The following is a 57,671-nucleotide window of genomic DNA, read 5'->3' on the forward strand; positions in this document are numbered from 1 at the left end:
CAAAAAAAGCCGAGGTATTTCCCCGGCAATCGCACACTTAAATAAGCGACAAACGAATTGAAAACCGGGTCACATTTTTTAACATATACATTTGCATCATTGATATCATCATTGTTTTCATTTTCGTTTCCTCCTTGCATGTCTGTATTCTACAAGAAGGTTTAGCTATTGTCTAATTGTTAAATTTTTGAAGCAGTAATAAATTTTATTTATTACTAAAATAATCTTTCATTGTTTGAATATACGTATTCCCAATCTCACTTAAAACCGTATATTTTCGAGTGATATATCCTATTTCCATTATGGAATTTGGATTTTCTACATTAGCCTGGTACGGAACAACTACATAGTCATCCCCATTCAAATCTTTACTAATGATCCCAGAACATAAAGTATATCCATTCAGTCCTCTCATTAAATTAAGCATCGTAGCACGATTATTCACTTGAATCTTTCTTGGAAATTCATTTTCAACCAATATCTCCTCTGCCGTATACATCGAAGGATTATCCCCTTGATCAAATGTCATATTGGGATAGGGCAATAATTCTTCATACGTAATTGATTTTTTCTTAGCAAGAGGATGTCCCTTATACAAATACACAAAGGCATCGCAATCGGCTAATTTATGAAATTCTAAATTCCATTCATCAAATTGTTTCATCATAAAATGACGATTGTAGTTCGATAAATATAAGATTCCTATCTCACTTAAAGAATTACCCACATCTTCAATGACATGCATTGTCTTTGTTTCACTGATCGCAAAATCATATTTAGAAGTCCCATATTTCTTTACTGTATCCACAAATGCTTTGGTCGCAAACGAATAGTGTTGACAAGATACGCGAAACTTAATTCTTCTTAAACTTTCATCTTCATATCGATTCTTTAATAACTCATATTGTTGATAAAGCTGTCTTGCGTATGTTAAAAACTCTTGTCCTTGTTGCGTCACAGTGACTCCATGACTTGTACGATTAAAGATTTGAATATTTAGTTCTTTTTCAAGCGATTGAATGGCAGACGTTAAAGTAGGTTGTGAAACAAAAAGCTTTTCAGCCGCCTTATTCATAGTTTTCTCATCGGATACCGTTAATACATAAAGTAATTGTTGAAGCGTCATTTTCAGTCTCCTTTATTTATATTGTTTTAATGAATATTTGTTGATTTTCAAGATTCCAAAATAAAAGAGCTTGACAAGCTCTTTACCTATAAAAGTTAGTTCTCCTTTTGATGTTCAACATGCCAAGCATGATCCTCTTTCACTTTCGCAAGTTCTTCTGGATTTTCAAATAATTCTAGCGCCGTAAAAGCCAATGCTTTTGCCCCTTTGACAATCGCATCCATTGCCTTTTGACTGCATGAAGCATCCACCATATCTTGACTATGTCCTGCAATCTGTACATCTGTAATACTAATGTGTGGTTGAATCGTAGGTACAACCTGACTAATATTACCTACATCACTACTTCCAGGCATGACCACATCTTCTACATGCTTTACAGTATTGCCAAGTTCTGTAATATATTTTTCATAGATCGCATCTAAAGAAGGTGTTAAAACCATATTTTCTACAAGATTTTGATACAACTTCATACTTGAAGTACAACTCGTCTGTAAAGCGGAACCCTTCACAATATTTTCTACTTTTTCGTATAACTCATGTAATGTATCAATATCAGCAGCACGAATATAATATTTAGCCTTTGTGTATTCTGGAATGACATTAGGAGCTGTTCCTCCCTCAACAATCACACCATGAATACGAATACGATCGGTGAGTTGTTGGCGTAAAACACCAATGGCTGCATATGTTAAGATTTGCGCATCCAACGCATTGATTCCATCTTGAGGGCAGCCTGCTGCATGAGCTGGCTTTCCCCAAAATTCGATATCAACAGGTGCACATGCATAATTACGCGTACTTAATCCATCTTCACTACCTGAGCCTGGATGAGTGCATAGGGCAAAATCCACATCGTTTAAGTAGCCCTTCTTCACAAAAGACCCCTTGGCACTTCCATTTTGTCCACCCTCTTCTCCAGGTGTTCCATATACACGTACTTCCCCACCAATTTGATCCACTATACTTTTTAAAGCAGCACCGGCAAGTGCAGAAGTAGCTCCAAATACATTGTGACCACAACCATGGCCTAAACCTGCAAGTGCATCATATTCTGCAAGAAAAACAACCGTAGGACCTGGTTTCTTACTTTTGTAGGTTGCCGCAAAGCCTGTACGATGTCCTGCCGCTGGTAATTCAATCTCAAATCCTTCTTTTTTTAATTGTTCACTCAATGTTTGTGAAGCAAAATATTCAAAATCACTGACTTCCGGCTTGGCATGAATAGCCAAAGAAATATCTTGATATATTTTTGCGTTTGTATCTATAAATTGAGAAATTTGATTCTTTAATTCTGACATAAAATAGTTCCTCCTAAAAGTTGGATCTATTGTACAAAGAACAAGTGTTATATTCAAATTCTATTTATTTATATCTGGTTATAAATTATTTTTATATTTAAGTAAAAAGAAAAACGGCATAGCCGCTTATTCTTTCGTTAGATCCTCACCAAAATACTTGATAGAAATCTTAGATAAAGTTCCATCTTCTTTTAGTTCTTTTAAAGCCTTATTTACAGCTTTCTTTAAAGAGGCATTATCATCCCCTTTTACCATTGGAATCGCATAGGGTGTAGATTCTTTGGATTGATCGACAATTTTAAATGAACTATCCTTTGTCGTTTGAAGATAATCATTAATTGAAGTAGCCGCATTGATTGTCGCATCCACACCACCACTCTTTACAAGATCCATACATTTTGTTAAATCATCAACACCTTTTACGGTTGCCCCATAGTCTTCACCCAATTCCATATAAGTAGATCCAATCGAATTGGCCGTTGTCTTTCCTTTTAAATCACCAAACGAAGTAATTGTCGTATTATCATTACGAACAACTAAGACTGTATGATCATATGCATAAGGTGTAGAAAAATCAAACTTCTTTTCTCTTTCCTTTGTGATATCGACACCATTAATAACTAAATCATACGTACCAGTTGATAATCCAGTTAATAATCCATCCCATTTACCTTCTACAATATTGGCTTTTACACCTAATTTCTTGGCAATATTCTTAGCAACTTCTACATCTACACCCACCAATTTATCATCCTTATCATGATAAGAAAATGGTTGCCAATCGCCTTCTAAACCAATTGTGATTTCACCTTTATCTTGAATTGTAGCTAAATGATCCTTACTAGATCCACATCCTACTAAAGTAAAAACCATAGTTGTACTTAATAAACCTGCTAATAATTTTTTCATCTTACATTTCCTCTTTCCTTAAAAATTCTTTTGTTCGTTCTTGTTTCGGATTTTCAAAGAAATCCTTTGAATTACCTTCTTCAACGATTTTTCCTTCTTCCATCAAAATCACATGACTAGAAACATTTTTCGCAAAAGCCATCTCATGCGTGACCACAACCATAGTCATTCCTTCATTAGCTAATGTTTTCATTACGCTTAATACTTCTTGAATCAATTCTGGATCCAGTGCTGAAGTTGGTTCATCAAAATAAATGATGTCAGGGCTTGTTGCTAATGCTCTTGCGATTGCGACACGCTGTTGTTGTCCACCCGATAATTGTGAAGGATAATGATTGGCACGATCTTGCATTCCTACTTTTTCAAGCATCTGCATACCAATTAAATCCGCATCTTCTTTGGAAACATTTCTAGCTACAGTAAGACCTAATGTTACATTTTGTAGGGCTGTTTTATTCGCAAATAAATTGTAATTTTGAAATACAAATCCCGTATGCTTTCTAAGATCTGCAATTTCCTTCTTTGATGTATTTGATAAATCATAAGATTGATTTTTAAAAGTCATAAATCCTACATCCGCTGTCTCTAAATAATTGATACAGCGTAATAAAGTTGTCTTACCTGATCCCGAAGGGCCTAATATCGCAATGACATCTCCTTTATTGACTGTAAGATCAATACCTTTTAAAACATGTAAATTTCCAAATGATTTATGAATATCTTTAATTTCTAATAAAGCCATTCTCTATCTCCCTGCCTGATAATAATTCAGTTTCTTTTCACCCCAAGCTTGCAGCCAAGTTAAAACTGTACAGAAAATTAAATAGACGAATGCGACTTCTATATATAATTGCATAAACTGATAGGTTCTTCCCGCAATTCTTTCTGTCTGCATAAACATTTCTGTAACAGTAATATTCGCTGCTAAAGAAGTATCTTTTACAAGTGAAATCAAGTTATTAAACAAAGATGGAAAAGCACTTCGAAAAGCTTGTGGTAAAATAATATGCATCATGATCTGCATATAGCTCATTCCTACACAGTATCCGGCTTCCATTTGTCCTTGTGGTACACTTTCAATCGAGCCACGAATCGTTTCAGCACAATAAGCGCCCGTATTTAATGAGAATACGATAATAGCGGCAGTAATAGCCGATATTCTTACGCCAATTGACTGCATACCAAAATACATAATAAACAATTGTACAAGCATAGGCGTTCCTCTAAATATCCATATATAGAATTGAACAATATTCTTTGCGATTGGTACTTTCGCATATTGAATTATGGCACATACAATAGCTATTAGCATTGCGATAATAAATGATACTAGCGCAAGTGGTAATGTTATTACAATTCCCGAAATAAATATTTTTGGGAATGATTCTAAAAACAATTCCATTCTTTCCCTCCTTAAAATCTTTTTATTAGTTTACACCCTAAAGCAAACTTTAGGTCAACTAAATCAATCCAAACGATTTTAATATCGTTAACCAGAATGTAATACTAAAAGCACTAAGCAGTGTTGTTAACATCACAACACTTGATGTTAATACACCTTTATGTCCCATACTTTTAGCCATCACAAAACCAGATACGGTTGTACTTGAACCGCACATAATCAAAATGGCAACTAAAGCTTGATTTCTAAATCCCAATAGAGCAGCAATTGGTAAGAAGATAGCACAAAAACCAATTAACTTCATAAATGTACAGAATAAGGATGGTTTTAATTCCCCTTTTGCCTGATCAAAATCAAAAGTGGCTCCCATCGCCATTAAACCTAGTGGTGTTGCCGTACTTGCGATCATTGAAATCGTTTTATTGATAACTTGAGGCAATTGAAATGGTAATAAACTAACAAGTACACCTACAACAATTCCTAGAATCAGTGGATTCTTTAAAATTCCAACAAACGTCTTCTTATAGTTAACCTTTGATTGTTCAGCCTTAAAGAAAGATAGAATCACAACAGATACTACGTTATACACAAATACAACACTCATCAACATCAATGGGGCAACACCAACGTCTGGATAAATATTCGATGTTAATGCAAGTCCTAATAAGGCAGCACTGCTTCTGTAACAAGCTTGAATAAATTCACCTTGAATCGCTTTATCTTTTAAACGTAATGAAAATAATATAGATAATAATATACTTATTAAAGTAGCTACTACGCAAAATACGACAAACTTTGTATCCCAAAGATCTTTAAAATTAGATTTAGACACATCGACAAACAACAATAGTGGCAACGACACTTTAAAGACAAATGAATTAAGTTTGGATGCCAAGACATCCTCTAAAATATTCATTTTATTTAAAAAATAACCGACAACCATCAATAGAAAGATGGGAATCGTTGCATTTAAGCTAAATAATAAATTTTCCACAAAAATCCCTCCAAAACTAAATTATTGTTATTTTAACACAAATCTTATTCTTATGGATTGAATATACATTTTATTCATTAAATGAATTACAACAATCAAAGAAATGTGACAAAATTAAAAGGATTAACTCCTATAGAATACAGGAATCAATCCTTATGTGCTAATTTAATATCCAAGAAAATGAGGTCACTACATTTTAATTGTTCTTACTTTAATTCATTCGAATGTTTTGCACGCTCTGCATCACGCCAGTTATTCTGATATTTTCCTAGACAGTCTACAAATCGTTTTGTGACATAATGCGGACGAGTAATTGCACTTCCAACAACAACACTATGACATCCAATAAAAATACATTTCATCGCATCTTCTGGTGAATAGATATGTCCTTCCATCATGACACAAGCTTCCTCTTGTAGTTCACGACACATTTCAGCTACCATTCTAAAGTCTGCACCTTCAATATGTGCTGTTTCTTGCGTATATCCATAAAGTGTAGGAGCTACAATTTCCGCTCCATTTGCCGAAGCATGTTTTGCCTCTTCAATATTTGAAACATCCGCAAAAATCAAATGATCAGGATATTTCTTGCGTACTTGAGGAAGTAAATCCCATGCGATAGTTCCCTCATGTGTTTTTTGTGCTGTACAATCGATTGCGATAATATCCGCTCCAGCCGCTACAATTTCATCCACCTCTTTCATTGTAGGGGTAATAAATACATCCGTATCCTCATGCCATACTTTATATAAACCAATGATTGGCAAACCAAGATTGGCTTCTTTTACTTTGCGAATTTGTTCTGGGGAATTTAATCGTAAACCTACAGCACCTCCCCATTTTGCGCATTCTGCCATTTTTACAACCATATCTTCTGTATAAATAGGCTCATCTTTCTGTGTTTGACAAGAAACAATAAGCCCACCTTTTAAACTTTCTAATAATGCTAATTTTTTAGGATCATTTGTCTTCATTTTCATCTTCTCCTTTGCAAACTAAAAAATTATCTGGTATTTCCCTAGCTTCTTCATATGCATCAACATATACGCTATGGAAATCTTTTAAGCTTGCCCAATTGCACATAGCCTTTACACCATATTTAGATGCATCTATCAATAAATCACACTTTTCACTGCATTCCATAATAGCCTTTTTACAGGCTCCAACATTGAAATCAAATACATATACATTTCCATTTTCTAAATCAATGCCATTTGTACTTAAAAAAGCATGATCAAAATGAAACTGTCGAATCATTTCCAATGTCAAAGAACCATAACTCGTATCATATGACTTATTAAATTCTCCTCCCAATAAAAAGATATCTCCCTTAAAACTAGCAGGTAGTTTTCGAATCAAATAAATACTTGGAGTAACCAGTTTAATTCTTTTATCTTGAATATAATCTAAAATATGTGCAGGTGTTGTTCCAGAATCAATATATATGCAATCGCCATCACGAATACTTCGTGCAGCATGTGCGCAAATCAATTTTTTTTCTTCCATGTTCAAATTTTCTTTTGACACAACAGACATCTCATTAAAATTTGTCAAAGTTGTACTCACACTTTTTAAGCTAGCACCGCCACGCTCTCTTTGAATCAAGCCTTGATTTTCTAATTCAATCAAATCACGCATGACACTTGATCTTGAAACATCAAAACTTTCCTGTAATTCTTTAACTGTCACGAATTGTCTTTCTTCTAAAAGCTGTACAATTCGAACCATTCTTTCTTTTGAAAGCATATATTATCCTCCTATTTTTACTTTCACACCCCATTTTTTTCCAATATCCATATAGGGATTCAAAATATCACGATCCATCATAGAATCTTGATCATATTTAAATTTTATTTGCATTTGATTCCATTTATTTTTTCCCATAGTATGAAAGGGTAGAAGGTTAACTTCAGCAAGTTTTAATACAGCACAAAACTTTATAACCTCTTCACAAATATCATCATTGAACCTTGGAATTACCGGCATTCTTACAATCACTTTATTTGGACAATACTTTGCGAGATATCTGAAATTATTTAAAATCAAATCTAAATTCGCACCTGTAACATCTTTTAATTTTTTAGCATCTAAATGCTTTAAGTCCATTAAAAACAAATCTATATACGGCAATGCCTGCTCCAATTTATCTAAACTGTAATTTCCCGTTGTTTCTACTGCAACATGTAATCCATTTTCTTTACATTGTTTAACCAATTCTAAAAAAGCATCAAACTGCATAAAAGGTTCTCCACCACTAATCGTGACGCCACCATTGGATTGATCAAAATAATCTTTATCTTTTAAAACTTCCTTGATTACCTCATCAATTTCTATATCTTTCCCTACAAAAGAAATCGCATCTTGTAAACAAGCATCCTCACACTTTTTACAATATATACATTTATCAATATCCCACTGAAATGGAAATGAAATCGCCTCCTGTGCACACATGTACATACAAGTTTTACATTGAACACACTTTCTTTCATCATGCAGTAAAGTGGGTTCCATCTTCCATGTCTCAGGATTAGCACACCAGGGACAATGTAGTGGACATCCCTTTAAAAACACAGTTGTTCGAATGCCAGGCCCATCATGGGTGGCAAACTTTTCAATATTCGATACTCTAATCATATAAAGTCCTACTTAATAGCTCATCTTGCACATCTTTTGTCAAATTCACAAAGACTGCACTGTACCCTGCTACTCGTACAATTAAATCTGGATATTTTTCTGGATGTTTTTGCGCATCTTCTAATTGACCATGATCAACAACAGTAACCATCAATTGACATCCTCCCTTTTTAAAGTATGTATCAAATAATATTTTTACTTTCTCTTTATCTTCATACATCATACGAGGTGTAAATTTAATGTTTTGTACACTTCCACCATGGTATTTCACATTAAACTTACTTAACGAATTCAATACAGCGGTTGGTCCACTATTTGCAGCATACCCCTGCGGATTATTAGCCGGATTTAAATAGACACCTTTTAAACGTCCATCTAAACTTGCATCCGTTTGATGTCCCCAGTCTGTATTCGTTTGATTGTTTGAAATCACAATCAAGTAGTAATCCATACCGTGTTGAATTCCTCTGTTTCGTATGCCTTTCGCTACATATTCATATAAGTCATTTGCGAATTCATCCACGTTTTCTATATCATTCCCATATTTAGGTAAAGCTAATATTTCTTTACGTAATCGCTCATACCCTTCGTAATTATGTAATGCAGCCACATTCAATTCTTCTAGAGAATATTTCTTTTGGTCATACACCAATGTTTTGATGGCATATAATGCATCACTTGTGTTGATATTTCCATAGGTTTCATTGGTTCCTCCTAAAATTTCAACGCCTCCATCCAATATTGCCTTTTGTCGACCTAAACAATCATCCATTAAGATGGAATTAAACAAGAAACTTACTTCTTGATTCATGACTTCATAAGAGTGCTTTTGACAATATACACTTAAATCAAAATAGTAATCTAACAACACTTTATATTGATCATACAATTCTTCAAATGTTCTAAAGCTGGATAGTGGTAATACTTTTACTGGACCCGCTTTATAAATGTGGTCCATCGGATCATAGCCAGAATTTAATGCCAATTGTAAGATTTTAGTCAAATTTAATAACGTATTGGGTGTGCCTACACTTTTTCCTTGAATCACATATTCTCCGCACCCAAACGGTACATATTGCTCGGCTATTTTACGATCAACACGCATTCCATATTGCACAGCATCCACATTCACATCATCATTGTACAATGTTGGATATGTTGCTCCACTCGCTATACATTCATAGGCCATATCCATGATGTCTTTGGGTGTATTTGAATCAAATCGCAAAGTAAATTGTGGCTCGACATAACGAGTATCCTTACAAACTTTCAAACAAATTCTTGTGAATAAATCACACGCCTCTACATTCTCTCTTCCTTTTCCACCTACAATGATTCTACCATTTACAGTAGTTCTTCTGTTTTCAATCATTTTCCATAATGATTTTAAATAGCGATAAGCTTGATTTTCATCAATTAAACCTGAGTCTATATCATTCTTTAAAAATGGACCTAAAACAATGTCCATACGCCCGTAATTAATACATCCTGCACATAATGCATATAGCCAGAATAATTGAAGTGCTTGATGAAATGTTGCAGGTTTATGTTCTAAAATATACTCTAAATCACTTTTCATTAAATCTAAGTCACAATTACGAGCTTTGTCTTTTGTATAACATTGATCGCCCAATTCAATTTGTCTACGAATAACCGATTTAAATAGATGCATACATTCAAGACTTGCCTGCATAAATTCATTTGTAGGATAACTTTGAATTAAATCAATCAATCCATTAATTCCTAATGTCACTAATTTTTTATAATCTAGCATCATACCAGATAGGCGGGCTGTAGCCATAAATGGATATTTACAATCGATAAAACGACCTGTTGTATCTTCATTTAATACATCCTGGCAATAAATACTTTTTACATCGTGTTCTTGCCAATAGTCATATAAGGCATCCACTCTTGTTCTTTCTTGATCTGTTTTTAGATGTTTTTTAAAAGCGCGTAGTTTATGGAAAACACAATAGTGACCTACACCACCAATACTAGTAACACTTCCAAAGCCAATTGGCAAAAAATCTAAGCGTCCTGCAATCAAATCGTCAGACTCAACGCTTCGAAACAAACGTGGGAATAACACTTTTAAGCACTCCACTTCGCGAATTGCCTTATGTTTTGAACGATTCTCCTTATGCACCTTAGTATAAGCTTCCATAATTTCTAATTGTTCAGAATAACTTTTTTCACATGGGATTTTAATTGAAACTTCTACATTTTGTTCACCATCAATATTAATTCGAGCCATATTTTCACCTCACACTTATGATATATCCATTTTCGTTCATTGTAAATCATTTTTATTCATTTTCGTTCATATGTGACATTATTATCAATTTGTAACTTGTATGTAAGCGCTTGAACTTGTAAAATGAAATTAACAAGTATACAAGGAGGAAATAATACTTATGGCAAATCGTTTTATTTTAAATGAAACAAGTTATCATGGTGCTGGAGCCATCAAAGAAGTGGTTACAGAAATTAAAGCACGTGGATTAAAGAAAGGTTTAGTTGTTACAGATAAAGACTTGATCAAATTTGGTGTAGCTACTAAAGTTACAGACTTATTGGATGAAGCTGGACTTCCTTACGAAATTTATGATGAAGTTAAGGCAAACCCAACTGTTGAACAAGTTAAAAATGGTGTACAAGCAGCTAAAGATGCTGGTGCTGACTATTTAATCGCTATTGGTGGTGGAAGCCCACAAGATACTTGTAAAGGTATTGGAATTATCTTGGCTAACCCTGAATTTGAAGATGTAGTTAGCTTGGAAGGTGTTGCTCCAACTAAAAACAAATCAATTCCAGTTATCGCAATCGCTACTACAGCAGGTACAGCAGCCGAAACTACAATCAACTATGTAATTACAGATACTGAAAAGAAAAGAAAATTCGTTTGTGTAGATGCTCACGATATTCCTGTTGTTGCGATTATCGATCCAGAAATGATGTCAAGTATGCCAAAAGGTTTAACCGCAAGTACGGGTCTTGACGCATTAACTCACGCTATTGAAGGATATACAACTTTAGCTGCTTGGGAACTTGCTGATACATTAAACTTAAAAGCAATCGAAATCATTTCAAGAAGCTTACGTGCAGCATGTGCTAACGATCCAAAAGGACGTGAAGACATGGCTTTAGGACAATATATGACAGGTATGGCATTCTCTAACGTTGGTTTAGGTGTTGACCATGGTATGGCTCACCCATTAAGTGCATTCTATGGAATCCCTCATGGTGTAGCTTGTGCTACATTACTTCCATATGTTATGGAATTCAACAAAGATTATACAGGTGAAAAATTTAGAGAAATCGCTCGTGTAATGGGAGTTGATGGTGTTGATGAAATGTCTCAAGAAGAATATCGTCAAGCAGCTATTGATGCCGTTATTCAATTAAGTAAAGATTGCGGAATTGCTCAAAGCTTAAAAGAAATCGGTGTTAAAGAAGAAGACTTACCTACATTAACAGATTCAGCAATGGCAGACGTTTGTACAGGTGGTAACCCTCGTCCATGTACAAAAGAATTAATCTTTGACTTATATAAATACGCATTTAACGGAAGAGACTAATTCCATATAGGAAGGCAATTAAATTTGCCTTTCTTTTTTTGTGCAAATAAAAAAGATGAGAAACAACAAAACAACGTACAAAACCACTAAATAGTTAGATATCCTTTATTCATCGCATATACAAGGTTTTGTTCATGTTTTTGCCTCTTTTACAAAACCAAACACCAACAATTCAAATTCTTAAGAGTTTCGTCTAAGGTCTTATTGAGTGTTGGCTCACCCCAATTGTCGATTCAAAACACGAACCAAGAAAAAGAGTTTTGTCGATTTAATGAAAAAGCAGGACGAACCTGCTTTGAATGTTTATGGGTTATTGTCTCCCTAAAATCAACAACTTCCATTATGAAGTCTTTTTTTACGTGTATTTTCAGTTTTACAAGAACTTAACCCCCCATAAAAACCCTATCAGTCAGAAATGACTTTTAGCCAAAGTAATAATCACCTAAACAAAGCCAAAACAGTACAAACTTGTCAAAACAGGGAAACTAATAGGAAACTGATAGGAAAGAAGCAAAATAAAAAGAGACCCCAAAAATAGAGTCTCTAATAGCATTACTGTTTTAAAGTTAAATATCCATCTGGACCAGTATGAGCTTTAGTAACGTCGGTTGTATTAAAGTCAAAGTTTGGAAGCTTTTCACAATACTCAAACATATGGCCATCATTGGTCACTTTTTCTGTTGACCATTTAGAATCAACATAAATATTCGCCAAATTTGAACATTCACTAAACATACTATACATATTTGTGACATTTGATGTATCAAAACCACTTAAATCTAAAGATGTTAAATTTGTGCATTTATAAAACATACTACCCATATTAGTGATATTTTTTGTATTGAAGTTTGATAAATCCAATTCTTTTAGATTTTCACAATCTGCAAACATCTCACTCATTTCCGTTACATTTGAAGTATTAAAACCACTTACATCTAAGGATGTCAAATTCGGACACTGTGCGAACATCCAAGTCATATCCGTCACTTTTGAAGTGTCAAAACTGCTTAAATCTAAAGATGTTGATGCTACACCGTTAAACATCCCATTCATACTCGTCACATTTGAAGTATCTATATTATCAAATGAAATTCGAGTTAGCCTTGGATTACAGAACATACCCAAACAGTTTTCATTGAATGTTACCGCTTTGTTAGGGTCCTGCGTACTTACTTTCCATGTGGCTCCATCCAACCACCCAACGACATCTCCATCTTTAGCTACCGTTAAATCGGTTGTAGAAACACCCTTTGGAGCTACTTCATCCGTAAATACAATAGCTGTAGCGGCTTTTGGAATTGTTTCCAAAAATTGAAATGTTGCAGATTCTCCGTCCCCTACAGTTCCAATAATCGTTGAAGATTTTTCCTTTTGAATAGCTCCATCTTTGCCCCCAACTTCCGCATTATAAATTACATGTCCATTATAGTTACCTGCAACCTCAGCAGAACCCTTCTTTGTGTTCAATTTAAAATTCATATTCTGAGTTGCCGTATTGGTACCTGCTGGTACAGATAAGACATTCTCGTTAACACCCACAGCACCGTTATCGTCTGAAACGTCATAGTTCAACACTTCGCTTCCTCCATTATCTACTGTGAATGCATCGTTCGCTCCTGAACCTTTAACTGAAATGTTCAAATACTTTCCTTCAGGAATGACATTCTTTAAAACCTTGACCTGATTACCTGTGCGATCAACGGTTTTGCCTACTCCTGCATCAGCACCAAAGTCGATTGCACTGTGGATAATCCAGTCATATCTTGATGATACTTCATAGTTTAGTGTGGTTGTCTTGCTGTCTGGTTCAGCTGCAAACACCGATGTAATACTAGACATCATCATTAAAGCGGACAGCCCAGCTGCTACAACCTTTTTAGTTTTTGTAAAATTCATATAATATTCTCCTTTTCCTGTTACACTTATACAGTTAACCAAAAAACAAAAGCACTCGAAATCACAACGGTTGCTTGTCTGAACTTATTTGGTTTTGTTTTGTGTTTTTGTGACATTGGTTAGTCATCTCCTTCCCCCCCTACAATAAGCCATAGGAGCTCGCCATAAGACCCCATACTGTCATTCGACATAGGAGAATGCGACAACCATTTCTCTAAAAAGAGCAAAATTATCATCTTGAAATCTATCGACTCCGCTGGTTATTTAATATGAATGAAGGCCCCTTTCAAAGATGACGACGCTACCTCTAAAACCACTTTCCCCCAACAAAAAGCCAAAAAAAACTCATTTCTTTCAACAACCGATCAAAACTCTCTGGATTTTAATCGCGTACAAAACACCCCCGCTATATATATAAGGAAGAAAGCGCGGAGAAATTGAGAGGATTTTCTCGAATGCTGTGAGAACGCTCTCGTATATTATGCAAGTGTATTAGTTTATAACAACTCAAAAAGACACCTAAAACAATTCACTATAACTATAAGGTGTTAAAAAAACAGAACCTTTCACAAGGCTCTGTCGAACATTTATTTTCTTTTTAATCTTCTTCCAAGAATAACTATCATCCCAAAACTACATAACGCAAGAACAATCCAAGTCATTTTTTTCACTTGAACACCTGTATTCGTATCTTCTGGAGGATTCTTCTCACTTGGTTTTTCTGGAACAGATGAAGGCACATTATTTGTAAGCCATGTCACCTTTGGCTCCACCTTTACATCATATACAAGATATCCATCTATGTCGGATGGAATACTTACTAAAAATGGTGCGGATTCAAACGTATCATTTCCATTCTTTACAGAATCAATCTGAAAAACAAGATACATCCCTTCATTTAATCCACTAAACAAAGCATGACCCATACTATCTGTAAGCTGTTGATTTCCAGAAACACCTTTTTTTCTAGCATATTCTAACAACTGTTTAGCCTGTTTATTTCTAGCTTCTGCACTGGTATCATGAAGTGAAACACCACAATCCACAAATGAAGATTGCCATACCCATTTTTCATTCTCTACATATTGAATGGGGATAATCTCAAACTTAGCTCCAGACAAGATAATCTCTTCCTGATTATCTGTTCTTCCTTTATAGTCAATATCAATACTTCCCATTCTACTGTCCGCATGAACTTGAATAAGAGAGACAAACAACAAGCTAATAAGGAGTAGAAAGAGCGAATGTATCTTTAATTGTTTAATCACTTTTTCTTCCTCCTTCTCTTATCATACAAACTATATAGCATGGCTATAACAAGTCCTATAAAAATAATTCCAAGTGTTACAATCAATACCTTTGTAGTAAATGATAGTTCTATACCTGTACTAGTGTTTTTCTCAATCTTTACAGCTTCCTTATACGGAATACGATGACCTCTAACCAAGAGTCTATGCGTATTGATTGCGTATGGAGTACAAGTAACTAATGTCGCATAATCTTGTCCAGGTACGATTGATAAAGCTTCTGTTTCTTCTGGTAATACAGTAAGTATTTGATCCACTTTATATGCCAATGTCTCATCTAAGACTTTGATGTAGAACACATCCCCTTTAACAAGCTTATCCATATTCGTAAATAATGTTTTTGTAGGCAAACCCCTATGACCTGTTAATACCGTATGTGTACTTTTGCCACCAACAGGAAGAGAAGTTCCCCAGAAATGGCCAACACCAGCCTGCAATACAGATTCAGAAGTTCCATGATAAATAGGAATCTCGACTTTGATCTTAGGAATACGAATATAGCCCATCATGCCAGATCCATCTATATTTAATAGGCTTTCATATCGAGCATCCAAACTTTTTTCACCCTGAGAAAAAGGATCAATCAAATCAATATTACTTAACATTTCCTTATTGTATGCACGTGCATCTTCAAGCATCTTTTCTTTTTCTGCATTACTCAAACGAACACTTTCTGCATCATAATTCGATACAACCTTAGAACCATTCTTTTCATTTACATAACTACTGACTGTAGGATATAACAACACGGCGAATGCAACGACAAGCACAAGCAATCGAATTATATCTTTTATAGTCATTTTTCTTTTCTTATCACTCATCATTGCATTCCCCCTATTGTCATATGGGAATTGCGGCTATCAAAAGAGATAACCGCATTCCATTAATTAACAAGCTTTTCTTTTATCACGAATGAAGCTTACAGCAACTCCAAATACTAATAGAATAGCTACACCTGCAAACACGATAACACCTGCTCCACCTGTTGATGGTAGTAGTGATCCTGTACTGTTCTCGATATCGATAATTTTATCTTCTTCATTAGCATTATCCTTAGAGATAGTCCAATTATTTACATCAGCATCTGAGCTCTTAGTGATTTTAATTACGACTGGTGCTGTCAACTTATTGAATCCATCTGGTGCCTTTGTCTCTACTAAATAGTATGTTCCTTCTGCAAGACCATTAACGCGAAGGTTATATCCTTTCCCTGCAATATCATTTACTGATTCAAATTCAGTGACAGAAGAAGTTGAATCTACTACATAGTTTCCTTTGTTTCCTGAAACTGTAATTGCATTTTGACCTTTATCAGCATCATCTTTAGTTTTATAAAGGCTGAATTTTGCACCTGCTAACTTTTCATCAGTTCCAGATTTTTTCTTTAAGATATCTAATGGATAAGTAGGTGTTTTAGCTTCACTAGGTGTAGTTGTTGTTGTTTCACCTGGTTTATTACCATATTCTAATTGAGCCTTATTCTTTTCTGTTACAACGGCACCCTTATTTACTTTTGCGTAATAAGTAACAGTGAATTCTTTTCCTTTGTTGTTTTCTTGGTTAGCTTTTACCCATGTAGATAAGTCTAAACTCATTTTTTTGTTGTTTGTGGAATCAAGAGTAGCTGTTATAGGTGCTATATTAGCATCAGTACCATCAGTAAATGCAACTTTAACATTTACAGCATTTCCTGTAACAGAAGTACCATTTTCATCATTCACAAAATCTAAACCATTTGACAATTCATCGTGAATAACATATTGATATTGATATTGATCATATCCTGTTGTATCTGGAATAGAACCTGTAACTGTATATTTAACTACTTGTCCAATTGACACAGTATCTCTATCAGCAGTTTTAGTGATGCTAGGAGCTTCTGTTTTCAATTCAACTTTACTTGTTGTTGCATCTACTGTAACTAAAGAAGATTGAATTTCTTTTCCACCTGTAACATAAACTAAATAATAACCAGCAGCTAATCCTGTAAATTTATAACTAGTAACATCTCCTAATTTTCCAGAATTTGTTGTTGCAGCTAAACTATTTTGTAAAGCATATGCAGTAAAGTCATTAGCGAATTTTTGTACTTTGGCATTATTGCTTTCACCTAAAGCTGTAACAGCTTGTACAATTTGTTCATTTGTAGAATTTTCAGGAATGCTTAATACTGATGCTAAAGTTGATTTATAACTTTCATTTACTGTATACGCATAGTTTTTTGCTGTTCCTGAAGTTGTTGTACTGTCAGATTCAGTTACATCAAACAATTTATATAGATTAATTGTTTGATCCTTCAAAGTTTGTGTCGGTTCCCCAGACTTTACACTTACTGTAAGTGTACAATTTTGTTCTGCAGCAAATGCTGTAACTGTCATAGTCATCATCATGATGGCTGTCAGCATGGCTGCCGCTAATTTTTTAATTCTTTTCATTTTTTTACTCCTTTTCTTTGAATCGAATTTCTATAGCTTTTCTGCAAGCTGATTTTTCTTGTTTCTTTTTTTACCAGTAACAAGATAAATCGCTAAAAGCAGAAGACCTATCAAATAAATTAAGTATCTTCCATTACCACCTGTATCAGGTAATCCTGGGAAGTGTTTGTTGGTTATTGTTAACGTAAATCCATCTTTCGATGTTTCTGTCGTATAACCCTTTACTTCCGCTTCTGTAACGGAATACTTGTAATAATGTATGGTTTTGCCATCTTCATCTGTCTTGTAAGCTGGTAATCCTTTGATTACTTCCTTCCAAGTCGATTTATTGGCATCACCCTTTATTTCGTAACTCTCATATCCTGGAACGGTTTCAGTTTTATCCTCACCATTTTCTTTCCAAGCACGAGAAATTGTTACCTTAATACTTTTTGGTCTTAACTTGCTAAAATTATTCAAGTCTTTCCAGACCTTATTGATTGTTAATTTTATTTTCTTATCACAAGGATCTTGTGACTCTGAAGGTTCAGGTGTGTCACTTTCTCCTGTGTTTAAATTTGTTTTTGTATCTGACATCAATACAGCTTTCGCATCAGATTCATATGCATTTAAATCTACTTTTTCTGAACCACTCGAATTCGTAATCTGAGCATTTTGTAAAGCATCATACTTATCAACTGGCTTCATATGTCCTAATGTATAGATGTTCCAGCCTGTTGAAGCATCCTTTGAATACTTCATATTTAATATTGTTGTATTCTTTTTAATTTTATCTAATGCCTTATCTAACTTTCTATAGATACGATAGTTATTTTTCTCTCCCTCAACATTTGCCTTTGTATTAAATGCATATACTGAATCGAGTTTACTATTTCCACTGAAAGGTCCAATTAGATTAGAAGTACCGCGAACAACATCACATAAATACATATCATTATTTTGTAGTAAGCCTTCGTTGTTGAATCCGACAAAGCCTCCACTCATACCTTTATTACCAGAACCATCTTTATCATTATCAGCACCGCCGCCAAAGACATCATAGCCAGAACTTATTCCGTAAACTTGACTGCCCGTAATCTTTGTACGATTGGCCTTAATCAAACTTACACTGATATTCGATTTTGCATCGTTGTCATTTAAAAGACCATTTTCATCGCATGGAAGCTTAATCGAAGAATCTCCAATTGTTATGATTGCAAAATCTGTTTGTTGGTCATTATCCTTTGATTTTTTAGATAGTCCAACAGAAATATCCAATCCAAGTAAGTTTACATGAAGTAAATTTCCCTTATATAATGCTTCTACTTTAACGATTCCTAAATTGATTTTCAATAAATCTAAATCTTGAATCTTATCCAAATATAGTGCTTTTACAAGTCGGTTAAGAACTGCAAACAATACATTTACAGGACCAGAATCTAGTTTTGCATCTGCCAAATACGCAAAGCTAGTCTTTCCTACAAATCCACCCGCAATTTCATTGGATGCGACTTGTTTTAAGCCAAGAGAAGAATTACTACTATCTCCAGCTGTACAATTTGACATTCTAGCTAGGTTTGCATAGCCAATAAAGCCTCCGGCAATCGGTTGTTCTCCACCCGTACTTTGAACAGTATAGCCACCATTGATTCCTGTAACTGTAGAATCATCAATGTGAGAGCCGAAGACATCCATGACTCCTAAAGCACCACCTAAAAGCTGGCCAGTATTGTTGCCAAGAACATCAATCTTATCTGCTCCAACAACTCCACTCTTACCAGAATATCCGACAAAGCCACCAACACTATTCAGACCTCGAACATTACTTAAGTTCGTTACTGTACTGTTTTTAACTGATCCATTTAATAGTGAACCACCAAAACCTCCAGCCGTTCCACTATATGTAACCTCATTATTCTGACCATACTTATTAGCAACATTTGCACTAACGCTAAGACCTGCATCTTTACTTCCACTTACATTTCCGTTATATACATAGCTTCTAAATGCATCCAGTACGTCTGCTCGACCTAGTTTTAAAAGTTTATCCAATAAAGACGTTTCACTACCTGCACTGATATTTGCAACACCTGCTACATCTGCAATTCCAAAACATCCACCAGCATATTCACCAGCCACTACAGAACGAATATTTTGGGCAGTAACACCAGCTAAAGCTTCTTCTTTTTTACCAAGTACGGTTCCTTCAAGCATTCCTGCAAATCCACCAACAGCTTTGGCATAAGAAGTGTTTTTGCCTCCACCATCATAAGCTCCATTGACGATAACACCCCAGTCATTCCATGATTCAACATCTGCATAACGGATAGTTGCGACTGTTGCATTTAAGACTTTAATAAGATCTGTAGGTGTATTTAATAAAGTACCTAGTAACTTACTTAACAATCCTTCACCACGAACAGGATCTACTGTAGCCACACTACCAGGTTTTGAACTACCTACAAAGCCTCCAACATAACTTTTACCATCTACTCGTTTAAGCTTTGTGACCTTACAACGCAATGTGTCATCACCCCAGATTTGTCCACCAATCAGTTTTCCAACATAGCCACCCGCATATCCAAGTAATTCCTTATCATTTATTCCATTTGATTGAACCGTTAGACCACTTTGATAGCCTTCGACTGAAGATTGTTGAATTACTGGTACAAATACATTTAATACGTCAAGCATCTGACTCAGCGGTAATTTCAATCCTAAAATGTCTACACCACCAAGATTAGCAGCACCACCATTGATCATTTCTCCGGCAAAACCACCAGCACAACGAATTCCTTTAACTAACTTAGTATCGTGAGCCTGACCATTTGTTATAGTTCCTGTTAACATGGAACCCACATAGCCACCAGCTGCACCACCATTTGAAAGAATCGTTTCATCCTGATAGTTACTTCTTCCAGCTACAACATTGTAGCCATATACATATTGGCCAATGATTTCATTTAATTTTTCTTGGCTCTCTACTTTTCCAATCTGAGCCAAATCACTACCATAGCCACTATACTTACCAACATGTTCAACCCATGAATTCCATGTGTTTAAATCCACTAAAGCAAGAGGTCCATAAACAGCTGTGTTTTCTTCAGTTGGATAAACAACACTTAATGCCCCTAAGATGTTATCAACTTTTACTAAGTCCCATAATAGAGATAAGCTTCCAGCACTTGCCGTATCTGCCGATTCCATTAAACCAGTAAATCCACCCGCAATCTCTTCTCCGTAAACAGATCGAATACGAACAGCCTTACAAGTACTTATTGGTCCAGTGTAATTTTGACCCTTCCATGTCTCTGTATTATTTCCCCAGATATGACCGCCTTCATTATGACCAGCATAACCACCAGCCATACCTCTTTGAGTTGTTGTAGTAGAAATTGCATCTGCACGAACTGCACCACCACAAGGAATACAAGTCGTAGAACTATTTCGAATCGTAGGAACAAAATCCTGCGCTAAAGAAGCAAGTGTTTCTTTAGTCTTAACAAGACCCTCTAAAATAGATGTTTCACCTAATACATTTGCCACACTACCTGGCTGTAAATCTCCAACATAACCACCAGCTGTAATCTGACCAATAATATATGAGAAGTTATAAGAATTTGAATTCTGAATATGACCGCCAGAAATCTTTCCGGCAAATCCACCAGCATCTCCTAATACATCATCTGCAGAAGCATCAGAAGCTGTATTTTCCCATGAAGCTTTAACTGCAAATCCTCCAGGACCTCCAGTAACATCAGAATGTTCTATTGTAGAAACTACAACATTTAATGCATCAAATACATCATTAAGACCAATCGCCGTACCTAAAACACTCAAGCCTTTTCCAACCGAAGCAGCAGAGCCAATATTCATATAACCAATATATCCACCGGCATATCTAGCTCCTGTTACTGCATATGTACTGTTGTTATCAAAATAGGTAGGTGCCTTATCAATCTCTAAATTATCTGGAGCTTTTACTTTTGTATTTTTTAAATTTGTTACATCACAATGACTAACTTGAACTCCACTGCCATAGCCAATAAAGCCACCTGCACTACCAGAATTTGTATCATCTGATTTAATTTTATTAGCCGTAACTGTAAATCCATTATCAGATTTAACTCCTGCATATTCAATAATTGGAACATATGCATTGATCAAGTTAACAAGATCTCCAATATTTATATTTAAACCATTAATATTTCCTAGAACACTAATACCTTTACCAGCATCCGCCAAAGCGCCAGAATAAACATTTCCGCCAAAGCCCCCCGCATAACTTTGACCATTTACAGAATCTAAGTTGTATACTGCATAATAATCATTTTCCCCACGAGCACTATTATCCACTGTTCCACTTTGGAAATCCGCTGCAAAACCACCAGCAACATCCGCGGTAACACTTCCTCCATTCACAAAGGAAACGGTGCAATTTGTATATTTAGGAATCAAATATCCTACAGCACTTACTAATCTATTAGCCTCAATCAATGATTTAATTGAAGTATCATCGGCAACCTCTGCCAGGCCACCTGTTTTTGAAATAGCCACAAATCCAGAAGCATAACCACCATTATCTGCAGCCTGTACAGATTTAAGATTTGACACATGAGAATTTTCTACTTTTGTACTTCCACTTTTTGCGATAAAACCAGAAGCACTATAATCTCGAACCGACTCACCTTCACGAGAACCCTTTGCGTGTACCGTAAATCCATTTGTGACTCCATTCACATTTACATTATTAATCTTAACTTCGATAGCTTGTCCTAAAGAAAGCAAATGATTCAATTTCAATACATGATTCAAACCTAATAGGTTAACAGTTAATCCACCATCTGTTCCAGCCAAATCGCCAGGACCAGAAAGACCAATAAATCCACCAACATAGTTATTACCTTCAACTGAATTAAGATTATCAATCTTTACAGTTTGAATTGAACCACCAAGCGCATCACCAAAACTACCGCCAACACGCTCATTTCCTTCAATTCTTAAATCATTGCCACTTATATAAACATTGTCTACAGTAAACGCAAGATAAGATGCAACGCCAAGCGTAGTATTTAATAATCCAGCAACACTAGCTGTACCCATCGAGCCAGCAATACCGCCAACATAATCATTTCCTGTTATATTTGATAATCCGGTCAAAGATACACCAAGTACGGAAACAGAACCAACATCATAAACATTATTTTTCCAATATGATATTTTCTGTAAATTATCTTTATTAGATTGTGCTATATATGCACCATTACCTCGACCTGTAATACCACCAACATAATCTTTACCACTCACTGTAAGTGAAGCATTCATTGAACATCCTAAGATATGTGATGGATTTACACCAGCTAAAGAAAGTAAGGATGAAGTGGCTCCTGGATTACTACTTATCAGTTGTACAACAAGATCAACTACACCACCAAGCAAGTTATCCTTTGTATCAGCTTTACCTAAGTCAGCTGCCCATCCAAGCGATGCAATACCGGCAAAACCACCAGCATAATTTCCAGAAGCTGTTACAGTGAGTGCATTATCCGATTTAACATTACAATTGACAGTTGATGCATTGGCCAATCCACCGGCAAAACCACCAATATAACTTTCACCAGAAACAGACACAACTGCATTATTTAATGAACAATTTAGAAGTAAACTTTCCGTATTCATCTTAGGAAGTTTTGTCTGTATATCCAATGCCCCTGATAGTGTTCCTTCAATCACATCATCACGAGCTAGACCAACAAAGCCACCTACAAAATTCTTTCCACCAATTGTATTCGTGCCACCTGTTACAGAACAACTCTCTACAATAGCACCCTTTTGCATGCCAATAAATCCACCGGCATATTCTTTATCGGATGCTGTTGAAATCGTTAAACCATTTACATTACAATTCACTATCTTCGGATTGATATATCCTGTTGGAATTAACTTTCCTAAAGGAATTGCGTTCCCTAATAGAATCTTAATTAAATCACCTAAGCCTAAACCTGGGATGACATTTAAAATATTTGTTAATAATTTAACCAAATCCCCTAAAGCATTCGATAATCCATCGTATTGAGTTGAACCAACGGCATATCCAACAAAACCACCTGTATAGCCATTCACATTTTTTACATTTGCATTATTGACTTCAATATTTGAAAATTCAACCTGTCCTTCAACTCGCCCAGCAATTGCTCCAGTTGATAAAGCTGTAGGATCTTTTTTACGTGCATCTAAAACATCACCTAATGTTTTGCCTAAATCAATTTTCACTTGACCAAAAGTTAAAATAAATGTTAACCCACTCAACAATCCACCCAATAACTTTCCTAGAGTATTTGTAAGTGTACTTACTAATGTAGATGGATAATATGTTTCATTGGTTGTTGTATGAACTTTTAGATTATCAAATTGAATATTCGATACTTTAACTAAACCTTTGCTTAGACCGATATCCTTTTCACTTACTTCACTTGAAATTGTGGAAAAGAACCCAACCCCCATTTGTTCACCAACATTAATCTTAGTTGATTGATTTACAGTTACATTTGATAACACTGGTTTATCAGTTGTATTTAAAACACCATCTTTCCAAAGTCCATCTTTTTCTGCAGATTTAGCACCAATCATTGTGCCTTGGAAAGTAAGTGGAGTCCAATCTGAACTACTTAAATCAATATCACGGAATATAATATAATTTCCATTCGGAGAATACGTTAACTGTTTCTTTTCTCCAGAAGCTGCATATTTGATATCTAAGTCTGGATCAATTTTTCCTGTCTCTTGATCAACACCGCACTGACCTCTCATATGAATAGAACTTTCACTACTTATACTTTTATTTGTATCTAAAACAGTTCCAAATATGAAATCTTGTTTTCCGTTCTGTTCCTTCTTCAAGTCGGCATCGCCACCATACAACATGATAGGCTTGCGTTGCGTATCTGTATCAATTTTCCATGTAAGTCCATCTTTATATGCTTGATATACCGCACCATTCACAGGAACATATTTATCATTTTTCTTTACACCTATTGCTCTTAACTGTTCTTCATTACCAATTAAGATATAGGTTTTACCATCTATTTTCTTTGTAATTTGGCCCTTAAAATCACGACCCTCAGTATCTGTTGTTGCAGGATTTATGCTTAACTGATCCGCAATCAATTCAGGTTTGTCTGAACTGAAGTTCTTTGAAAGGACATAATTATGATTTTTACTATAAGTTAAATAATCTTTGTCTTCTCCATTTGGATAGATCATTTGTCCCATACCAAACTGTGGTGCATCATAATCCAATGACATTACAGGCTCTTTATCTGAATCTTCTTGATTCAATACCATTAATTGATACGGATTATAAATATAGATTGTATCTGTTTTCTTATCATATAAAGTAGGAGTTTCATCTTCTTTGATTGCTTCTCCCTCTATCTTTCCTGTAAAGTCATCCTTTACATTCCAAATTGATTTTGTATCCATTTTGATTTCATTCATCAATAGATACTGAGCTTCCTTACCATAAGTAAGCTGAGTTCCTTTATTTACTACAATGTCTCCAGTTCCAATATCCCCATCTTTATCTTTTGTATAGACAAAGGCATCTGAACCTATTTGTTTCAATTGATCATAATTGTAAATAAGAATTTTTCCATCTTTATAATATTCATCCAATTTTTCTGTTGTTTGTGGAACATCCTGCACTTCCTGTACTTCACTTGTTTCTGGAGTTGTTTCTTGTACAACCTCTTCTGTAGGAGTATCCTCTGTTTCTTCAGCACTTACCATATGAATCTGTGTTATAAAGGTAGTCATGCAAAGAATGCATACAAGAAAATTGGATGTTAACTTTCTTATCCTTCTCATACAGCTTCCCTCTCACTTCTTTTTATCCAATTGTTTTGGCTTGAAACCTTTTTAAAACAATGAAGCAGTTCGTCTGAAAACTTGCCACATTCACCATTCAAAATCATTTGCACTGCTTGGTCATGTTCTAGCTTTTTCTTATATGGACGAACACTAAGAAGAGCATCATAGGCATCTACTAAACCTACGACTTGCGCACTCAAAGGGATATCTTCACCCTTTAATCCATCAGGATATCCTGTACCATCATACCTTTCATGATGATGTCTACAGATTTCATAACTATATTGATTCAATTTTTCTGTTGTTAATCCTTTTGGAAATCTCTGCGTCATTTCAGCACCAACCAAAGGATGCTGCTTTACAATATCCATCTCTTCCTTTGTTAGCTTTCCTGGCTTATTCAAGATTTCAATTGGAACACGAACCTTACCAATATCATGAATAGGAGCTAAATGAGTCACGATTTCAATATCTTCGTCTGTAATTCCATATTTTGGATAATCCTTTTGAAGCTGAAGATACATCTGTTGCGTATAAAAACTAATATCATCGTGATATTCTTTATCCACTACATTATTATGATTTAATACCGCTACTAAAAGAGTTACCATGTCCCAATATTGCTTCAACATGACCTTCTCTTTATTTCTTAATTCCTGTTCCATACTTACAATGGTATTTTGGAAAATCTTATTATTATGCAATGTGATTATCGCCTTATGATTGTCAGTATCCACATATTTCTTGGCTTCCATCCAAATATAAGAATCCTTGTTCAATCTACGATATGGAAGATCTTCTTCTATACAAGAATCCACTTTCTTTAGTTCATTCAACAATAAGAAAGATTCAATCTTTTCTTGATCCGATTCAAAGACAAACCGATTGACATAGTTTTTTATAAATTCATCATAACTATCTATAATCTCAGATTGGTCATACACATCCTGATTGTGTGAATATACACACTCATAGCTGTTCTTCTTTAGATTGACTTTTAGTACAACATAGAAACGCCCAAAATATTCATCTTTACCTGGACGAATCAAATCTGATACCTTAATATTTTCTAATTTATTATTATATGTATTTTGTACATCCAATAAGACCTTGTGTACTCTACAATGATTTACGGCATTTCTAGAACAAAAACCATCTCGTTCTAAACAACGGTTGATAGCCATTGTTTCTTCCATACAAGAAATGATTTCCTTTAAAGAAATATCCTCTGCTCTTTTGGCAAGAGTATATCCACCCTTTACACCTTCACAGGCTACTATAATATTGGCGTCTTTTAATTTTTTTGCGATCTTAGGAATATACGTTGTTGCAATGTATAGCTGCTTTGATAACTCAGAAGTAGAAATCATCCCATTATGCGTTGCTAAATAACATACAATTCGTATCGCATAATCAGTCGAACTCTTCAGCTGCATTGCTTTACCTCGCTTTAACTAAACTCTATACAGTCCTAGTTTATATTAAAAAAATTGTGTTTTTATAACTGCATGTTCATTATAGCTTCTATTAAATTTTATTATAATGCACAAAACATGTAAAAATTTTGGCGTTTTAGTGTAAAAAGTGTTCCATTTGTAACAATTTCATTTTATAACCATAAAAAAAGAGAACCATATCCAACGATATGATTCTACATCGCTTCAACCAATCTATAGGTAATCAATCCATTTCGTACAGCCAACATTTCTGCTGGATTATCAAAATCCATACCAGATATTTCTTTAATCTTTTCTAGACGATACGAAACTGTTCTATAATGAACAAACATTTTTTTAGAAGTTTGTTTCAAACTTTGCTTGTTGTTAAGAAAACATTCGAGTGTTTCAATAAGACTTCCATTTTTTTGTTTATCGTATTCATACAATTTTTGTAAAGATTCAGGTACATAAGATAGTAATTCTTTCTTATCACTAACCTTTACAAACATTCTAAAAAAGCCTAACTTTGAACATTCAACAACCGATTTATTTTCGTCACCTATTACTTTACGAATAACATGAATATATTCCAAGGCTATTTTAGAATCAGAAAACGATTCCTTTAATGCATGGTACCCTTTTACTTTTTTACCGATTCCTACTATAAATTCAGCATTCGCATGTCGCTTATCCAAATCACTTTGAATCTTCTTTTGCAGTTCTTCAATTCTCAATCGAAGTTGAAGATTACTCATCTGTTCATCTTTCTTGCAAATATAAATAATTTGGTTTGTATTACTCATCGTATACTTTTCTGGTAAATCACGTAAAAATTCCTTTTCTACGATTTCCGTTTGTCTTAACTGTTCACTCGTGAATCTTTGATTATTATTTCTTGAAAGCAAACGAAAAACAACAACACGAAGATCATCCGTATCCTTTAATCCAAGAATATTCGCAACATCATCCTCTTCTTCATTTGATAACGTACCAACTAATAAGCGATATTCTAAATCTTTTTGATACTTATTGTTCAACTCTTCCTCAGCAGAAAGGCGCATCATTGCAAACTGTAAAGATGTAATTGCATCTTCCATACCACAAAAATCCATACCAGTTAATTCATTATTTTTTTCAGTCATCACAAGATAAAAATATCGACCATCAAACAATTGTATCTTATTGATATATTCTACATATTCTCTTTTTTGTATAAAGTATTGATGCTTAGTTACGATATCTGGTATATAGCTTTTTACATTTTGAGCAACATTAAAACCTGCAGGATTTTTTTCACTCGATGCGTAACAATCATAATTACTACTATATAATGCAACTGGATTGTCTAACATTTTATTAAGTAAAACTAATAGTTTTTCAATCACAACATTCAAATCAGATTCATTTAATAAAACATCACTAAAATTTTCATGTGTCAAAATAAAATATGAATAGTTAGCAAGCTCCTCATCAAACACTTGTTTTAATATATATTTAACAATACGCCAAAAATATTGATTTTGTAACATTTCTAAAACCGGAATTCGATTTTCTTCACAATACTCCAATAAAATATCAAATAAATAAGATGGAATAGATTCATTTCGCATAATAATAAATCCACTAATTTCCTTTTTATTTAACTCTTCCAAATGAAAAAGAAACTGATCTTTACTCATTTTTTCATACACATTAAGACTCGTTAAAAGTATTTCCCCACCAATTATATGCTTCTCTGTATCTGATTCTTTAACAATTCTAATTCCTTTTATTTCTCTGTCTACCCCCCCCGAGATTTTTGCCTATTAACCGAATCTGCAAATTTTCATTTGATTCAAGTAAATTTTTTATGGTATACAAATTACATCCCACACTTTCATATTTATGACACAAATACTGTATTGTATTTAAATGTTTTACCTCCATAATTCTGGTTATATTTCCAATCAATATCGTTATTTTAATTATAGCATAGCGTGTAGCAGATTGTAGCTTTGATTCACGTCGTTTTACAATTCGTTAATATATTCCTGTCATATACTAAAAAAAGACTCTTTCGAGCCTCTATTGATTGTTTCTAACTATAGTTCCGTATTTTAACTGTCCGTCCTCATACACAAATGACCACTGTTCTTGAGTGTCATTAATATTTCCGTTAAGGTCTTTAGAATAGTACGCAAACCATACTTCATCGTCTGTTTTTTGTGTAATATGGTCAAAGAAATACGTAGCACCGATGAATCCATCAATACGATATCGTTCATAGACCTGTCCATTTTCTTCCCAGAACGGAGTCTCTTTAAAGGCATTTGTATTTACATCCATATATGGGATTGGGTATCTTCTAGAAAAATACTGATACCATACGTTCTCAACATCTTGTAACGAGTGGATTCTTGGATCAGTAATTAACATATTTCCATTTTCTCCTGAACTTTCAAAGAATGTTCCTGCCATAAACCAATAGTATGTATGCCAAAAGTCATCACGATGGTCATTTGCATAAGCCAGAAGTTCTTCATCCGTATATAAATCAGACAAAGTGGTATCAACAACAGGCTTAGCTTCAGATTCTTCAGGCAAGCTGACTGCTTCCTGCTTTGATTCCTTCTTTTCTTTCTTCTTCTGAACTGCTTTCTCATCCTTTTTGTCTTTGTTGTTTTCGCATGCACATCCAGACAAAGTCAATACAGCTGCTAAAACTGCTGCGATTATCCTATTTCTTTTCATATTCCCACCATTTTCCTGCTATTAGTATATCATCTGGATACAAAACAAACAAAATCTCGATTGACTTCATGCAACCTCTCAATCGTCATGAAAATTTTTGGATTTTGCTCATAAAAAAAGCATCTATACAAGATGCTAATATATGCCATTCTCGGCTGCCGTTAGTTTTTTTCTACCTCTACTTTTTTCAAAGTGACTTGTTGCTGACTTAGGACAATCGGTCAGAACCCGAAATAACTGCCGTTAGTTTTTGTTTACCTCTACTTACCAATGGTTTTTATCATTAATAAGCGACTTGTTACTGACTTAAGACAATCGGTCAGAATCCTAATAAAGAGAATGACAACAATAATAACATGTAGATAGAATCTCTATCTACACTTGTAATATACAATATATAGTGCGAAATGTAAATGAATTCTATACTGTAGTATTTTTAATATCTAAACAAAATCCCGGCTAATCCCAAATACCATCTCAATCGTTGCGAGTTTGTACATTTTGAGTTTTGTTCAGGGAAAAATGTTTGAACAAAAAAAAGGAGTGAAACCACTCCTAAATGTTAATATCCAACATAATTGGACAATGATCAGAACCATAGATGTCATCTAGAATCTTGGAATCCACGATTTTATCCTTCAAATCATTCGATACGAGCCAATAATCCAGCCTCATTCCAATATTGTTCTCTCTTGCCTGACCTCGATAACTCCACCACGAATATTGGATGGTTTCTGGATTTAAAACTCGATATGTATCCACCAAGTTACTCAACAAATTCTCTTTAAAACTGTCTCGTTCTTCATCAGAGAATCCTGCTGTGCCACGAATCATGTCAGGATACGGAACATCAATCTCATTATTAGCTACATTGAAATCACCGCAGGCCATAACTGGTTTATCTAAAGACTTTAAGTAGTTTCCAAATGCTTCATCCCATTCCAATCGGTAATCTAAACGCATTAAACCATCACCTGATGTCGGTGTATAGACGGTTACAAGATAGAATTCTGGATACTCCAGAGTAATGATGCGACCCTCATCATCGAATTCAGGTACATTTATACCGTATTTAATGGATAAAGGCTTCTTTTTACAGAGAACCATAGTCCCACTGTACCCTTTACGCTTGGCGCTGTTGATGTATTGATACGGGTAATTATCCGTATATGATTCGATTTGTTCTGGATGAGCCTTCGTCTCCTGAATACATACAAAATCTGCATCTAATTCATCCAGAACATCCGTAAAGCCTTTCTTCATCACAGCTCGAATCCCATTCACATTCCACGAAATAAGTTTCATAAAGCGACACCTCCTTGTATTTGTCAAGTATATGTTATTACACAAGATACAGATAATTCCAACAGCCGTTCCCGTCACGAAACCCAAACAAAATCTCGGCGAAAAGAGTTTACGCCATTCCAAAACAAACAAAATCCCGTTGAACACAAACAAAATCTCGATTAACTTTAAACAGCCTCTCAATCATCATGAAGATTTTTGGGTTTTGTTCAGAAAAAACCAAATGCACAAAACCCCTCTTCAAAGCTTCTGAAAGACTTTCTCATTGTAATTGAACGATTTCTAGGCTTTTTTATTTGGAATCCGACGGGAAAATGTTTGGATTTGCAGCAAAAAAACAAGCAGTAGAAATGATAATCTACTGCCTTTTGTGTTTATTTTGTAGGTTTCTTGTCTTTGATTTCCTTCTTGTACTTGTAGTAAGTCGCTCTAGGAATGTCGAGTTTTTTAATCAGTTCAATATCTGAATAGGTTCCATCGAATGATTTTGAATACTGCATAATCTGCTTCTTCATATCCTCAGCCTTTGGGATGTTATAAACAGCTCCTTTTACTCCACCGATTTGAGAACCGTTCTTCTTGGCTGCCATTAGTGCAGCTCTTTTTAGGCTGGACGACATTTCCTTGCTCCATCGAGCCTGCTCAGCACAGCACTTCAGACATCGTATGACATACTCCCCAATCTTCCTTTCAGGCGGTTTGACGTCCAAAGTCTCAAACAATTCCCTGATAAACGAAAGATTACATTCGGGTGTATTGATAAAATAAATGTCAATGCCTCTGAAAAAGCATTCCACATAGAATTCAAAGAAATCCTCTTCATTTCTGAAATCTTTTAACGTCATGAAATAGTCGCAGAAATATATTTTGCTTCTCCAATCGATACGTGAAAGATACTGCGTTAGTTCATCCGAATTTACACTAACCAGTTGAATATCATGGTAAAGTTCAAACAGATTAGGCATCGTCTTTCCGTTCTTTTTTTCTTCTTCTGATGTTTTGAAATAATATCGTTTCATGGCTTTATTATATTCTATTTTCTAAATCATGACAATTGTTAACCTGTAAAAAATCTATATTTAGGTGTTGCATTTATATACTTTCGTTGTTATCATAGTTTTGTAAAGTACATATTTAGTTATATTCTTTATAGACTTTGTAACGTACAACGCACTTTAGGAGGTATGGCTTATGGAAGGAAATAGAACAAACAGCAACAAACTGCATTTTGGTATCTACAATCATGTTCTGACTGTAGATAACGATAAATTAGTAACTCGAAAACTGATAGTTCTCAAAGATGGAAAACTTCCGGTTGCTTTCACCAATTTCGATATGTTTGCTGGAGGCTCAGGAACTCCTCTGAAACATCTGGACAGCAACGATGGACCTCAGTACTTATATGTATGCAAGTTTCTCAATTATGTATTCTTTGAGAAATATTCCATTACGAAGCTGACAGATATAACAGCCGAAATGCTCATCTCTTTTTTAAAAGGCTATGGTTCATGCACTCTGCCAAATGATGATGAAAATACATCCAGAAGCAAATCCTCAGTGAACAGGTGTGTCAATTATGTTCTGAGCTTTGTACATGAACTGGAACGTCAGAATCACAAGACAAAAGTAGACTGGAAGAAGATCTACAGGAAAGTCAAGAAAATCAGTACAAAGGCAAGACGTGTCATAACGGAAGAACAGCTTGCGTTTGAGATTCGATACAAGGAAAACGTCAATGAAATATTCAGGGATATTACAGAAGAAGCTTTCCAGATCATTATGCAGGTGATCATAGACAGGCATACAAACATTCTGATGCTTGCTGCTCTGGGAGCTTTTGCAGGACTGAGACCTTCTGAAGCCTGCAATGTACGCCGAGAAGAATACGGCGGAATCTTTTTCGAGCTATTTGGCGATGAAATCTACAATATCGAAATCGACCTGACAAAAGAAGTTCGTCTACGCAGTGACGATGTACCTGTTGGCGGTATAAAAAAACACAGAAGACAAAAGGTATATCCAGCGTTTCTTGCCGAATTTCGAACGCTGTATGAAATCTATATGGATTTTATTGAAGGCAGAAAGTTTGAAACCGATTATGGTCCATTGACAACGAATCAATACGGCAAAGCTTACACATATAATGCCTATTTACGTGAATTTAAAAAGGTCATCTGTGAAGCCAGAGAAATAATGATTCACAGTGACAACCCGAGCACACAGCTTTACGGGCATATGCTGTACACTCATTCATTGACTCCGCATATATTCAGGCACTGGTTTACGGTAAAGCTTGTTCAGTTTGGTGAACAGCTTCCTACAATCATGAAATACAGAGGAGACAGAAGTCCAGAATCTGCCAACACCTATCTACAGAACAAGAGCGAGCTTATCAAACAGCTTGACAGTGTTGAAGATGAAATCTGGAGCTATAACACATGGAGGGTAAATAAAATTTATGGTCAATCTAACCCAGAAAATCAAGAATCTAGCACTACAGAATAACATTCCCTATCAGGACTGCACTGCAAAACTGACGGAATATTTCGTTTTCAACAACTGGTTCAATGACACTCCCAAAGTCATAAACAAAGAACTCTACATCTCGGATGAGACATGGAACAACAACGAAAATGAAATCGTCAGCTACTTCAGCTCATTCAACAAAACACCTGACCAGAAATATGAAAGGCTTATTCAGATGTTTGAAAAGGAATTCCCTGAGACTTTTGGGTATTTCAATAGATTCAAAAGAGATGTCACTGTTGACAGAAGCTCTATTATAAGTGTTCTGGATTTTATGCTTTATTACCTTCCTGGTGAGATTGCTTTTTCCAGCAACACAGAAATCAAGTATCTGTTAAAAGACGCATCAGAACACCTGAAAAGATGTGACGCCGAAGTGCTCGTTTTCTTCATCAACTGGCTGAGCGAAAGCCGAAGTATCCGAACCGCTTTTAATGGACTCTATCAGGTAAACAACTATTCAAAAGCCAAGAACAATGAAGCATATGACCTGAACTTCTATCTAAATGTTCTTTATCATATGCTGAACGCTGACTACATTTCAAAGAATCAGATGTATCTGAAAGCAGCCGAATCCAAGGATTTCATTGATACATGGCTCTTTATCTCACTGCATTTTCTATGTGCTTTGAGAACTACGGACTTACTGCGTTTTCCGCATCCCAAGCTTGCCTACTCTCCTGAAGAAGTATTAGAGAAAGTCAAAAAGGGCGAATTCACAGATGAAGATGCAAAACGTACACTGCTGTCCATAAATGTGTATTTAAATGCGGTCCAGCTGACTCCAAACAAGACGAAAGACTACTCTGGAATTTCGACCATTCATTTTCATGTACCTTCATCTCTGGAAGTGCATGTCGGTACTCTGTTTGCAATTGCCGAAGCACATTTTCAGCTGTCTGGAGCCGATGAAAGCCAGCCGCTGCTACGAGTTATCCGTGAATACAGAGATATTAAGAAAGCGATGGGCGATGAGATTGCAAATCTGTTCATCAAATCCAACTTCCACTGTCGTCAGGCAACCAAGTCATTCCTTCAGATGATTGAGTATCTGACAAGAGATGTAATTGCATCCAACAATGATTTCAACGTAAAAGGCTATGAATTAGCATCAAGAGCTCGTTCACACAAAGGAAGCTTTACAGAATTTGCAAATACGACACGAGTATACCTGCAAGACCAAAAAATGTCTGGATACACTGCCGATTTTGTTGCACACGAATTGCTGGAGCGTGGCGTACTTTCAAACATTGCCACAATGCTTCTGAAAATGCTGTACAAGGATAAATTCGAAGAACTTGGCGTAGAGAACCAGACAAAGCTGATAAAGGAACTCTCTATGTCTCCTTTGGAAATTGAAAACTCAATCGGCGTCATGCAAAGAGCGACGAATCAATCCAAACAGGCAGCAATCGAAATCATCAAAGCAGCAAACAAACAGGAGATTCTTGTCATTCTTCACCGTATCGGCAACGACGAGGCACTCTCTAAAACTGAAGGAAGCCTGTGCATCATGTCTGCTATGAAAAAGCAGTGCCCTTTCAAAGAAAAAAGCACATGTATTGGCTGTCAGTATGAAGTATCGACAAAAACGACCGTATTCCAGCTGGCACAAATGTCACTGGACCTTAAAAGCCAGTACGATAAAGCAACCACTCAAATTGAAAAAGACCGATTAAAGACAATCGTTACTCAAACCATTCTGCCTAAATTACAGGATGTCCTGCTATGTATCAAGGAAAACTACGGCGATACTGAATTCAGCATAATGAACAATCTAGTAAAGGAGCTAACTATAAATGAGCAGCAACAACGACAACAACATCAATAGAAACAACATCATCACATCAGTCATCATGATTCCCGAACTGAATGAATTTTCCTATAAGGAAGCTAAAAGACTGTTTCTAAGCTACAAGGAAAAAGGCGTTATCACAAGTGGGTACTTTGATGATAAAAGCTGGAGTGTAACAGATGAATACGCCAATTACGGATTGAACTTTGATTTAAAGAATATTGACTGTGATACATTTCTAAATACCATTGGTATCACAAAGCATGAATACATCAATTATGTAAAAACCTATACGATATTCAAGTTTGGCGAACTTGCCTTCACAACACTTCGGGATTTTGTTGGACAGCTAAAGCATTTCATCGCATCCTACGACTTTAACAAGCCAAGATTCGTTGATGATTACTACTATAATACGTGTAATCAAATCTCAGAGTTCTTTTCACTTATTAAAATCAGTGATGATTCGATTCAGGACAATCTTTTAAGAGCATTGGAAGATGTTCAGGACGATTTCAGAAAAAGAGCCCCAACACATCAGAGGACACTGGCATCCTTTGAATCCTATTTCAAATTCAACGACATTCTAAGCCGGTTCTGGGAAGAATCTACTGATGAGGATGAAAAGCTGTTCTACTTCCCTGTTTATTTGTGGTGGAATCTTTCTGGTGTTCTTCCTATGAGACCTCGTGAGTTTGTTCTGACTCCAAGAAACTGCCTGAAAAAATCAGGTGATTCATGGACGCTCACAATCGTCAAAGACAAATTAAAAGGAAGCAACAGGAAAGTATCGTATAAGATATCGACAGATTATGAAAGGGTTACGTATTCCGTTCCTGATAAGTTTGCCGATTTAATCAGCTGGTATCTGGAAGCTACGAAAAAGTATTCTGATAACAAACTGTACACACTCTTTATTGCTGATACGCACTATAGAAAGTGGGATAGGTGTATTCCCTACAACAGCCGCTATTTTACCTATCATAACCTTTGTACCTGTCTGAGATATTTCTTTGAACAGATTGTTTCAGAAAGATATGGATATCATATCGTTTATGACAAGTCCCTGCACAACCTGACTTCAAACGATATCGAATACATCTACCTTGGAGATACACGACATCTGGCTATGATCAATATCGTCATGGAAGGAGCTCCTCCTATGATTGCCTCTATTCTTGCAGGTCATGACAATACAAACATGACAGCATTTTATTTCAGCAATGTAGCTGAATATGTGGAATGTAAGGCAAGAAGACAGTATGTAAGGACGATTCAGGGCAAACAGACGTATTCAATCAGTAAACGATACAATCAGCCTTTGCTTGCCAAAAACTATATACCTCTTGGTGACAACCGGTTCTGCTGCAATCCACAGGTGGCAGAACACGACTTCTCGTACTGCCTGAATATCGCAGATGACAATGGATATATTGGCAGCTGTGAAAAATGCATCTATTACAGAAATTCAGGAACGAGCTTCAAAAAGACAGAAGAAAACATCCGAAACGATTTGCAGATTCAGCTGGCCACACTGAAGGATATCGTCCATGAATACAGAATGCATGAGAAGAATAAAGAAGATATCGAGCAGGCGGTTTTAAAGCTTCAAAACGCCGAGTATTCGTACAGACGATTCAAGATGGAACAGATGCTGCTGGAAAACACGGAAAAAGAAGAAAATGAAGGAGATGACTGATATATGGCACGACCTAGATTATTCACAGAAGACGAACTTATTGCTTTAATCAACGAATATTATCTGGAATATCCAAATAGGATGATTAAAACATCAGACCTTGAGCGATATGCAAGGACTCATGGACGCCCTAATTTCAAGGCGTATTCCATTCGACGCTGTCCAAAAGCCAAACAATATATTGACCAAATCAACGCCAGTAATCAGGTGACATTGGAAACGACAATCGTTACATGGAGACAGCTTGATGTCGATGCTTTTCTGAATCTGAACCGTTCAAGAAGTGACTTGAAAAATGCTCTCATTCAACGAGACAACTATTATGGCGAAGTATGCCGCAGTGCTGGAGAATTTCTCAGGGACAAAGAGCGTCTGGAAGCTAAAATCACTCGTATGAATTCTGAAATCAACAATTTAAAGAATCAGGTTGCTGAATTAGAGCAGATGAATACCAATAAAATCAATCGGTATTCACAGGAAATGCTTTCAAAAATGAAGAAGGTTCTGGATACGTATGTTTATCCAGATATCGCAAATGAGATTCTGAAAAAAGAAGGACTGGACTCTTTGTTTGGCCTGTACGTCAACCCTGAAAGTGTTGAATCAGAGCTGATTACTCCTGAATCAGTACTTGAAATCGGCGATAATCAAACCACCACTTCAGATGAAGACGATACAGTAGATTCTATTCAGGATCTGATGGGAGGTTTTGACGATGAGTAAGAAAAGAATCTTTGCGGAAGAACATCCTGAGTACCTGAAGTACTGGGATTTTGAAAAGAACACGCTCGATCCATACAAAATTGGACCGATGTGCAACGAAAAAGCCTACTGGAAATGCGAACATGGGCATCGGTTTGAACGTATAGTTTTTAATATGTCTAGAGGAAACACAACCTGTCCAGAATGCAAAAAGCGTTCAACAATGGTTATTTCAAAACCTGGAATCATGAAATTCTGGGATAAAGAAAAAAACACACTTGATCCTGAAATCACTCCTGCAAGAAGTAATGAATATGCCTGGTTTAAATGTCCTAAATGTGGATATTCATGGAGGACTCAGATATGTGGACGTTTAAGAACGGACAAATGTCCAGCATGCGAGACAAATAATGTTATAAGAAAAGGAGTAAATGACTTCCGAACAGTTTCCCCTCAACTCGCATTGGATACATCAGATGAATTGAATCCTGATATTGATTTAAATAAACTTGGAATAGGCTCAAAAACAAGAATCCATTGGAAATGTCATATATGTGGATTTGAATGGGATGCTCCTATTCATGGACGTGCACATCGCTATAATGGTAATAACGGAATCGCTGCTTGTCCTGCCTGTGCTAAAATCCGCAGAAAAGATGGATATGATGTTGATTATCCGGAACTAGTGCCTTTATATTCTCCAAATAATCCAATACCTTTAAACGAAGTACGAGGGGTAAAAGCAAAATTTTTATGGATTTGTCCAAAGCACGGTGAATATGAACAAAAACTTGGGCACATGATTCGTGCTTTAAAAAATGGTACTATAGGATGCCCATATTGTAACGGTTTTAAAGTCCGTCGTGAAGATAGTGCTGGAGCAAAAGCACCTGAACTAATCAAAGAGTGGGCCTCATCAAATGAATCAACCCTATATGAATATGCACCTAACTCCAAATATCTTGCTACTTGGTGTTGTCCTGACTGTAGAACAAAATGGAAAGCTCCTATCAATGTAAGAGTTCAAGGATATGGCAAATGTCCTACCTGTTATGGTAATAAGACATTTAAGGAACGATATCCTGAATTAGAAAAGTTTTATGCCAAAGATAACACGCTTCCTTATGAAGATGCTATTGTTTCTGATTATACTCCGAGAAACTGGATCTGTGAAAAAGGTCATGAATTCACGGCTTCATTTTACAAAATTCATGATCAAGGTTTTAGATGTCCTTATTGCGAAAATAAAAAAGCACTGAAAGGATACAATGACTTTGAACATCTTTATCCTGTACTTGCACAAGATTATGACGAAGAAAAGAATGGCAACAAAGCCAGTGAAGTTGTTGTTTCTTACCGAAATGTTTACTTTAAGTGTAAGAACGGTCATTCATTTGTACGGCCTATTATACGACATGTCGAATTAAATGGGCAATGTCCTATTTGCAGTGGAACTGTACTTAAAAAAGGTAGTAATGATTTAGCAACGATTTATCCAGCGGTAATTTTATTCTGGGATTATGAAAAGAATGAAAAAAGACCTGATCAAGTTTTAGCAACGCTTGACAATAGTTACCATTTTGTCTGTTCTAATGGTCATCATTTTAAATGCACATTACGAGAGCTCGTTGAAAATGATTTCCATTGTCCTGTCTGTGAAGGTAAACGTGTTGACCCAGAAAAAACTTCTCTTCAAGCTTTAAATCCAGAACTTGCTTCAGAATTTTCTGTAAATAATAAATCAACAGCAAGTCAGATTGCCTTTGATACAAGCAGAAAAGTATTATGGACATGCCCTACTTGTGGGGAAGATTACTTGTATCCTGTAAATGAACGTAAAATCGGCGATAATTCCTGTCCATATTGCAACCATACAAAATTAAAATCAGGAGTTAATGATTTAACGATTACCAACCCACAACTTGCCAGTGAATTTTCGCCTAGAAATGACAAAAAGGCAAATGAAGTTGGTGAATGGCAGGTATATGAAGTATATTGGATTTGTTCAAAATGTGGTACTGAATATTACGCTAAAATACGAGATCGAAGTGTTGGAGATGCTTCTTGTCCTGCTTGTGCTGGAAAAAGAGTTCAAGCTGGTTTCAACTCTTTTGCAGATGAACATCCTGATATAGCCAAAGACTGGTCTCCTGACAATGATAAGAAACCTACTGAAGTTCTATCAAACAGTTCTTATATAGCCGAATGGATTTGTTCAAAATGTGGTTATACATACAAAGCTACTATCAAAGATAGAGTCGCTAATGACAACCTATGTCCTGCTTGTGCTGGTAAAAAAGCCCAACCTGGTTTCAACTCTTTTGCAGATGAACATCCTGATATAGTCAAAGACTGGTCTCCTGACAATGATAAGAAACCTACTGAAGTTCTATCAAACAGTTCTTATATAGCCGAATGGATTTGTCCTACTTGTGGCTATACGTACAAAGCTTCTGTACGAGATAGAGTTGCATCAGGTGATTTATGCCCAGCCTGTGCTGGTAAAAAAGCTCAGGCAGGTTTTAACAGTTTATTAGACCTTTATCCTGAAATTCAAGATGAATGGGCTGAAAACGAAAACACTCTGCTAGGCATCTTCCCAGATGAGATTCTGCCTAGCAGTACTGCAAGAGTCTGGTGGGAGTGCAAAGACTGTGGACGAAAATATTTACTCAGCGTCAACATGTGGGTAGAGAAACACATTCGTGGAATGACTTCCTGTACATACTGTAGCGGTTTGAGAATGCGTGAAACTCATGTCCTGTTGTAAATAGGGTAGAGGGATAAAATAAAATTATCGCCCCTCCCGTTGAACCGTACGTACGGGTCTCGTATACGGCTCTACATTTATATCGAAACTATAACGAATCACAAAATCTCAAGATAGTAAATAAGGGGATTGACCAAACCTGGCCTATCTCCTTTCTTTATGCCTAGAACAGTAGGAGAAAGAAGAAAGTTTACGATATTTCCACAACTTCTCCTATACCATCCGAGTCTAGAGTTAGCACATTTAAATATATCTTCGTGGGTAAGATTACTTCTACATGCTTTATTTAGTTTCACAAGATTGTTGTATATAGTCATTGGCCTTTTCCATTGTTTAATGATGATACATCTAACTTTATGTCGCAACCATTGGCCAAATTTATCCAAGAATCCTTTGATACTTGAGATTTTAAAATATTGTATCCAACCTCTGACCATTTGATTCAATTTTTCAAATGTAACTGATAGAGGTCTTGAAACTGCATGTTTTCTTTCCATCCATTTCTGAATATTTGAGTACAGACGTTTCTTCCTATCTTTAGTAGGAGTACATTTCCACACTGTTCTAGCTTTGTAAAATGTAAAACCAAGAAATTGACCTTTAGTTGGTCTAACTACTTTAGTCTTTGTTGCACTAACCTTCAAGAATAGTTTTCTTTCTAGCCACGATGTCACTGATTTCATTACACGATTTGCACTCATTTCACTTTTAACGAAAATGATACAGTATAGTCGGCATACCTAGCGAAGCGAAGATTTCTAGATTCTAGCTCCTTATCAAACTTGTCTAAATAGATGTTTGAAAGAATTACACTAATTGGACCACCTTGTGGTGTTCCAATAGTAGAACTACTTACTAGTCCTTTATCCAAAATTCCTGCTTGCAGATAAGCTCGTATCAAATGTAATGTTTTACTATCATTGACACGCTCTCTTAAGATTGAAATTAATTTATCATGATTTACTGTGTCGAAGAATTTCTCAATATCCAGGTCAACAATCCATTCATAGCCTTCATTTAGATAGCTAAGCACTTCTTCCATCGCCATGTGTGCACTACGATTTGGTCTAAAGCCATAACTGTGTTCACTAAATACGGGTTCATAGATTTCACTTAGCACTTGTAACATAGCTTGTTGGATTACTCGGTCTACAACGGTTGGTATACCCAATGGTCTTTGTTTGCCATTTGGCTTAGGAATATAGACTCTTTTGACGGGCATGGGCTTGTATTGTTTATTCAAAATTTTGGAAATTAGGTCTTCCTTATATTGATTAAACCACTCCTCAACCTCTTGCACAGTCATTTTATCCACTCCTGGTGCACCTTTGTTCTTCTTGACCTTTCGGATTGCTTTCTGTAGATTCTCTTCACTTAAAATCTTTTCAATCAATTCCATTTGCTGCTCCTCCTTCTATCTGTAAATTTATCTGGAAACATCCCAATTACCTTTACCATCTATGGTTACGTTCCATAGTTCTAGGCTATTCTCATATTCGGACTATCCAAACATTGCTAATAGAGATTCGCACTCTATAAACGTTTCAGTCCTTCAGTATTGCTACCTACTATGACTTCATCTGAATTCTCATGGTTAACCTTTTTCGCTACAAGGGTACTATCACTGATTTTAAAGTTTACTAGAATTCCTTGTCCATGAGACCTCCCGGGGTAAGACATGGGTCCTATTTCTTTCACAACGTCTTGATTTACTGTCTTGGTTTTACGTTTACCTTTTGGACTTCGATTTGTAATGCAATCTCATCCACCATTTAGCCTCATCAAGTTTCTGTGCGTACGCTCAAAAGAATTGCTACACCACTTCCTTCACCCATGACATCACTGCCAACGGCTTGTGGTTCACTACACTTGGCGGTAACTACCCATGGTTGGTTTAACTCCAACTGAACTCATGCCATGCCCGGCACACGCAAAAAAAAGGTATGAATTCTTCTTGAACTCATACTTTTTTTGTGGGTTTTGTTCATTTTAACAATTTTTGCCTGAATTTTAGATTTAAGTTATCATGGGGGTTTTGTTCATTTTTTCCAAAATTCCTCATTTTTTGAATTTAAGTTTACATGGGGGTTTTGTTCAAATTTTGTACAAAACCACCTAAAAATTTTTTTCAGTTACTTTTCACGAATTTCTCATCTCATTAACGATTTACATGAACATAGCCAATAAATGGTTGCCCACATGCTACACTTGTTAAAACAGTTTGGTTACCTAGCCATCCACCATGAACAGCTTGATTATTACCGACATATAATGCAACATGCCCTTGATATACACAAATATCACCTGGAACTGGATTATTTGTCAATGTACCTAAACTTAAATAAGCTGTGGGTGCCCCATGGAAATGAATTCCAACGGCAGCTAAAGAATTTGTGACTAACATTGTACAATCTTGATATACACCAATCTGAGCTAATGCAGCATCCGCAATTTTTTGATAAAAACTCTTTTCAACATGAACTGTAATATTTTTTTCACTCACATTACCAGCTGTATCTTTGGCTTTAATCGTTGTTGTGAATGTTCCTACATCAGCCGTATTGATATTGTCCGTTAATTGAATCGTTCCTTCTTCATTTAAAGAAACATAGCTATTGATATCGAAAACTTCATTTTGTTCAACTGTAAGAACATCTTCACAAGTAATTTCAGGAGCTGTAGTATCTTGTACTTTTACTTTTACTTCAGCACTATGTTTTTCACTTGTTTGTTTATTTTCTCCCTCAATAGAAATAGTTTGTTTTCCAATTGTATCAATATCTAAATCTTTAACTTTTACCTTATAATTCTTTGATTCATATACAGAAACATTTTTTGTTTTCTTCTTAAATTCTACATTCGCATATTTTTTATGTAATTCTTTTTTAAATACAGATTTCATGGAATCTGCATCTTGATATTCGACTTTATAAGCTGGTGTGTTTTCTTTTGCTGCAACATTTGTAACGCCTCCAAATGTAGATGTAGCAATAATCAAACTTACGAATGCTTGGACTAATTTTTTCATAGTTATGGGCCTCCTCCTTGCTCACACAATTAAAGAGGCTACACTATTTAGTCCAAAGTGTCAAAAGAATACCCGTATTTCCCACAATTTAACATATTAATTTGTTTTAATTTGCCATTATTAACAAGTCTGTCCCATTTTTTTGCACTTTTTAGTAGAAATAAAAACTACAAAAAGGACCTGAACAAGTTAATGTTGTCCAAGTCCAATACTAGCTATAATACGTTTTGAAACTTATACCGCACTTTAAATTATTGTAGATAAAATTCACCTAACTCCACCAAAATTTATAATGCTAGTACAAGTTATTGATTGTCAGACTCTGCTTGTCTGCTTTTTAAGATTTCCTTTGCTTCTTTAACAGTGATTGCACTCGAATCCGTTTCACTATTCAAGCAGATCTCTTCATCCCCGTTTTGTAAGTAAGCTTCTCCACCTAGAAAGCCATCTCCTAATGGGATCACTTTTTCATCATCATCACATCCAGGAAAATAGCCTACATCCTCATTTGCTTCATTCACTTCTTCAACATTGACCGGTTCTTCACTCGATCTTGCAAAAGCTGGATAAGCTGTAACAGCAACTAAACCAATAAACAAAGGAATCAATAGTCGAATCTTTTTCATTGTTTCACCTCCCATCCATTAATCTTCATCCTCTAAATATGATGCTTTTTCAATTTCTTTTGCCTGCTTCACTGTGATAATTCGATCCCCATCCTGTAAATCAGATTTATCCACATCTGAACCATCTTCATTCAGTAAATAGCCACCATCTTTTACTAGAATAATATGCTGACTATTCTTCAATCCTTTAAATTTAAAATCCACATATTGTTGAGCCTGTACCTTTGAATCGGCATCAACATTTATAGTAGGACCTTCTACTTGGATAGGCTCATGATAACTAGCTGCAAATGCTTTAAAGGTACAAACTGTTACAACAGCAGATAAACATAAAATGTGCATTGTTCTCTTTTTCATAAGTCTTTTCCTCCTTCTTTTTTTGCGAAAACGTTTCCTATCTTCATTATATTCCGATTGCATATTTTTGCAAGCGTTTCGTGTTTTAATTTATATTGCAAATTTTTGAAACAATGTTAGAATTATATTGGGTGATAATTATGATACAACTAACAAAAAAAGAAAGAAGTGTTATGGACATTCTATGGGACAGTCACATTGAAATGTCAGCAAGTGAAATTAGAGAAACCTCTAATGAAGAATTGAGTATTTACACTATCCAACAAGCTTTGCGCCATTTATTAGAAATACGTTTTATTGAAGTGTACGACATTGCCTTCAACAACAAATCTTTAACACGTAAGTATAAACCACTCGTATCACAAGCTGAATATGTAGATTCTTTTATCAACAATGATACAAGACTTCAATTAGCCAGTAACTTTGTCAATAATACGGATGATTTAGAAGAATTAGAAAAACTTCAAAAACTCATCGAGAAAAAATTAAGAGCATTAAAATGACATTTTCCTTGACTTCATTCTTTTCCGGATTATGCAGTGTTACTTTATTCATAATGTGTTTTGGATTTATACTACGACATAAAAAGGCATATAAATACTTTCGTACAGATGCACTCTTATTAATCATATGTCTGATTTTTATTCGCTTACTGTTTCCGTTTGAACATAAACACATGATCTATATTCCAATCCAAAAAGTAATGAATCCACTTTTGGATTTCTTCGATCAAACATATATAGTAAAGCTTTTGATCTTATTGTGGCTTATAGGAAGTGTAATCTTTTTGATCTACTTCATAAAAGATTATATTCATACAGAATATATCTACAAAAAAATAATGAAGCAAAGCCAAATTGTTGGATATAGACAATCTTATCCTGTATACAAATCAAATTTGATCTATGGACCTTGTGTGATTGGATTACACAAAACTATTTTACTTCCTGAAATTGACTTTTCAGAATCGGATTTAAATTCAATCCTCGCACATGAAAGTTACCACATCAAGAAGAATCACAATCTAATCAAAGGCATATTAAATATTATTTGCTGCATATACTGGTGGTTTATCCCCATATATTTCTTCAAAAAATATATTTTCCTATATTTAGAAATGAAAACTGATGATTCTATAATCCAAAATCTTGATGAAAAAGAAAGCTTTGCCTATATGCAGACTCTGATTCAAATTCAGAGGCAATCCTCTCAGAAATCATTCACGTCCTATATTTCTTCAAACGGATTCATTCTTAATTACCGAATCCATTACATGATGAAAGGATTACACAAAAAGAAAACAAATACTGTTATTTTGGTTTCAACTATATTGATCTGTTTCTTATCTACCTTTATAAACATTTCTGGATATTATACAAATACTGAGTTAACAGAAAATACATTTGAAATCACAAATGCAAATGCGTATATATTTGAAAACAAAAACAATCCTCCATCCTTATTATTTTATTTAGATAATCAATATATCTTAGGTGGATATACCAACTTAAAAGAAATACAAGACGAACAAAAACTACCAACATACAAAGATCTTGGAAAAACCCGAAACATTCAATCAATCACAAATACACAGAATACAGTCATCAAGAATTCAAAACAAACTACTTACCGATGGAAATATAAATTAGAAGATGGTTATGTATACAGAAGGCTATATAATGCATGTAAAAACACTTGGGTTTCCGATTGGATGTCAGCCTGAAATTTATAACGAAGATTACCACAGTCTTCGTTTTTTTATTCAACAAGGATAACTTACGCATTAAAATGCCTGAAAAAAAGGACCCAGACAAATAAAACGTTGTCCAAGTCCAATATCAGCTATAAATAGTTTTGGGATATATGCCTCCTGTTAAAATTTTGGAGAGCAAATTCACCTAACCACATCCAAATTTATTGCGCCGCTCCAATCGATTAATATTCTAACTTTTTAACTTTTTCCCAAGTAAATTGAGGATCACCAAAGTGTCCATAGCATGATGTTTTGTGGTAAACTGGCTTTCTTAAATCCAATTCTGAAATGATGTTTCCTACTTCAAAATTGAAGTTTTTCTTAACGATTTCTAATAGTTTTTCATCATCAAATTTACCTGTTCCAAAAGTATCTACACATAAAGATACAGGTTGTGCTTTACCAATTGCGTACGCAACTTCAACTTCACAACGACGAGCTAAGCCATTGGCAACAATGTTTTTAGCTACATAACGAGAGTAGTAAGCCGCACTACGGTCTACTTTTGTAGGGTCTTTACTAGAGAAGCATCCTCCTCCAATACGTCCACGTCCACCATATGTATCACATACGATTTTACGTCCTGTAGTTCCTGAATCTCCCCATGATCCACCTACAACGAAGCTTCCAGATGGGTTGATGAAATATTTTGTGTTTTCATCTAAGTATTTTTCATCAATACAAGGTTTGATGACTTCATTCATAATCAATTCTTTAATTTCTTCTTGCGTAATGTCTTTTGAGTGTTGAGTAGAAACTACGATTGTATCAATACGTTTGATTTCATCATTTTCATATTCAACAGATACCTGTGTTTTTCCATCTGGCTTTAACAAATCTGGATGTTGTCTTCTAACTTTTGTCAATTGACGAGCTAAAAGGTGTGCATAGTAGATTGTTAATGGCATGTACTCATCATTTTCATCACATGCATATCCAAACATAATACCTTGGTCACCAGCACATACTTCATCACGGTTTACGGCATTGTGAATTTCAGGACTTTGTTGGTTTACAACAGTATGTACATGATATTCTTCAGTATATCCAATACGTTTGATTTCATTTAATGCGATTGTTTCATAATCCAATTCTGCTTTTGTATTACATTCACCATAAATCAATACAAAATCATCTTTGATTGTACATTCAACAGCCATATTTGAATATGGATCTTGAGCTAATGCAGCATCTACGATCGCATCGGCAATTTGGTCACAAATTTTATCTGGATGACCTTCAGTAACACTTTCACTTGTAAAAATATAGTCTTTCATTTTGTCTCCTCTTCTCTTGCTTATCCATAAAAAAACATACTTTAAGAAGTATGTTACAAATCTTTATACTTCTTATCGCTGTTAGCAGGACCACCTTAACATATTGTCAGGTTGGCGTGAAGTCAACGAGCTAACTCTCTACTTCAACTCTGGATAATTTTTTTACGCATAAAGATTAAAACATGAAACTACAAATAATGCAAGAAATTCATCATTATAATTATACACATATCAAAAAATGGCTAAATTGTATAGCCATTTCTTTCTAATATCCTAATACTTCATCCACTAAAATGACATGAATACGATCAGGTTCCATACTGTTTCTTGTGATAACCAATTGGTCGCAAATACAACCTTGGGCTAAACAATTTGCACAACTACCCGTAACTTGACACGGCCTATTTCCAGCAAATCGTTGACTGTTAATTGGTGCAGCTATATTTCTTACGCGAGAAATTGCACTCTCTACATCTTTTGTGACCTTATTCATACCTACAATCATTATTATATGTTTAGGCCCAAAACATAAACATGACACACGATTACAATGCCCATCCATATTGACTAAAATTCCATCTTCTGTCATGGCATTCGTACTCATTAAATAGTAGTCTGTATAAAAACAATCTCTTTCTAATTTATACTTTTCTTCAGCATCCCTAGCTTTATCACGATCGATAACTTTAAAATTTCTTTTATATAGTTCTTCCTTGATTCCTATTTTATTTAAAGTATCTGAGCCTCCCCAACCTACACTTGTACCTGGTTTCATAATTTCAAATGCTAAATCCAAAGCTTCTTGTTTCGAATGCACATAATATCCATTCATATGTCTATTTTTTAAGCCTTGAATCACTTTTTTAGATAATAAATCATTTCGTTTTGTGATCATTTTTTACACCTCGATCCATTCTATTCTATTTACTACAATTGATGTTGGACGATCTTTCTTGCCTTGAATCAAACAAATACGATCTTTTTGAATGTTTTCTTTTTGTTGTTCATACAAACGAGGCATGATAACTGCATCCATTTTACCGGCTTCATCCTCTACGCTCATAAAGCACATCCAATCCCCTTTTTTTGTCTTATGTGTTCTAAAAGATGCCACACGCACTAAAATATTCATATATCCATCTCTATTTACCGCATTCAATAATGGAATGCAATTTGGATATTTATGCATACGTAAAGATTGTACAGGATGCTCACTTACATAAAAGCCATATACATATTGTTCTTTTTGCGCTTTTTGAATTGGATTCTCTTTAATTCTTTGAATGCCCGGACGAGACACAATACTAAAATCAAAACGTAAATCATTAGGATCTTCGATTCGTACAATATTTACATAATCCATCAGTTTTCTTAAATTCTCATTTAAAGTTGCTCGATTATATCCAAAACAATCCAACGCGCCTCCATCAATTAAGATACGAATTGTAGATTCATTGATTTTATACATACTTGCCTTAGCCAAAAAATCAAATAAATCTGTATACGGCACATGTTCAATAATTGTTGGATAAATCGTCTTTCCTACACCCTTTAAGACTTGTAACGGCATACGAATTGAATTTTGTTCAATCGTATAGAAAGCCTTTGAATGATTAATATCGCATCCATTCACAACAATATTTCTTCTTTTACATTCATAAATATATTGCGAAGTTTTTATACCTGAACCAATGACACTATTTAATAGGCTCTGATAAAAATATAAAGGATAATTTGCCTTTAAATAAGCCATTTGATAAGCGACTAAACTATAAGCATAACTATGTGATTTATTAAATCCATAACCTGCAAATTGTTCCATTATAGAAAATATCTCATTGGAAACAGAATCTTTGATACGATTCTTTCGTGCACCTAAAATAAATTGTTCCTTTAAATTCTGCATAACATCCAATTTCTTTTTCGACATCGCCTTACGCAAAGTATCGGCTTGCGCCAAACTAAATCCACCAATTACTTGGGCTGTCTGCATAACTTGTTCCTGATAGATCATGATCCCATAGGTTTCTTTTAAAATAGGCTCTAATAAAGGATGTGGATATACAACTTTTGAAGGATCCTTTTTTCTTTCAATATATGTATCAATATGTTGCATCGCTCCAGGACGATATAAAGCAAGGACTACACTAATATCCTCAATTTTATTGGGTTGTATCTTTTGGAGTAAAGTTGTAATTCCACTAGACTCCAATTGAAATACACCAAGTGTATTTCCAAGGGATAATAGTTGATATGTTTTCGCATCCTTTAAATTGATTTTCATCATATCTAAAGAAATATGTTTCTGTTCTTTTAGATTTGTGACAATTTCATGAATCGTTGTTAGATTACGAATTCCCAAAAAATCCATTTTGATCAAACCTAAATCTTCAAGATATTCTGCCGTAAATTGTGTAGCTTGTATATCTCCATCCACACTTACAAGAGGACAAACATTCACAATAGGCTGATCTGAAAGGACAATTCCTGCCGCATGCAAAGATGTATGGCGTGGTAATCCTTCAATACTTACACACATCTGAAATAATTCAATCAATTTTTGATCTGATTGAATCCTTTTTCGAAATAAAGCATTATCATTATAAGCCTGCATTAACGTAATTTTAGGCGTATTCTTTAACATTTTTGAAAGCTCATCCACAATTCTTGCCGGAATATTCATCACACGTCCTACATCACGAATAGCTTGTCTTGCTTGTAATGTATTGAATGTTACAATATGACTCACATGATCCTGTCCATAGAGTTTGCGAACATATCGAATGACTTCATCTCTTCTGTCATCTGGAAAATCCGTATCGATATCGGGCATAGAAATACGTGATGGATTTAAAAATCTTTCAAACAACAAATTATTTTGAATTGGATCAATATGCGTAATACCAAGACAATATGCAACTAAAGAACCTGCTGCACTACCACGTCCTGGACCCACAAATATATCTTTACTTCTGGCATATCGGATAAAGTCCCAGACAATCAAAAAATAATCAGTAAATCCCATATTGATAATGACACTCAATTCATATTCTAGACGATTCATATAAACTGCATCTAGATTCCCGTTTAATCGTTTTTCTAATCCCTTTTTACAAAGCTTCACCAAATAATCACTAGAATCAATATGCAGCTTATTTTCAAACACTGGAAGCTTTGATTTTTGAAACGCCATTTGAACATTGCACATTCTTGCGATTTGTTCTGTAGCCAACAAATCACATTCATCATACAACGCTTCCATTTCTTGTGGACTTCTTAAATATCTTTGAAATTGAACATCTAAGCCTTGGTTTTCTATACTTGTTTGTTTAGCAATAGCTCTTAATGCTTGTAATGACTTTACATCTTCACTCTTCTCATAAAGAATACGCGACAGTGCTACACACTTACAATCAAGTTGTTTCAAAATCTTATTGTCGACTCTTTTTTTTCCTGAATCATTCATAGATATGGAAACATAAAAATCCGAAAAAGAATTTTTACATAGTTCTACAAACGCACTTAACTTTTCTAAATCCTGATGTTCAATATATGCACTAAATGTATCTTTTCCATCACTTGAAGTAAGGACAACACAATCTTTGGCATACTTTATAACTTCATCAAAAGATACATTTTCTTTTATGATCGAACTTAATTTATATAAATTCTGTAGACCCATATCATTCTTCGCTAGAAGAATAAAATGAAAGGGCTCTTCATTATAGATGGAATCAACTTCTAAACCAATAATCGCATGAACATTATGTTTTTTACATAGTTGATAGAACTCCATCGTTCCATACATCACATTATGATCGGTTAAACAAACATGATTATATCCGAGTTGTTTTTGATGAAGAATCATACTTTCTAAACGAATTGGCGATTCCAATAAAGAATATGAACTTCGCATATGTAAGTGAACCATAGAATACCACCTTTCCATTGTAGATATTATAGCATAAGAAAAAGAGATAGCTTCTTAAGCTACCTCTCGATTTGATAAAATTTCGATAATTTGATCGACTTGATCACGCGTTAAGTTTTTGATTCCACTTGCACATTCGTGGCCGCCACCACCAAATTCCATAGCTACATCACGAATTGGAATATTTCTTGATCTTAAAGATGCACTATAGTGAATTTGATCTTCCATGCGTGTAAATAAAGCCCACATTTCAACACAATCAATACCGGCTAAACAATACACTTTATCTTTGGCATCTGTAAAGTTTAAACCATACTCTTCATAATCTTCACATTCTAGAATCGAATAAAGAAATTTATTATTAAGTATTGTATGATTTCGTACAACCGTTTCATATCTGTAATCTTCAATCGATTTAGAGAAGTTAAGTTGTTCAACTTTAGTAACATCTACACCTTGTTCAAATAAGTATTTTGCGGCATCAAATGTAGCTGGGCGAACATTATTTGTCGTAAAACGAATGTTGTCTGCCGTCAATCCTAAATATAACATTAATGCACTTTCTACAGGAATATTTACTTTATTTTCTTGAAGATATAAAGCTAATAACTCACAAGTAGCACTTGCCTTATCGTCAATCCATTCTTCATCACAAATGGTTTCTACTTGTGCGTGATGATCGATACGTATCGATTTTTTTGCGAACTTGTAACGTTCATCATCAATACGTGCTGCATTTGAAGTGTCTAAAACAATAGCTAAACTGGAAGCGACTACGTCATCATCTACTTCATCCATCGTTACATTGTTTCTTTGTGATACAGGACAATTACTTCCTAAACAATAGATTTTTTTATCTGGATAAGCACTTTCTAAATAGTACTTCAATCCAAATTGAGATCCGATCGCATCCATGTCGGCAAAAACATGTCGAAAGATTGTGATTGTATTAAAATCTTTTACACTTTCTAAAATAGCATTAGGCATTAGCCATCAAATCCTTGTAGGCATCACGTGCGATAACTAATTCTTCATTTGTAGGTAATAACCATACTTGCATTTTTGATTCAGGAGCACTTAATAATTTTTCAACTCCACGAACTCCATCGTTGTCTTCTGGTTTTACAACAACACCAAATGCGGATAATCCATCACAAATTCTTTGACGCATTGCACAGTCATTTTCACCGATACCACCCGCAAAGACGATCGCATCAGCACCACCCATTAATCCATAGTATCCTGATACAACTTCAACAATACGGTTAACGTAAACATTTTGAGTTAAGATTGCACGTGGATTTCCTTCTTTGATAGCTGCTTCAATGTCACGACCATCACTAGAGATTCCACTTACACCTAACATACCAGATTTTTTGTTCATGATTGTATCCATTTCATCTGGTGTATAACCATATTTATTTTCTAAGAATGGAACGATTGCAGGGTCAATATCTCCACAACGAGTACCCATCATGATTCCTCCAAGAGGTGTAAATCCCATTGATGTCTTATAGGATTTACCATTTTTTACAGCTGTGATACTTGCACCATTTCCCAAGTGACAAGTGATGATGTTCATTTCTTCTTGTGTTTTTCCTTGAAGCTCAGCTAAACGTTTTGTCAAATATTCATGACTCGTTCCATGAGCTCCGTAACGACGTACTTTATCATTTGTATAATATTCATAAGGAAGTGGGAAGATATAGTTTTCTTCTGGCATACTTTGGTGGAATGCTGTATCAAATACAAATGTATGTTTACATTCTGGTAAAGCATCTCTAAATGAACGGTATCCGACTAATGCAGCTGGGTTGTGTAAAGGAGCTAATGCACATAATTCTTCTACTTTAGCTTCTACATCTGCATCTACAGGAACAGAATGAGAGAAATATTCTCCACCATGAACAACACGGTGTCCAATCGCTTTGATATCTTCTAAGCTATTTACAACTTTGTGTTCGATCAAAGCTTCCATTAACTTTTTAACAGCTACTGCGTGATCTTTGATATCTAAGATTTCCTCAATTTTTTCTCCATTGGCTTTCATTCCAAAAATAGAATCATTCAAACCAATACGTTCAACATTTCCTTGTGCTAGAACTTCTTCTTCTGGCATCTTAAAAACTTGGAATTTCAATGATGAACTTCCTGCATTAACACTCATAACAATCGACATTTTTTGATCCTCCTAAAATATTTCTTTTAATATTTCGATTTGTTCAACATCCTCATGTTGTAAAATCCATGCATCTAATAATTTTTTCTTAGCGACATATCCAATCGCTGCTTCATATTTTTCCAGTAATTTCGTAGCTCGATGAACCGAATCCATCGCCGCTGCACGAGAAATCTCTAGTTCCTCACTTATTTCAGTATAAGAGAAATCTTCTTCATAGTAAAGAGATAAAATCTCTCTTTGACGTTTAGTCAACAAGTCTCCGTATACATCAAATAAATCATTCGCATCTAATTTTGAAATCATTATTCTTCTATACCTTTTGTGATGCCCATCAAGAATGCATTAATATCAAAAGGTCTTAAATCCGCTGGTTTTTCTCCTAAACCTAAGAAGCGAACTGGTAAATGTAACAAGTCTCGAATCGCAAGCACAACGCCACCTTTGGCAGTTCCATCCATCTTCGTTAAAACAATACCTGTTACATCTGTGGCTTCTAAGAATACTTTTGCCTGAGAAATACCATTTTGTCCTGTTGTCGCATCTAAAACTAACCAAACTTCTTGTGGAGCCCCCTCAATTTCTCTTTGAACAACACGATGCATCTTGCTTAATTCATTCATTAAATTTGTCTTATTTTGTAGACGACCTGCAGTATCACAAATCAAAATATCTACATCGTTTTCTTTAGCATAGCGACAAGCATCTACAAGTACAGAACTTGGATCTTGATTCATTTTTCCTTTTATACAAGGAACACCTAAACGATTTGCCCAAGTATCAATTTGGTCAATGGCTCCTGCACGGAATGTATCGGCTGCTGCAACAGCCACCTTCTTTCCTTGCTCTTTATAATATTGAATTAATTTAGCGCTTGTAGTCGTCTTACCACTACCATTTACACCAACCATCAAAATGACAGTTGGACCTTCTTCATTTATTTTAATTGGTTCATCGCTTGACTCATCATAAAAATCATAAAGAATAGATATTAAGTAATCTAACATAGAATCATAATCTTTAACATGTTTTCCATTGGATTCAAACGCATCCACAATTTTTTGTGCTGTATGAATACCCACATCACTCTCAAGTAGAATAACCATGATTTGTTCTAATAAATCATCATCAATTCCATGAAAGTTATTGGATAAAGCACGCATACGATCTCCAAAACTTTTTTTTGAACGATCAAGACCCGATAAATACTTATCTTTATCTTCACTTTTCACGAAAGCTTCTTTGATTTTTGAAAAGACCGACATTACTCTTCCTCCTTAGCTATATGTACTGCATCTTTTAACTGCACCTTTAATACTTTACTAACACCATCTTTTTGCATCGTAACACCATATAAAGTATCACACTGTTCCATAGTTCCTGGTCTATGTGTTACCGCAATAAATTGAGATTGACCACGATAATGCGATAGATAACGTGCAAAACGTTCTACATTAGCCTGGTCTAATGCCGCTTCAACCTCATCGAAGATACATAATGGCATTGTTCTAGCTTTTAATATCGCAAACAATACACTGATCGCAATCAATGCTTTTTCTCCACCAGAGAATGTTTGAATATTTTTAACCATCTTTCCAGGAGGCTGAACATCAATATCAATTCCCGTATTTAACACGTCATCTGGATCTACCATAGAAAGACTTGCACGACCTCCACCAAACATGGCTTTAAATACGCCATCTAATTCCGCGTTAATTTTATTAAACATATCTGTAAATTGACTAATCATAGTCTGATCCATTTCATCGATGGCTGCCAAAATTTGTTGACTTGCCTTTTCTAAATCTTCTTTTTGACTTGTCATAAAATCAAAGCGTTCTTTGACTTCTTTATATTCATTTGGAGCATCCAAGTTTACATTTCCCAAACGAGAAATGGCTTGACGAAGTTGAATAACTTCTTCTTTAGCACTTTCAATTTCTACATCTTCCTTTTTCGTTAATGCATATTCATAAGTCATTTCATAATCTGTACTTAAGCGGTTCAATGCATTTTCCAATTGTGTTTTGACCTTCACAATTTCCATCTCATAATTATGGATTTGCGATTGTTTAGAATTCATTTCTCTTCGAACTAAACGAATTTGATTTTCAAGCTGCTCCGCATCATTTCCCTTATCAAAGCGTGACTGACGCAAACTTTGTATTTCTAAAGACAATGAATCTAATACCGCATGCATTTTGGACATCTGCACAACTAAATCATCTTGTGCTAATTCTGCATTCTCTTCAATATCGACACCTAGTTCTTGGTATTCTGCAAGAATTGAATCATATTTTGCCTTTTTTGTTGCGTAAATATTCTCTAATTTAGCCAATTCAATCTGTAAAGTTACAATCGCATCATTTTCTTTTTGAAGTTTTTGTGTAAGTATATCTGTTTCATTCAGACAACTATCGGCTTTGATTTTCTGCCCCTCAATTTTAGAATTAATTGTATCTAATTCTTGACGCATTGTGACAGGGGTACTTTGGTTTTTCGTAACACCACCTGTCATACTACCACCAGTATGAACGATGTCTCCATCTAAAGTAACAATCTTATATGCATAGCGTAGTCGTTTTGCGGTTTCATTGGCATTTTGTAGTGTGTCTACAACAATGACATTGCCTAACAATCTTTCTTTAACAGGATCAAAGATCTCTTTACAATCCACACATTCGCTCGCAAAGCCTAAAAAGCCAGGGCTTGTTGAAGCAATCGTAATGACTTGTTCATTCATTTTTCTAGGATGACATACACTTAATGGTAAGAAAGTAGCACGTCCGCTACGGTTTCTTTTTAAGAAAGAAATGGCATTTCTTGCATCCGCCTCATTTTTAGTGATAATTTGATAGATACTTCCACCTAAAGCAGCATTGACCGCCAATGCTTTATCTGCATGAGCAATCAATAATTCACTAACAACTCCATAAACGCCGGATAAAGAATTTTTAGCCTGCATAACAGAACGTACACCTTGTTGGTGTGCAAAAGGTTGCTTCATCATATTTTCTAATACTTGTCGACGATTTTGAAGTTGTGTCAAAATATTGTTTGCCTGATCCGATTCATAACGTGCTTTCGATATCTTCGTTTTTAGATCATTCACAATATTACGACGATTATTTAAATCTTGTTGTGTCTGCATCAAACGTTGATGACGATCTTGATATTCAAAACGAGCTTCCTCTAACATTGCCTGAATTTCTTTTTGACGAGCCTTTTTATCAGCCACCTTCAACATATATTTACGCTTTTCATCTTGTTCGATCTTACGTCTTTCAAGCTGATAGTTTTCTTCCATCGCCTTTGTATATTTTCCTTGCAACTCATTGATCTGTTTATCAAGAGCATACATTTCTTTTCGAATACTTTCTAAACGCGTTTCTTGCTTTAATAATTCTACATTTTCAGATGTATGCATAGCTTGAATATCAAACAATTCTTTATTAATTTGATTGATTTTCTCATTGTATTGATCAATATCTTCTACAAGTACACTAATTTCAATTTTTGATAATTTGTCTCTTAAAGAAATATACTTCTCTGCTTTTTTTGCTTGTTTTTCCAAAGGACCAATTTGTCTTTCAAGCTCATCTAGAATGTCCTGCAAACGATCTAGATTTTCTTTTGTTTGCTCTAATTTTGACAATGAGATTTTTTTTCTCTTTTTATATTTTGCAACACCCGCAGCCTCTTCAAACAAAGAACGCCTGTCTTCTGGTTTAGCATCCGCAAAAGAAGAGATGTTTCCCTGTGTAATAATGCTTAAGGAATCTTTACCTAAACCAGTATCCATAACCAAATCATTAATATCTTTTAGTCGACATGGGGTTTTATTTATAAAATAACTTGCTTCATTATTTGCGCGAAGTATTTGTCGTGTAATTTCGATTTCATCAAAATCCGAATCAAAAACACGTGTTGAATTGTCAAACACCAATGTAACGCGTGCCATATTTACAGGTTTTCTATACTCACTTCCCGAGAAGATAATATCTGACATATTCGTTCCAGAACGAAGTGATTTTACACTCTGTTCACCTAACACCCAACGAATAGCGTCATTTACATTACTTTTACCACATCCGTTTGGTCCAACTATACCTGTAATATCT

The 57,671-nt window shown here is 35.1% G+C and carries 42 protein-coding genes and 1 pseudogene (1 of these 43 running past the window's edge); 10 read left to right on the forward strand and 33 right to left on the reverse strand.

Annotated elements, in window-relative coordinates:
- Window positions 1-205: 205 nt before the first annotated feature.
- The 6 genes from EUBIFOR_RS09650 to EUBIFOR_RS09675 all read right to left on the reverse strand — a co-directional run bounded on the left by EUBIFOR_RS09650 (window position 206) and on the right by EUBIFOR_RS09675 (window position 5,732).
- Window positions 206-1,126 (reverse strand): LysR family transcriptional regulator, encoded by a 921-nt coding sequence (locus tag EUBIFOR_RS09650; RefSeq protein WP_003865854.1) that lies wholly within the window; start codon window positions 1,124-1,126, stop codon window positions 206-208.
- A gap of 95 nt (window positions 1,127-1,221) precedes the next feature.
- On the reverse strand, window positions 1,222-2,427 hold the full coding sequence (locus EUBIFOR_RS09655; protein WP_003865855.1) for a M20 family metallopeptidase: 1,206 nt from the start codon (window positions 2,425-2,427) through the stop codon (window positions 1,222-1,224).
- 126 nt (window positions 2,428-2,553) lie between these two features.
- Window positions 2,554-3,336 (reverse strand): transporter substrate-binding domain-containing protein, encoded by a 783-nt coding sequence (locus EUBIFOR_RS09660; RefSeq protein ID WP_003865856.1) that lies wholly within the window; start codon window positions 3,334-3,336, stop codon window positions 2,554-2,556.
- Window position 3,337: 1 nt separating this feature from the next.
- Window positions 3,338-4,078 carry an amino acid ABC transporter ATP-binding protein gene (locus tag EUBIFOR_RS09665; protein WP_003865857.1) on the reverse strand — a complete coding sequence of 247 codons (741 nt, stop codon included), beginning with the start codon at window positions 4,076-4,078 and terminating at the stop codon, window positions 3,338-3,340.
- Window positions 4,079-4,081: 3 nt separating this feature from the next.
- Window positions 4,082-4,738 carry an amino acid ABC transporter permease gene (locus EUBIFOR_RS09670; RefSeq protein WP_003865858.1) on the reverse strand — a complete coding sequence of 219 codons (657 nt, stop codon included), beginning with the start codon at window positions 4,736-4,738 and terminating at the stop codon, window positions 4,082-4,084.
- Between the two features lie 58 nt (window positions 4,739-4,796).
- Entirely contained in the window at window positions 4,797-5,732 is a 936-nt protein-coding gene (locus EUBIFOR_RS09675; protein ID WP_040466448.1) for an AEC family transporter, read from the reverse strand.
- 81 nt (window positions 5,733-5,813) lie between these two features.
- Here EUBIFOR_RS09675 and EUBIFOR_RS13580 point away from each other — a divergent pair, with 81 nt between their 5' ends.
- Window positions 5,814-5,993 carry an IS3 family transposase gene (locus EUBIFOR_RS13580; RefSeq protein ID WP_083783555.1) on the forward strand — a complete coding sequence of 60 codons (180 nt, stop codon included), beginning with the start codon at window positions 5,814-5,816 and terminating at the stop codon, window positions 5,991-5,993.
- Here EUBIFOR_RS13580 and EUBIFOR_RS09680 read toward each other — a convergent pair.
- From EUBIFOR_RS09680 to EUBIFOR_RS09695, 4 genes are read right to left on the reverse strand one after another with little or no spacing between them, the layout of a single operon-like run.
- The gene (locus tag EUBIFOR_RS09680) at window positions 5,939-6,706 is read right to left on the reverse strand and encodes an N-acetylmannosamine-6-phosphate 2-epimerase (protein ID WP_040466449.1); all 768 of its coding nucleotides are present in this window, start codon (window positions 6,704-6,706) and stop codon (window positions 5,939-5,941) included. The two genes, EUBIFOR_RS13580 and EUBIFOR_RS09680, sit on opposite strands and share 55 nt — an antisense overlap.
- On the reverse strand, window positions 6,693-7,478 hold the full coding sequence (locus EUBIFOR_RS09685) for a DeoR/GlpR family DNA-binding transcription regulator (RefSeq protein ID WP_003865861.1): 786 nt from the start codon (window positions 7,476-7,478) through the stop codon (window positions 6,693-6,695). Before EUBIFOR_RS09685 ends, EUBIFOR_RS09680 begins: the two co-directional genes overlap by 14 nt.
- A 3-nt stretch (window positions 7,479-7,481) precedes the next feature.
- The gene (locus EUBIFOR_RS09690; protein ID WP_003865862.1) at window positions 7,482-8,366 is read right to left on the reverse strand and encodes a glycyl-radical enzyme activating protein; all 885 of its coding nucleotides are present in this window, start codon (window positions 8,364-8,366) and stop codon (window positions 7,482-7,484) included.
- Window positions 8,359-10,623: a pyruvate formate lyase family protein gene (locus tag EUBIFOR_RS09695; protein WP_003865863.1), complete on the reverse strand. Its 2,265-nt coding sequence runs from the start codon at window positions 10,621-10,623 to the stop codon at window positions 8,359-8,361. The genes EUBIFOR_RS09690 and EUBIFOR_RS09695 overlap by 8 nt, the downstream gene beginning before the upstream one ends.
- A 160-nt stretch (window positions 10,624-10,783) precedes the next feature.
- On the opposite strand from EUBIFOR_RS09695, the gene fucO reads away from it, so the two are divergent.
- Window positions 10,784-11,947 carry a lactaldehyde reductase gene (gene fucO, locus EUBIFOR_RS09700; protein ID WP_003865864.1) on the forward strand — a complete coding sequence of 388 codons (1,164 nt, stop codon included), beginning with the start codon at window positions 10,784-10,786 and terminating at the stop codon, window positions 11,945-11,947.
- A 552-nt stretch (window positions 11,948-12,499) separates the two neighbouring features.
- Here the strand turns inward: fucO and EUBIFOR_RS12235 are convergent.
- From EUBIFOR_RS12235 to EUBIFOR_RS09750, 10 genes are all read right to left on the reverse strand, one after another.
- Window positions 12,500-13,843 (reverse strand): BspA family leucine-rich repeat surface protein, encoded by a 1,344-nt coding sequence (locus EUBIFOR_RS12235; RefSeq protein ID WP_003865865.1) that lies wholly within the window; start codon window positions 13,841-13,843, stop codon window positions 12,500-12,502.
- Window positions 13,844-14,430: 587 nt separating this feature from the next.
- The gene (locus EUBIFOR_RS09710) at window positions 14,431-15,111 is read right to left on the reverse strand and encodes an isopeptide-forming domain-containing protein (RefSeq protein ID WP_003865867.1); all 681 of its coding nucleotides are present in this window, start codon (window positions 15,109-15,111) and stop codon (window positions 14,431-14,433) included.
- Window positions 15,108-15,971 (reverse strand): class C sortase, encoded by an 864-nt coding sequence (locus EUBIFOR_RS09715; RefSeq protein WP_208853811.1) that lies wholly within the window; start codon window positions 15,969-15,971, stop codon window positions 15,108-15,110. The genes EUBIFOR_RS09710 and EUBIFOR_RS09715 overlap by 4 nt, the downstream gene beginning before the upstream one ends.
- Window positions 15,972-16,037: 66 nt before the next feature.
- Window positions 16,038-17,585 carry a SpaH/EbpB family LPXTG-anchored major pilin gene (locus EUBIFOR_RS09720; protein WP_003865869.1) on the reverse strand — a complete coding sequence of 516 codons (1,548 nt, stop codon included), beginning with the start codon at window positions 17,583-17,585 and terminating at the stop codon, window positions 16,038-16,040.
- A 30-nt stretch (window positions 17,586-17,615) separates the two neighbouring features.
- The gene (locus tag EUBIFOR_RS09725; protein ID WP_147587417.1) at window positions 17,616-25,430 is read right to left on the reverse strand and encodes a Cna B-type domain-containing protein; all 7,815 of its coding nucleotides are present in this window, start codon (window positions 25,428-25,430) and stop codon (window positions 17,616-17,618) included.
- Window positions 25,427-26,869: an Rrf2 family transcriptional regulator gene (locus tag EUBIFOR_RS09730; protein WP_003865871.1), complete on the reverse strand. Its 1,443-nt coding sequence runs from the start codon at window positions 26,867-26,869 to the stop codon at window positions 25,427-25,429. Before EUBIFOR_RS09730 ends, EUBIFOR_RS09725 begins: the two co-directional genes overlap by 4 nt.
- 215 nt (window positions 26,870-27,084) lie before the next feature.
- Complete coding sequence (locus tag EUBIFOR_RS09735; RefSeq protein WP_003865872.1) at window positions 27,085-28,551, reverse strand: PucR family transcriptional regulator; 1,467 nt, start codon at window positions 28,549-28,551, stop codon at window positions 27,085-27,087.
- A 385-nt stretch (window positions 28,552-28,936) separates the two neighbouring features.
- Window positions 28,937-29,602, reverse strand: coding sequence for a hypothetical protein (locus EUBIFOR_RS09740; protein WP_003865873.1), 666 nt, complete (start codon window positions 29,600-29,602; stop codon window positions 28,937-28,939).
- Between the two features lie 555 nt (window positions 29,603-30,157).
- The gene (locus tag EUBIFOR_RS09745) at window positions 30,158-30,907 is read right to left on the reverse strand and encodes an exodeoxyribonuclease III (protein ID WP_003865874.1); all 750 of its coding nucleotides are present in this window, start codon (window positions 30,905-30,907) and stop codon (window positions 30,158-30,160) included.
- A 374-nt stretch (window positions 30,908-31,281) separates the two neighbouring features.
- Entirely contained in the window at window positions 31,282-31,926 is a 645-nt protein-coding gene (locus tag EUBIFOR_RS09750; RefSeq protein WP_003865877.1) for a hypothetical protein, read from the reverse strand.
- Between the two features lie 172 nt (window positions 31,927-32,098).
- On the opposite strand from EUBIFOR_RS09750, the gene EUBIFOR_RS09755 reads away from it, so the two are divergent.
- Genes EUBIFOR_RS09755 through EUBIFOR_RS09775 form a run of 5 tightly spaced genes read left to right on the forward strand, consistent with a single transcriptional unit; the run spans window position 32,099 to window position 40,399 of the window.
- Window positions 32,099-33,412 (forward strand): tyrosine-type recombinase/integrase, encoded by a 1,314-nt coding sequence (locus tag EUBIFOR_RS09755; protein ID WP_003865878.1) that lies wholly within the window; start codon window positions 32,099-32,101, stop codon window positions 33,410-33,412.
- Window positions 33,366-35,264, forward strand: coding sequence for a hypothetical protein (locus tag EUBIFOR_RS09760; RefSeq protein ID WP_003865879.1), 1,899 nt, complete (start codon window positions 33,366-33,368; stop codon window positions 35,262-35,264). The genes EUBIFOR_RS09755 and EUBIFOR_RS09760 overlap by 47 nt, the downstream gene beginning before the upstream one ends.
- Window positions 35,233-36,927 (forward strand): hypothetical protein, encoded by a 1,695-nt coding sequence (locus tag EUBIFOR_RS09765; RefSeq protein WP_040466451.1) that lies wholly within the window; start codon window positions 35,233-35,235, stop codon window positions 36,925-36,927. The genes EUBIFOR_RS09760 and EUBIFOR_RS09765 overlap by 32 nt, the downstream gene beginning before the upstream one ends.
- Before the next feature lie 3 nt (window positions 36,928-36,930).
- Window positions 36,931-37,650, forward strand: a complete 720-nt coding sequence (locus EUBIFOR_RS09770; protein ID WP_003865881.1) for a JHBP domain-containing protein — start codon at window positions 36,931-36,933, stop codon at window positions 37,648-37,650.
- Window positions 37,643-40,399 (forward strand): zinc-ribbon domain-containing protein, encoded by a 2,757-nt coding sequence (locus EUBIFOR_RS09775; protein WP_003865882.1) that lies wholly within the window; start codon window positions 37,643-37,645, stop codon window positions 40,397-40,399. Before EUBIFOR_RS09770 ends, EUBIFOR_RS09775 begins: the two co-directional genes overlap by 8 nt.
- A gap of 98 nt (window positions 40,400-40,497) precedes the next feature.
- Here the strand turns inward: EUBIFOR_RS09775 and EUBIFOR_RS13295 are convergent, their stop codons facing one another.
- The 5 genes from EUBIFOR_RS13295 to EUBIFOR_RS09795 all read right to left on the reverse strand — a co-directional run bounded on the left by EUBIFOR_RS13295 (window position 40,498) and on the right by EUBIFOR_RS09795 (window position 44,410).
- Window positions 40,498-41,100, reverse strand: a complete 603-nt coding sequence (locus EUBIFOR_RS13295; protein ID WP_003865883.1) for a group II intron maturase-specific domain-containing protein — start codon at window positions 41,098-41,100, stop codon at window positions 40,498-40,500.
- Entirely contained in the window at window positions 41,097-41,798 is a 702-nt protein-coding gene (gene ltrA / locus EUBIFOR_RS13300) for a group II intron reverse transcriptase/maturase (RefSeq protein WP_003865884.1), read from the reverse strand. The genes EUBIFOR_RS13295 and ltrA overlap by 4 nt, the downstream gene beginning before the upstream one ends.
- Before the next feature lie 759 nt (window positions 41,799-42,557).
- The gene (locus EUBIFOR_RS12240; RefSeq protein ID WP_003865887.1) at window positions 42,558-43,427 is read right to left on the reverse strand and encodes an NlpC/P60 family protein; all 870 of its coding nucleotides are present in this window, start codon (window positions 43,425-43,427) and stop codon (window positions 42,558-42,560) included.
- A 305-nt stretch (window positions 43,428-43,732) separates the two neighbouring features.
- Entirely contained in the window at window positions 43,733-44,053 is a 321-nt protein-coding gene (locus EUBIFOR_RS09790) for a hypothetical protein (protein WP_147587418.1), read from the reverse strand.
- Window positions 44,054-44,071: 18 nt separating this feature from the next.
- Complete coding sequence (locus EUBIFOR_RS09795; protein WP_040466452.1) at window positions 44,072-44,410, reverse strand: hypothetical protein; 339 nt, start codon at window positions 44,408-44,410, stop codon at window positions 44,072-44,074.
- Between the two features lie 140 nt (window positions 44,411-44,550).
- Between EUBIFOR_RS09795 and EUBIFOR_RS09800 the strand changes: the two genes are divergently transcribed.
- The 3 genes and pseudogenes from EUBIFOR_RS09800 (at window position 44,551) to EUBIFOR_RS13305 (ending at window position 46,133) form a co-directional block, all read left to right on the forward strand.
- Window positions 44,551-44,913, forward strand: a complete 363-nt coding sequence (locus EUBIFOR_RS09800; RefSeq protein WP_244264173.1) for a BlaI/MecI/CopY family transcriptional regulator — start codon at window positions 44,551-44,553, stop codon at window positions 44,911-44,913.
- Window positions 44,914-45,113: 200 nt separating this feature from the next.
- Window positions 45,114-45,620 (forward strand): annotated as a pseudogene (locus EUBIFOR_RS13585) (M56 family metallopeptidase); the annotation flags it as partial.
- A gap of 63 nt (window positions 45,621-45,683) precedes the next feature.
- A complete protein-coding gene (locus tag EUBIFOR_RS13305) occupies window positions 45,684-46,133 on the forward strand; it encodes a hypothetical protein (RefSeq protein ID WP_244264174.1) in 450 nt (149 codons plus the stop codon).
- A gap of 212 nt (window positions 46,134-46,345) precedes the next feature.
- Here EUBIFOR_RS13305 and metK read toward each other — a convergent pair whose 3' ends face one another.
- From metK to EUBIFOR_RS09845, 8 genes are all read right to left on the reverse strand, one after another.
- The gene (gene metK, locus EUBIFOR_RS09810; RefSeq protein ID WP_003865892.1) at window positions 46,346-47,440 is read right to left on the reverse strand and encodes a methionine adenosyltransferase; all 1,095 of its coding nucleotides are present in this window, start codon (window positions 47,438-47,440) and stop codon (window positions 46,346-46,348) included.
- A gap of 265 nt (window positions 47,441-47,705) precedes the next feature.
- Window positions 47,706-48,335 carry a lactate utilization protein gene (locus EUBIFOR_RS09815; RefSeq protein ID WP_003865893.1) on the reverse strand — a complete coding sequence of 210 codons (630 nt, stop codon included), beginning with the start codon at window positions 48,333-48,335 and terminating at the stop codon, window positions 47,706-47,708.
- Window positions 48,336-48,338: 3 nt separating this feature from the next.
- The gene (locus tag EUBIFOR_RS09820; RefSeq protein WP_040466454.1) at window positions 48,339-51,371 is read right to left on the reverse strand and encodes a DNA polymerase III subunit alpha; all 3,033 of its coding nucleotides are present in this window, start codon (window positions 51,369-51,371) and stop codon (window positions 48,339-48,341) included.
- 54 nt (window positions 51,372-51,425) lie between these two features.
- The gene (locus EUBIFOR_RS09825) at window positions 51,426-52,358 is read right to left on the reverse strand and encodes a DHH family phosphoesterase (RefSeq protein WP_003865895.1); all 933 of its coding nucleotides are present in this window, start codon (window positions 52,356-52,358) and stop codon (window positions 51,426-51,428) included.
- Window positions 52,351-53,550, reverse strand: a complete 1,200-nt coding sequence (locus tag EUBIFOR_RS09830; protein ID WP_003865896.1) for an acetate/propionate family kinase — start codon at window positions 53,548-53,550, stop codon at window positions 52,351-52,353. Before EUBIFOR_RS09830 ends, EUBIFOR_RS09825 begins: the two co-directional genes overlap by 8 nt.
- Window positions 53,551-53,562: 12 nt before the next feature.
- On the reverse strand, window positions 53,563-53,856 hold the full coding sequence (gene ylxM / locus EUBIFOR_RS09835; RefSeq protein WP_003865897.1) for a YlxM family DNA-binding protein: 294 nt from the start codon (window positions 53,854-53,856) through the stop codon (window positions 53,563-53,565).
- A complete protein-coding gene (gene ftsY, locus EUBIFOR_RS09840; RefSeq protein ID WP_003865898.1) occupies window positions 53,856-54,815 on the reverse strand; it encodes a signal recognition particle-docking protein FtsY in 960 nt (319 codons plus the stop codon). Before ftsY ends, ylxM begins: the two co-directional genes overlap by 1 nt.
- On the reverse strand, window positions 54,815-57,671 hold the 3' portion of the coding sequence (locus EUBIFOR_RS09845; protein ID WP_003865899.1) for a chromosome segregation protein SMC. 71 nt of this gene lie beyond the right edge of the window; only the last 2,857 of its 2,928 coding nucleotides appear in the window; its start codon lies off the right edge, out of view; its stop codon occupies window positions 54,815-54,817. Before EUBIFOR_RS09845 ends, ftsY begins: the two co-directional genes overlap by 1 nt.

Source organism: Holdemanella biformis DSM 3989 (assembly GCF_000156655.1).
GTDB lineage: Bacteria > Bacillota_I > Bacilli_A > Erysipelotrichales > Erysipelotrichaceae > Holdemanella > Holdemanella biformis.

Excerpts from the sequence above, each read along its gene's own strand:
- EUBIFOR_RS09650 (WP_003865854.1), bottom strand. The coding sequence starts at position 1,126 with ATGACGCTTCAACAATTACTTTATGTATTAACGGTATCCGATGAGAAA.
- EUBIFOR_RS09655 (WP_003865855.1), bottom strand. The coding sequence starts at position 2,427 with ATGTCAGAATTAAAGAATCAAATTTCTCAATTTATAGATACAAACGCA.
- EUBIFOR_RS09660 (WP_003865856.1), bottom strand. The coding sequence starts at position 3,336 with ATGAAAAAATTATTAGCAGGTTTATTAAGTACAACTATGGTTTTTACT.
- EUBIFOR_RS09665 (WP_003865857.1), bottom strand. The coding sequence starts at position 4,078 with ATGGCTTTATTAGAAATTAAAGATATTCATAAATCATTTGGAAATTTA.
- EUBIFOR_RS09670 (WP_003865858.1), bottom strand. The coding sequence starts at position 4,738 with ATGGAATTGTTTTTAGAATCATTCCCAAAAATATTTATTTCGGGAATT.
- EUBIFOR_RS13580 (WP_083783555.1), top strand. The coding sequence starts at position 5,814 with ATGAATTACAACAATCAAAGAAATGTGACAAAATTAAAAGGATTAACT.
- EUBIFOR_RS09680 (WP_040466449.1), bottom strand. The coding sequence starts at position 6,706 with ATGAAGACAAATGATCCTAAAAAATTAGCATTATTAGAAAGTTTAAAA.
- EUBIFOR_RS09685 (WP_003865861.1), bottom strand. The coding sequence starts at position 7,478 with ATGCTTTCAAAAGAAAGAATGGTTCGAATTGTACAGCTTTTAGAAGAA.
- EUBIFOR_RS09690 (WP_003865862.1), bottom strand. The coding sequence starts at position 8,366 with ATGATTAGAGTATCGAATATTGAAAAGTTTGCCACCCATGATGGGCCT.
- EUBIFOR_RS09695 (WP_003865863.1), bottom strand. The coding sequence starts at position 10,623 with ATGGCTCGAATTAATATTGATGGTGAACAAAATGTAGAAGTTTCAATT.
- fucO (WP_003865864.1), top strand. The coding sequence starts at position 10,784 with ATGGCAAATCGTTTTATTTTAAATGAAACAAGTTATCATGGTGCTGGA.
- EUBIFOR_RS12235 (WP_003865865.1), bottom strand. The coding sequence starts at position 13,843 with ATGAATTTTACAAAAACTAAAAAGGTTGTAGCAGCTGGGCTGTCCGCT.
- EUBIFOR_RS09715 (WP_208853811.1), bottom strand. The coding sequence starts at position 15,971 with ATGAGTGATAAGAAAAGAAAAATGACTATAAAAGATATAATTCGATTG.
- EUBIFOR_RS09720 (WP_003865869.1), bottom strand. The coding sequence starts at position 17,585 with ATGAAAAGAATTAAAAAATTAGCGGCAGCCATGCTGACAGCCATCATG.
- EUBIFOR_RS09725 (WP_147587417.1), bottom strand. The coding sequence starts at position 25,430 with ATGAGAAGGATAAGAAAGTTAACATCCAATTTTCTTGTATGCATTCTT.
- EUBIFOR_RS09730 (WP_003865871.1), bottom strand. The coding sequence starts at position 26,869 with ATGCAGCTGAAGAGTTCGACTGATTATGCGATACGAATTGTATGTTAT.
- EUBIFOR_RS09735 (WP_003865872.1), bottom strand. The coding sequence starts at position 28,551 with ATGAGTAAAGATCAGTTTCTTTTTCATTTGGAAGAGTTAAATAAAAAG.
- EUBIFOR_RS09740 (WP_003865873.1), bottom strand. The coding sequence starts at position 29,602 with ATGAAAAGAAATAGGATAATCGCAGCAGTTTTAGCAGCTGTATTGACT.
- EUBIFOR_RS09745 (WP_003865874.1), bottom strand. The coding sequence starts at position 30,907 with ATGAAACTTATTTCGTGGAATGTGAATGGGATTCGAGCTGTGATGAAG.
- EUBIFOR_RS09750 (WP_003865877.1), bottom strand. The coding sequence starts at position 31,926 with ATGAAACGATATTATTTCAAAACATCAGAAGAAGAAAAAAAGAACGGA.
- EUBIFOR_RS09755 (WP_003865878.1), top strand. The coding sequence starts at position 32,099 with ATGGAAGGAAATAGAACAAACAGCAACAAACTGCATTTTGGTATCTAC.
- EUBIFOR_RS09760 (WP_003865879.1), top strand. The coding sequence starts at position 33,366 with ATGGTCAATCTAACCCAGAAAATCAAGAATCTAGCACTACAGAATAAC.
- EUBIFOR_RS09765 (WP_040466451.1), top strand. The coding sequence starts at position 35,233 with ATGAGCAGCAACAACGACAACAACATCAATAGAAACAACATCATCACA.
- EUBIFOR_RS09770 (WP_003865881.1), top strand. The coding sequence starts at position 36,931 with ATGGCACGACCTAGATTATTCACAGAAGACGAACTTATTGCTTTAATC.
- EUBIFOR_RS09775 (WP_003865882.1), top strand. The coding sequence starts at position 37,643 with ATGAGTAAGAAAAGAATCTTTGCGGAAGAACATCCTGAGTACCTGAAG.
- EUBIFOR_RS13295 (WP_003865883.1), bottom strand. The coding sequence starts at position 41,100 with ATGAGTGCAAATCGTGTAATGAAATCAGTGACATCGTGGCTAGAAAGA.
- ltrA (WP_003865884.1), bottom strand. The coding sequence starts at position 41,798 with ATGGAATTGATTGAAAAGATTTTAAGTGAAGAGAATCTACAGAAAGCA.
- EUBIFOR_RS12240 (WP_003865887.1), bottom strand. The coding sequence starts at position 43,427 with ATGAAAAAATTAGTCCAAGCATTCGTAAGTTTGATTATTGCTACATCT.
- EUBIFOR_RS09790 (WP_147587418.1), bottom strand. The coding sequence starts at position 44,053 with ATGAAAAAGATTCGACTATTGATTCCTTTGTTTATTGGTTTAGTTGCT.
- EUBIFOR_RS09795 (WP_040466452.1), bottom strand. The coding sequence starts at position 44,410 with ATGAAAAAGAGAACAATGCACATTTTATGTTTATCTGCTGTTGTAACA.
- EUBIFOR_RS09800 (WP_244264173.1), top strand. The coding sequence starts at position 44,551 with ATGATACAACTAACAAAAAAAGAAAGAAGTGTTATGGACATTCTATGG.
- EUBIFOR_RS13305 (WP_244264174.1), top strand. The coding sequence starts at position 45,684 with ATGATGAAAGGATTACACAAAAAGAAAACAAATACTGTTATTTTGGTT.
- metK (WP_003865892.1), bottom strand. The coding sequence starts at position 47,440 with ATGAAAGACTATATTTTTACAAGTGAAAGTGTTACTGAAGGTCATCCA.
- EUBIFOR_RS09815 (WP_003865893.1), bottom strand. The coding sequence starts at position 48,335 with ATGATCACAAAACGAAATGATTTATTATCTAAAAAAGTGATTCAAGGC.
- EUBIFOR_RS09820 (WP_040466454.1), bottom strand. The coding sequence starts at position 51,371 with ATGGTTCACTTACATATGCGAAGTTCATATTCTTTATTGGAATCGCCA.
- EUBIFOR_RS09825 (WP_003865895.1), bottom strand. The coding sequence starts at position 52,358 with ATGCCTAATGCTATTTTAGAAAGTGTAAAAGATTTTAATACAATCACA.
- EUBIFOR_RS09830 (WP_003865896.1), bottom strand. The coding sequence starts at position 53,550 with ATGTCGATTGTTATGAGTGTTAATGCAGGAAGTTCATCATTGAAATTC.
- ylxM (WP_003865897.1), bottom strand. The coding sequence starts at position 53,856 with ATGATTTCAAAATTAGATGCGAATGATTTATTTGATGTATACGGAGAC.
- ftsY (WP_003865898.1), bottom strand. The coding sequence starts at position 54,815 with ATGTCGGTCTTTTCAAAAATCAAAGAAGCTTTCGTGAAAAGTGAAGAT.